Origin of the sequence: Pseudomonas sp. B16(2017) (assembly GCF_002113205.1) — a bacterium.
Taxonomy (GTDB): domain Bacteria; phylum Pseudomonadota; class Gammaproteobacteria; order Pseudomonadales; family Pseudomonadaceae; genus Aquipseudomonas; species Aquipseudomonas pharyngis.
In genome coordinates this window covers 511,469-568,915 of record NZ_NEKA01000002.1, presented here as the reverse complement: position 1 = coordinate 568,915, position 57,447 = coordinate 511,469, and the positions used below count along the sequence as shown (strand labels likewise).

The window sequence follows — 57,447 nt, the reverse complement described above, 5'->3', positions numbered from 1 at the left end:
CCTGCGCTTGTATCTGGCCGTCAGCCTTGGCGCTTTGCTTGCCTTCACCTTGGGCCTGGTGCTGTTGCGCCGAGGTTTGCGGCCTCTGCGCAAGCTGAGTGAAGCACTGCGCGGCATCGACCTGCGCAGCCTCGACCAACGCGTTCCCACCGCCGGCACGCCAGCGGAATTGCTGGAACCGGTGCACGCGCTGAACGGCATGCTCGGGCGGCTGGACGACGGCTTCCAGCGCCTCTCACAGTTTTCCGCCGACCTCGCCCACGAAATCCGTACGCCCCTGCACACCTTGCTCGCCAGCAATGGCCAGGCACTGAATCACCCGCGTAGCAGCACCGAGTATCAGGAAGTGCTGGCGTCGAACATGGAAGAATTCGAACGGCTCAAGCGCATGGCCGAAAACCTGATGTTTCTCGCCCGCGCCGAGCAGGCTGAACGCGCGCTCGATCTGCGCACGCTGGAGCTGCACCAAATCGGCGAAGAGTTGTGCGACTACTTCGAAGCCCTGGCCGATGACCGGGGAATCCGCCTCGAAAACACGTTCAGCGGAGAACTTCTGGCGGATCAGCAACTGCTGCAACGCGCCTTGGGCAACCTGTTGGCCAACGCCGTACGCCATGCTGATGCCGGCTCGGTCATCAGCCTGCGCCGACGCGATGAGCCAGGCCTGTGCTGGTTGCAGGTCCACAACCTCGGCCCGGTGATCGCGGATGAACATCTGGGCAAACTGTTCGACCGCTTCTACCGCGTCGACCCGTCCCGCGCGGAGCCGGGAGACTCCGGCGGATTGGGACTGGCGATCGTGCAGTCGATCATGCAATTGCATGGTGGGCGGGTGCGGGTGAGTAGTGAAGTTGAGGGAACAGTTTTTGAGCTTGGTTTCCCTCTTGAGGTACCGAGGAGGGTGAATTCTCATGATTGATTTGATTCGGAGTTTGGAAATCACCGTCGCCGGTAGCTCCGTAGGGACACTCGTTCGTGGGCAGTCCGGCATGGAGAGCGTGTTCAGATACTGTGAGGGCGTGAACGCTGAGAATGCTGTTTCGCTAACGATGTCAGCTCGGATGGAAAACTACGGCTGGGAGCGAGGTGTTCATCCGATTTTCGAGATGAATTTGCCAGAAGGGGTATTGCGCGATGAATTGATTCGACGCTTCGGCGAAGCAGTTCGTGACTTCGATGCTTTTGCGTTGCTGGCAATAGTGGGTTCAAGTCAGCTAGGACGGCTGGCAGTAGCCTGCGAATCGGTCACAGATCATCAGCCCGAAACGTTATTGTCCGATCTTTTGATACATGACGGCGTTCATGGCTTGTTTGACAATCTGTTGCACAAACATGGCCATTATTCCGGTGTTTCAGGCGTGCAGCCTAAGGTGTTGGTACGCGATGGTGTGACAGCCGCTCTTTACCCGATTCACCGAGGCTCCACACATCTGGTCAAAGCCTTCCGTCCCGAAGAGTTTCCTGAGCTGGCGACCAACGAATATTTCTGTATGCGCGCCGCAGCGCTTAGCGGACTTGAAGTGCCAAAGTTTGAATTGAGTGAGCAGGGCAAGTTTCTGGTGGTCGAGCGTTTTGACCTGACTGAGCATGGCTATCTGGGTTTCGAGGACTTTTGCGTACTCAATGGCTGGCCTTCCAGAGCCAAATACGATGGTTCTTACGAAGGCGCTGCCCGACAGATCAAAGCCTTTGTTTCTCCTGCGCTGTTGAGTCAGGCGCTGGAAGCTTTTTTCAAGATCGTGGCGCTGTCAGCGGGACTGAAAAACGGCGATGCGCATCTGAAGAACTTCGGTGTGCTGTATGACCATTGCGGCGCGCAGGCTTCGATCCGGCTAGCCCCGGCTTACGACATCATCACCACATTGGTTTACATCAGGAACGACAGCCTGGCCTTGCTGTTGGGCGGGTCGAAGGCATGGCCCAAGTACAAGGCGCTGATGCGCTTCGGCCGTACGGCGTGCAATCTCACTGAAGGCCGGTGCAATGAACTACTGCAGCAGGTTGTTCATGGCATGCAGACGGCGATGGCGGAAATGCTTGAGCATTGCCGAACCCATCAGGCGTTCGCCGAGGTAGGTACGGCAATGATCGAGCAGTGGGAATCCGGGATTGAGCGCAGTCTGACCAAGGGTTGAGCGACCCATTTGCGCTCAGCGCAACTGATCCCGAAACTGCCCCGGCGTCATCCCGGTCCAGCGTTTGAACGCACGGCTGAAGCTGCTGGTATCGGCAAATCCCAACAGGTAACTGACCTCGCTCAGCGAGCATTGCGGATCGCGCAGGTGCAGCAGTGCGAGGTTTTCGCGGCTTTCATTCAGCAGGGTGTCGAAGCGGCAACCCTCGTCCGCCAGATGCCGTTGCAGGCTGCGCAGGCTCAGGTGCAGGGCCTGAGCGATGCGTTCGGCGCTGGGTTCGCCTTCGGGCAGTTGTTCTTCGATGGCGTCGCGTACCTTGCGCTCCCAGGTCAGCGGTTTGAGCTGGGCGAGGGTGCGTTTGAGCACGGCTTCGTTGTGTTCGGCCAGCTCCGGGTTGGCGTCGTCGAGGTGACTGTCGAAGTCGGTGAGGGCGAATTCGAGGCGGTCTTCTTCGGCTGAAAAGTGTACGGGCGAGCGGAACACCTTGTGCCATTGATGCGCATCGAACGGTTCCGGGCGACGCAGGTACACCGCAAGCGGCGCGTAGTCGCGGCCCAGGCGATTGCGGCAGGTGCGCACGTAGATGGCGGCAAAGGCGTCGATGGCTTCGAAGGCGGGCGCCGGATTGCCGGCCGGGATTTTCAGGCGAAACCGGTAGCGGTCCTCGGTGCGGGTCAGCTCCAGTTCCAGCGCGTCGCTGACCACCTGGTGATAACGCACGATCCGCTCGAACACTTCCCGCAGGCTGCCGCTGGCCACTAACGCATAGCCCAGTGCGTGAAAGGTCGTGGGGCTGACGAACCGCGACACCCGCAAACCAATCGCCGGATCGCCGCTGACCTGCACCGCGATTTCCCACAGGCGCGTGGTGGCGGACAACGGATAGCGGGCGTTCGGGTCGTCCATCAGTTGCGGATCGAGCCCGGCCTGCCGGCACAGGGCAGTGCTGTCCAGCCCCAGCGCGTCGAGTTGCTTGCGCAGGGCGCGGGTCCAGCTGGCGAGAGAAGTCGGTTCCTTCATGCTGATTGGCGCTTCCGGTCAACAGGTTGGCGTTCTCGGCTACCGCGTTTGGAGTCCGCGCGGGGCAGGATGCGAACATCAATAACCAGAGGATGGAAGCATGGACCGTACTTCTGCAAGTCCCCAGCGACACAATGCTGCCCAGCGATCAGCGCATATTCGCGAAGTGGTGCTGGCCAAGGGCGTGGAGCTGCGCGAGCGCTACCCGATTCTCAAGCATCAGGATGCACTCGGCGCCGGGATTCTCGCCTTTGCCCTGGCCGGAATGATCGGTTCGGCGGCGCTGTATATCAGCGGGCACCTGGCGTGGTGGGCGTGCCTGTTGCTCAACGCGTTTTTCGCTTCGCTGACCCATGAGCTAGAGCACGACCTGATCCACAGCATGTATTTCCGCAAACAGCGCGTGCCGCACAACCTGATGATGGGCCTGGTGTGGCTGGCGCGGCCGAGCACGATCAACCCTTGGATCCGCCGTCATTTGCACCTCAATCATCACAAGGTGTCCGGCACCGAAACCGACATGGAAGAACGGGCGATCACCAACGGCGAGCCATGGGGTTTTGCGCGATTGCTGATGGTCGGCGACAACGTGATGTCGGCGTTCATCCGCATGCTCCGGGCCAGGACCTGGGCGCACAAGTTCAGCATCATCAAGCGCACGCTGAAGGTCTACGCGCCGCTGGCGCTGGTGCATTGGGGGGCGTGGTATGTGTTTCTCGGGTTCCATGCCGCCAACGGGATTGCCTACCTGATGGGCTCGCCGATTGAATGGTCGGCGACCACGCTTTCAGTGATGCAGGTGATCGACATTGCCGCCGTGGTGATCATTGGCCCGAACGTGTTGCGTACGTTTTGCCTGCACTTCATCAGCTCCAACATGCATTACTACGGGGATGTGGAACCGGGCAATGTGCTGCAGCAATGTCAGGTGCTGAATCCTTGGTGGCTGTGGCCGTTGCAGGCGTTCTGCTTCAATTTCGGCAGCAGTCACGGGATTCATCATTTCGTGGTGAAGGAGCCGTTTTACATCCGCCAGCTGACGGTGCCGGTGGCGCATAAGGTAATGCGGGAGATGGGGGTTCGGTTTAACGATTTCGGGACGTTCGGGCGGGCGAACCGGTTTGTACGCCAAGTGAAGGTATCGGCCGAAGAGGCTCGTACAGCTCAGGCTTGATGGGTGATTGCAACGCTCTCATCGCGAGCAGGCTCGCTCCCACAATTGAATGGTGAATACGATCCAATGTGGGAGCGAGCCTGCTCGCGATGGCAATATTTCAGCCACCCTCAATCCGGCTGATACGGCGACTCACTCAAAATCACGCCGGTCTCCTCCACATACCGCTGCCAATGCTCGATCAGCGCTTCAAGCTTCTGCGGCTGACTCGACGCCAGGTCATGAATCTCCCCCGGATCACTCCCGAGATCGTAAAGCTGCCAGGTCGCCGGCCCCACCGGCCCGGGAATCCACACCGCCTTCCACTGTCCCTGCCGAATCGCCCGGCGCCCGAACAATTCCCAACCAGTGACGGTGTGTTCGTCATGCACCTGCGCTGTCTCGCCGGACAAAAAGCCCAGCCACGATTTCCCGCGCAACGGCGCCACCGGTTTGCCGTGCCATTGCTTGCCCGGATGGCGCACGCCGGCCAGATCGAGGATGGTCGGCGTGATGTCCATCACCGTGCCGAAACCATGGCTGATCTGCCCCTTCAGCGGCAGTTGCGGATAGTGCAGCAGCGCCGGAACGCGAATTCCGCCCTCGGTGGTGAACGCCTTGAACAGGCGTGACGGCGCGGTCGCCACCTGCGCCCAGTTCGGCCCGTACCAGACGTAGGAGTTGGCGCGGCCGATGTTGTCGAGGCTGTTGTCGTAATGCTGGCTCAGATACGTCATCAGCTCCGGGCCGAATTTCGGAAAGGCTTCCAGCAGCGCACCTTCGGCACCGTTGTCGGACATGAACAGGATGAAGGTGTTGTCGAGCTGGCCCTGTTGGCGCAGGTAGTCGACGACACGGCCGATGTTCCAGTCCATGCGCTCGACCATCGCTGCATAGACTTCCATTGCCCGGGCGGAAATGCGTTTTTGTTCATCGCTCAGCGCGTCCCATTGCGCGGTCAGCTGGATCAGCGGGTGCGGTTCGACATCCGGTTCGATCAGCCCCAGCGACTTGAGTTTTTCCAGACGCTCGAGGCGCAAGACTTCGGGGCCCGCGTCGTAGCGGCCACGGTATTTTTCGACGATGTCGGCGGGCGCCTGCAACGGCCAGTGCGGCGCGGAAAACGGCAGGTAGGCGAAGAACGGTCGGCTCTGGTCGCGCTCCTTGAGGTACTGCAACAGCTTGTCGCCGAACGCGTCGGAGGAATAGAAATCCTTCGGCAATTCGTCGATGAACCTGTCGTCCTCGATGTACAGCGCCGGGGTGGATTTCAGCAGGCCGGGCGTGTGTTCGTCGTAGGTCGGTTCAAATCCGTAGTGGTTGGCCGCGCCGGGCAGCAGCGAGAACGAACGCTCGAAGCCTCGGGCGTGGGGCGCCAGTTCGGCGGTCAGGCCCAGGTGCCATTTGCCGCTCATCAAGGTCTGGTAACCGGCCTCGCGCAGCAACTCCGGCAGCGCGACGACACGGTCATTGAGATAGCCTTCGTAACCCGGTTTGCCGATCAGCTCCGGGGTCAGCGCTTCGGCCATGGTGCCGATGCCGGCGATGTGGTGATCGGTGCCGGTGAGCAGCATCGAGCGGGTCGGCGAACAGGTCGGTGCGGTGTGAAAATCGGTCAGGCGCAGGCCATTGTTGGCCAGGGCATCGAGGTTCGGCGTGGCGATTTCGCCGCCGAACGCGCCGATGTCGGAGAAGCCGAGGTCATCGGCCAGAATCACCAGAAAGTTGGGACGTTGCGGCATCGACAGGCTCCTGTTCAGCAGGCAATGAACGACAGCGGCAGATCGCGGATCTGCACCGGTGCGCTCGGTTGGTAATGATCGTCACTGGTCAGCTCGTGCAGCAGTTCTTCGCGCAGCTGATGGAAGTCGAAACTGCTGCGCTGGCGCGGATGGGGCAGGGCGATGTCCACCACCCGCTTGATCCGGCCGGGGCGCGGTTCCATGACTACCACGCGGTCGGCGAGGAAGATCGCTTCCTCGACATCGTGGGTGACCAGAATCGTGGTGATCTTTGCCCGCTCGCGAATCGCCAGCAATTCGTCCTGCATCTGCTGGCGGGTGAGCGCGTCGAGGGCGCCGAAGGGTTCGTCGAGCAGCAGGATCCGTGGGCTTGCCACCAGCCCGCGAGCAATCGCCACGCGCTGGGCCATGCCGCCGGAGAGTTGATGCGGGTAGGCGCGGGTGAAGTCGCGCAGGCCCACCAGCTCGATGAAATCGTTGATGCGTTGCTGCTTTTCGGAGGCCGCCAGCGACTCGTTGACCAGGCCCAGGCCGATGTTGTCGGCCACCGTCAGCCACGGGAACAAACGGTGTTCCTGAAACACGATGCCGCGCTCGCCGCCGATGCCGCTGACGGCTTTGCCATCGACGCTGATCTGCCCGCGAAACTGCGTGTCGAGGCCCACCAGCAAGCGCAGCAAAGTGGATTTGCCACAGCCGCTGGAACCGACGATGGCGACGAATTCGCCCTCGGCGATGTCGAGGTTGAATTCGCGAATCGCTTCCAGTTCGAAACCGTCGACGTCGAAGGATTTGCCTACATGGTTGAAGCTGACAATCGGTGCGTTCATGCGTGTCTCCAGCGGGTGGCGCGGATTTCCAGGCGTTGGCCAATGAGGTTGAGCAGGGCGCCGGTGAGGCCGACCAGCAGCATCCCGGCCATGATCAGGTCCATGCGCAGCAGTTGTTGGGCGCCGATCATCTGGCTGCCGATGCCGCCGTTGGACGGCATGAAATATTCGGCGCCGATGGTGCCGAGCCAGGCGTAGATCAGGCTCAGGCGCAAACCGGCGAAAATTCCCGGCGCAGCGCCCGGCAGGACCAGTCGGCGCAGGCGCTGAGTGATGCTCAGGCGCAGCACCTGCGCGGCTTCGTTGAGCTGCGGTGAGAGGTTGGCGACGCTGCGTTGGGTCGCGACAAACAACGGAAAGAAAGCGGCCAGGGCGACGAACACCCATTTCGCCAGTTCGCCCAGACCGAACCACGCGGTGAGCAGCGGCACCCAGGCGAAAATCGCGATCTGGCGCAGGGCGGCGAGGGTCGGGCCGAGCACGCGTTCGCTGGTGCGTGACAGACCCAACAGCAAACCCAGCCCGAGGCCGAGACCGCCGCCAATCAACAGGCCGCCAAGTGTGCGGCCCAGGCTCAGGGCCATGCCCGAAATCAACGTGCCGTCGAGCAATCCGTTTTTGGTTGCCTCAAGCACCACCCATGGGCTGACCAGAATGTTGGCATCGATCCATTGCTGGTCGACCGCCAGTTGCCACAACGCAAACAGCGCCAGTGGCAGCAGCCATGGCTGCACGCGCTGCCAGCCTTCATAACGTGGGCCGCGACGAATTTCCGCTGTGGCCGGGTGCGGCCAGTGCACCAGTTTTTTGTCCAGCAGACCGATGCCGCGATCCATCGCCACGCCGATCAGGCCGATTACGACGATGCACACGAAGACGATGTCGAGCATGAACAGCTGTCGCGCCCAGACCATCAGGTAACCGATGCCTTCGCTGGAGGCCAGCAGCTCGACCGCAAGCAACGAGGTCCAGCCAGCGGCCAGCGCCAGACGCACGCTAGCCATGAACGCCGGGAGGGCGGCGGGCAGCACCAGTCGGCGGATCAACAGTCGTGGAGGCAAACGTAAAACAGCGGCGGCTTCGCGCAGCTTGGGTTGCGCATCGCGCACGCCGACCAGCGTATGCAAGGTCACCGGTACCACGATGGCTTTGACCAGCACCACCAGTTTCAGCGTTTCGCCGATGCCGAAAAACACCATGAACAACGGAATCCACGCCAGCGTGGGCACCTGGGCCAGGCCGGCGAACGTCGGGAAGATCAGGCGTTCGAGGCGACGGCTGAAGCCCAGCGCCGCGCCGAGCACCGCGCCGGCGCTAACACCCGCCAGCAGTCCCCAGAACAACCGTTGCAGGCTGATCCACAAATGACTCCACAACTCGCCCTGGGACAGCTCGATCGCGCTGCTCCACACCAGTGAAGGCGCGGGCAGGATCTGTTCGCTCATCCATTGATTGCGCGCCGCCAGCCACCACAGGGCGAACAGGGAGAGGGGCAGCAGCCACGGCAGCACACGCTGGCCAAGGCTTGGCCATGAGCGCAGTGCTTTCAGCGGTGGTGCGGGCAGCGGCAGGCTGAGCAGGGATTGTCGGGCCATGGTGACCTCCGTTGTCGGGTTGCAGGCAGGCCTGCCTTCATGGAAGTGCGGTATGCAAATTTGATATATAAAAATTCAATTCAATGCTATTGGGAGATAAGCAAGACCATTTAAGGCCTCCAGCCCATGCGCATCCAATGCATTCGGAGAATATTTTCGATGCTCTGCATGCATATCGATCTACAGGCCCTGTGCACTCTGGCTTAGCGTTTAAAGCTATAAAAATGTGCTTTTTAAGTATTTAAACGTTGATACGGAATGTGCCTACTTTCGGCTCCTCAATGCCCGCCGTGATCAGGAGCCGCACCCATGAACCTTCCCTTCAAACGTGTCATCAGTCTGTTTGCCGCGCCGGCGCTGGCGGGTCTGCTGGCGTTCTCTGCCCAGGCCGACGAGCTCAAGGAAATCAGGATTGCCGTGCCTGATCTGAGCGCGGGTACTCAACACAGCGGCGGGGGCATCGTGGACGTGCTGCGCGATCAGCAGATCTTCGAAAAGGCCTTCGCCGATCAAGGCATCAAGATTCAGTGGAGCTTCTTCAAGGGCGCTGGACCGGTGATCAACGAAGCGTTCGCCAACAGCCAAGTGGATCTGGCCTATCTCGGAGATCTGGCGGCCATCATCGGCAAGTCCAACGGTCTGGATACGCGCCTGCTCAGCGCCAGCGCCCGGGGTGTGAAGCAATACCTCGGCGTCGTGCCGGGTTCGGGGATCAAGACGCTGCAGGATCTCAAAGGCAAGCGCGTGGCAATCTTCCGCGGCACTGCGACCCAGTTGTCGTTCGATGCGGCGCTGGCCAGCGTGGGCCTGAGCGAGAAGGACGTGAAGGTGATCAACCTCGATTTCAACGCAGCGGTAGCGGCGCTGGCGGCGAAGCAGATCGATGCGTCGTGGGGCAGTTCCGGGCTGACCGCGTTGCAGGCCAAAGGCCTGGCCGAGTTGCCTCTGAATACCAAGGATCTCGGTGGCGCCGGCAGTGTGCAGTCGGTGCTGGTGGGCACCGGCAAGTTTGTCGACGGGCATCCGGAAGCCGTGGCGAAGCTGCTCAAGGCGCAGCAGCAGGCGGTGGAGTGGCTGACTCAGGACAGCAACAAGGACGCCTATGTGCAACTTGTGTCGGGGCTGGCGAGCTATCCGCCGGTGATCCTGACCCAGGATCTGAAGGATCAGAACCTGAGCGAAGTGTTCCCGTCGACACTGGACCCGCTGTTCCTCGAAAACCTGCAGGGCAAGGTGGATCTGGCGGCGCAGCAGAAGCTGATCCGCAAGCCGTTCAAGGTGAACGAGTGGGTCGCGCCTGAGCTGGCGGCTGCGAAGCTTTGATTTTTTAGCGTCAGAGCAGACTTCATCGCCAGCAGGCTGGCTCCCACAATTGGATGCATTTCATGTGGGAGCCAGCCTGCTGGCGATGACGACCTCAAACCGCGACGCTGATTTCCTGTTTATCCACTGCCACCAACGTCTCAATCATCGCCCGCGCTGCCGGTGACAGCCGGAATCCCGTCCGGCTGACAATCCCGCACCGCGCATTCATGCTCTCCAGGTTCTGCGGCAGATTGCGCCAGTGCAGCAGCGCCAGCGAGCCCTGGGCGATGTCCTCGACGAACGCCTCTTCAGTACCGACGCCGATCGCGTTGGATTGCAGCACCACTTTCACCAGCGCCGGAAAGTGCTCGGTCTCGATGGTCGGCGAAAAGTCGATCCGTCCGCTGAGATTCGCCAGCAATTTGCGAATGCCTGGCGGGATCAGCGTGGTCGCCAGCGGATAGTCGAACATGTCGTTGGTCGACAGGCTTTCCTTGGCCAGCAGCGGATGCCCCGGCCGGCAGAAAAACACCCCGCGCTTGGGCGTCAGCGGCTGGGTCTGGAAGTTCGGGTCGGATTCGAAATGGCGAATGTCGGCGATAAAGAATTCGATCTCCTCGCGGCTCAGGGCGCGGCTGAGCTTTTCCCAGTTATCCACCTGAAAGCAGGTACGTACTTTCGGGTGCGCATTGATGAATTGCGCCACCGCGTCCGGCACCAGTTTCACTGCCGGCGCCGGGCCGCAACCGAAGTGCAGTTCGCCGGCATCGAGCTTGGTCATCTGCGTCACCTCGGCGCTGAGCAATGCCGCGCCTTGCACCAGGGTCAGGGCGTGTTGCAGCACCACCTGGCCTTCGGGCGTGGGGCGCAGATCCTTGTTGCCGCGATCCACCAGCACGCAGCCGAACTCCTGCTCCAGCCCTTGAATGCTGCGGCTGAACGCCGGTTGAGTGATGCCCATGGCGTCGGCCGCGCGGACAAAACTGCGGTGTTCGTTGAGGGCGATGAAGTAGCGCAACTGGCGAAGATCCATATGCTTTTCCGGCATCCTAAAAATAGCTCGAAGGCATTTGCGACGAGGTTGCTTGAGGTTTTAAATGCAAGCTCTTATTCCGTCAACGAAGCATGTGAATATCTATTAGATGTAAATGGAATATAGATAGAGCGTTGTTTCGCTGCCGTCCAACCGCAAGCAGTCGATGAGGGTCTACCCATGAGCAATGCCGCACTCGCTGTAAAACCCGCTGTCCACGCGCTGGACATTCATCCGGTGGCCGGTCGTATCGGCGCCGAAATCCGTGGCGTGCACCTGTCCGGTGAGCTGGATGCCGCGACGGTTGAAGCCATTCAACAGGCGCTGATCCAGTACAAGGTGGTGTTCTTTCGCGAGCAGACCCAGCTCGACGATCAACGGCAGGAAGCCTTTGCGCACCTGCTCGGCGAGCCCGTAGCGCATCCGACCGTGCCGTCCCGCGAGGGCACCCGTTATCTGCTGGAACTCGACGGCGCCGAAGGGCAGCGCGCCAACTCCTGGCACACCGACGTAACCTTCGTCGATGCCTATCCGAAAGCCTCGATCCTGCGCTCGGTGGTGGCCCCGGCGTTCGGTGGCGACACGCTTTGGGCGAACACCGCGACCGCGTACAACGAATTGCCGACCGAGTTGCGTGAGCTGGCGGACAAGCTGGTGGCCGTGCACAGCAACGAGTACGACTACGCCGCCGTGAAGCCGGACGTGTCGGCGGAGAAGCTCGAGCGCTATCGCAAGATCTTCACCTCGACCGTCTACGAGACCGAGCACCCGGTGGTGCGTGTGCACCCGATCAGCGGCGAAAAGAGCTTGCTGCTGGGGCATTTCGTCAAGCGCATCAAGGGTTATTCCCAGGCCGATTCGGCGCACCTGTTCGGCTTGCTGCAAAGTCATGTGATCCGCCAGGAGAACGTCGTGCGCTGGCGCTGGAAGGCCGGTGATGTGGCGATCTGGGATAACCGTTCGACGCAGCATTATGCGATTGATGATTACGGCACTCAGGATCGTGTGGTGCGTCGGGTGACGCTCAAAGGGGAAGTGCCGGTCGGGGCGAATGGGCAGCGTAGCCAGACCATCAAAGGCGCAGAAATCGTCGGCGTCTGATCGGGCCTCATCGCGAGCAAGCTCGCTCCCACAGGTTTGCGGCGCACACAAATCCTGTGGGAGCGAGCTTGCTCGCGATGCTTTTAATCACCACACGCCGATCTGCACCATTTTCTCGGTCTCCGGCTCCCCATAGCGAAACCGCTGCCCGCGCAAATCAATCTCCTGATGACTGATCGTCGTGCGGCGCTTCAACCCGCGCACCCATTCGAACAGATACCCCGCATGCTCCTCGCGCACCGCCGCATACGCCGGGTCCGCGCCCAGATCCTGCAGCTCCTGCGGGTCATTCAACAGATCGAAAAGCTGCGGCCGGAAGCCGTCATACGCCAGGTATTTCCAGCGCTCGCTGCGCACCATGGTCATGTGGCAACGGTCGATCGCCTGGCCCAGCCGCTCCCGTGCCGGGGCCTGGAAGGCGTAGTCGTATTCGCTGATCGCATAGTGGCGCCAGTCCGGGTTTTCACCGTGCAGCAGCGGAATCAGCGAGCGACCTTCCAGGCGATGCTCGGCGCCCGTCACGCCCAGCGCCTCGAGAAAGGTCGGCACGCCGTCGATGGTTTCCGCCAGGCGTTCATCCACCGTGCCCCGTGTGACATCCGCCGCCGCACGCGGGTCGCGCACGATCAATGGCACGCCCACCGCCTGTTCCAGCAAAAACTCCTTCTCACCCAGCCAGTGATCGCCAAGAAAGTCGCCGTGATCGCTGGTGAACACGATCAGCGTGTCCTCCCAGCGGCCGTTGCTTTGCAGGAAATCGAACAGCCGCCCCAACTGATCATCGACCTGTTTGACCAGGCCCATGTACGTCGGGATCACGTTCATTCGTACCGGATCTTTGGAGAAATTCAGGCTTTCCTCATGCTGGCGAAAGGCCTGATAGACCGGGTGGTCGCTGGGAGAGGCATTACGTACCGGGTCGAGAATCGATTTCGTACTGTACAAGGTGTGGTACGGCGCCGGTACGATGTAGGGCCAGTGGGGTTTGATATAGGACAGGTGTAAAAACCACGGTTTTTCACCTTGCTCACCGATGAAGTCGATGGCCCGATTTGTAGTGTAGACAGTCTCCGAATGTTGCTCGGGAATTCGCGCCGGCAAATGGGCATTGCGCATTTTCCAGCCGCTGAGGATTTCTCCGTTGTCGCCTTCGGCCGCGTTGGCCCAGTCATGCCAGGGGTTACGCCCTTCGAAACCCTGCTCGCGCAGGTAGTGGGTGTATGGCGCGGATTCGCGTTTGTCATCGAACAGCGGGTCGTCGGGGAAGATGCCGTCGTGACGAAAGTACGGCTCGAAGCCGACTTCGTTCAGCACTTCGGCCTGGGCGCTTTCCGGGTTGATCGACAACCGCTGCAAGGCATCCACGTTAGCCGTGGCGTGGGTCTTGCCGACCAGCGCGGTACGAATGCCGTGGGGTCTCAGGTAATCGCCGATCGTCAGTTCTTCAAGCGGCAGCGGCACGGCGTTCCACGCCACTTGATGACTGCTGACATAGCGCCCGGTGTAGGCCGACATCCGCGACGGCCCACAAATCGTGCCTTGGGTGTAGGCGCGGCTGAAACGCACGCCTGCAGCGGCCAGGCGGTCGATGTTCGGGGTGTGCAGGTGCGGGTGGCCGTAGCAGGACAGGTAATCGCGGCGCAGTTGATCGCACATGATGTACAGCACATTGCGCACAGGGTTTTGCGGGTTGGACATGGGGTTCACCAGTCAGGAAGACAGGCGAGGTTTTTCGCTTTCGGCGAGGGTGTTCGGCAAGTGCATTCGGGGAATGTGTTTCATGCAGGAAATGCATCGGCGCCTGCACAGGCCTCTTCGCGAGCAAGTCCGCTCCCACAGGAGTACGCGTTCCAAATGTGGGAGCGGGCTTGCTCGCGAAGGCGGTGTGTCAGACGGCAAAGTTCTCCAGTGAACACACTTCTTCATCCACCGCATCAATCGCCTTTATCTGCTCGATCATCGCCTCGGCCAACGGTGACAACCGATACCCGGCGCGGCTGACGATTCCATAACGGGTGTAAAGCTCCTCCAGATCATCCGCCAACCCTTCGACCTTCAAGCACACCAACTCACCCCGGGCCTGATGCAGCGCATCCGAATAGGCACCGACGATGCCGATCGCATCCGAACGCAGCACCACGCCGAGCAGGCTGGCGCTGTTCTCGCACTCTACGTTCGGGACGAAATCCGGCCGGCCACTGAGGTCGACGATGACCTTGCGCAGGTTTGGCGGGCGAATGCTCACGGCCAGTGGATAGCTCATCAGTTGCTCTGCCGTGACTCGCTCGAAAGCGCCCAGCGGATGCCCGGCGCGGCAGCAGAAATGCCATTTGCGTGGCCGCAAGCGGTGGGTCAGATAATCCGGATCCGCCTCGAAGTGCCGAGTGTCGGCGACGAAGAATTCGAACTCCTCGCTCAGCAGTCTTTTGCTCAGGCTCTGCCAGTCATCAACCTGGTAATGCACCCGCGCTTTCGGGTAGCGGCCGATGAAGCTACCGATGGCTCGCGGGATCAATCCTGCCGCCGGCGCCGGGCCGCAACCGAAGCGCAATTCCCCCGCCTCCAGCCCGTTGAACTGGCTGATCTCGTTGGCCATCTGCTGCGCACCGCTGACCAGTCGCCGCGCGTGTTCAAGCAGCACCTGGCCCTGTTTGGTCGGCGGCAATTCCTTGCGCCCGCGATCCACCAACTGGCAACCGACGCTGTGCTCCAGCGCCTGAATGCTGCGGCTGAACGCCGACTGCGACAGGTTCACCGCCTGCGCGCCGGCGACGAAGCTGCGTTGTTCGGCAAGGGCGATGAAGTGTCTGAGTTGGCGCAAGTCGATATGCATTTTTCACATAAAAAATATCCGGGAAATGCATTGGATATGCATTAGGTCGACTCCTTATAAAGGCAATCTCTTATGCAGTAAATCTTTGTAAAAACATAAATAAATAACTTAAAAGAATATGCGGCACGGAAGATGTCTGCGTGTTTTTTGACCAGGAGCAGTCCCATGAGTCCGTTGAACCTCGCTTCACCGCCGCCGCCACGACGGCTCAAACGCCTGCCTCTGGCCCTGTTGCTGGCGGGGAGTGCCAGTTGGACCCACGGCTACGCCGCTGAGACAGAAACTCCCGCGCCGGCACCGACTGGCAAGACCGCGACCGCCACTTCGCAACTGGAAACCGTGACCGTCACCACCCGCCGTCGCGAAGAAAGTTCTCAGGACGTGCCGACGCCCATGAGCGTGGTCAGCGGCCAGACTCTGGAGACGCAGCGGGTCTACCGGATTCAGGATCTGCAGCAACTGGTGCCCAGCGTCAACGTCGCCTACATGCATGCGCGCCAGTCCAGCGTGTCGATCCGGGGCCTGGGCAACAACCCGGCCAGCGATGGTCTGGAAGGCAGCGTCGGCCTGTACATCGACAACGTTTATCTGGGTCGCCCGGGGATGGCGGTGTTTGACCTGATGGACATCGAACAACTCGAAGTCCTGCGTGGGCCGCAGGGGACGTTGTTCGGCAAGAACACCACCGCCGGGGTGATCAATATCAGCACCCGCGCGCCGAGTTTTACCCCGGAGCGCAGCATCGAGACGTCGGTCGGCGAGGACGGTTACTTCCAGACCAAGGGCACGCTTTCCGGGCCGCTCAACGATCAGTTGGCCGGACGCATCTCTGCCTATCGCACCCGCAGCGACGGTGACATCAAGAACGAATTCAACGGCCATGATTTGAATGGCGGCTCCCGCGACGGCTTCCGGGCGCAACTGCTGTTCAAGCCCAACGAGAATTTCAACCTGCGCTGGATCGGTGACTACAACGAAGAGGATTCCAGCGCCGGCACCCGCGTGCTGTACAACACCGGGCCGACCATCAATGGCGTCAATCTCTACTCGGCCCGCGCCGCCGCTGCCGGCGCGACGCTGGTCAACGGCTCGCACCGCAAGGTCAATCTGGACAACGACCAGCACGTCACCGTCCATCAGGGCGGCACATCGGTGGAGGCCAACTGGACCTTGCCGAGCGACTTCACCCTGACCTCGGTCAGCTCCTACCGTTTCTGGAATTTCACCCCGCGCAACGACGATGGCCTCAATGTGCCGGCGACCTACAACGCCGGGGTGTCGGTTGAGGACAAACAGTATTCCCAGGAATTTCGTCTCGCATCGCCCAAGGGCGAGTTCTTCGATTACGTCCTCGGCGCCTACTACTTCGGCTCGGACCTGGACAACAAATCCTTCGCCTATTACGGCCCCCAGGCAGACATCTGGAACGGCACGCCACGGGGTGCGCTGGCCAACGTCAACAGCGTCGGACGTGGCCATATCAAGACCGACAGTTTTGCGCTGTTCGCCCAAGGCACCTGGCACCTGACCCCGCGACTGGATTTCACCGCCGGGGTGCGTGGCACCTATGAAGAGAAGAACGCCTGGGTCAATCGTGATGCGCCGGTCGGTGGCGCCGCTGTCACGGGTGCCGCAGCCACTGCGCGACGCGGCCGCACCGGCGCCTACGATTCCGGCGACCTGAATCAGTACAGCTCCAGCCCGTCCGGATTGCTCAACCTCAGCTATCGCTTCACCGACGATCTGCTCGGCTACGCTACGTTGTCTCACGGCGAAAAATCCGGTGGGGTCAACCTTGTGGTCGGCTCGGCACCGACCGCCGGCGCCGACTCTTTGCTGATCGGCACCGAGCGCGCCAATAACGCCGAACTCGGCTTCAAGAGCACGCTGTGGGATCGGCGTTTGCAGCTCAACGCCAACGTGTTCTGGACTCAGGTCAACGCTTACCAGACCAACGCCTACGACGACGTCAACCGCGTGCAATACCTGACCAACGCCGGCTCGGTGCGCTCGCGCGGGGTGGAATTCGAAAGCACCCTGATCCCGCTGCGCGGCCTGACGCTGAACTTCAACGGCTCGTACAACGACGTCAGCTATCTCTCCTACAAGGACGCGCCGTGCCCGCCGGAAGTCAGCCAGGCACCGGGTGCTCCGGCCTCTTGCGACCTCAGCGGCCATCAGGTGGTCGGCGCCTCGAAATGGATCGGCAATGCCAACGGCAAGTACGAATGGAACCTGGATAACGGTTTGCAACCTTACGTCACCGGCAGCTACGCATTCCGCTCCAAGGCGGTGGGCACGGTCGAAGATTCCGATTACGGCCAGATCCCGAGTTACGCGGTGGTCAATCTCTCCACCGGCCTGCGCGGCGATTTCAATCAGGGTCAGTGGGACGTCTCGCTGTGGCTGAAAAACGCCTTCGACAAAACCTACTACACGACCCTGTGGACCGGCGGCAACGGCGGCTATGAAGGCCTGCTCGGCACGCCGCGCACTCTCGGCGTCACCGGTCGCTACGACTTCTGATCGATCCTTCAAGGAGCTGCATCATGTTGCGCATCAAAACCGCTTTACCGGTGTTGTTGTCCGGCGCAGCGCTCAGTGCCGGGGCGCTCGCCGCGCCCAGCGTCTACCCCACCGGCGTCACCCGTTACGATCCGGCCAAGGCCTTCAATCAATATGTGATCTTCAGCGGTGCCGACAAGCAGACGCACCTGATCGACATGAACGGCAACGAGGTGAAGAGCTGGCCGCAGTCGGGTTTCCCGTCGGCGATCATCGACCCGCAACTGGTCGGTGGCGAGCGCGGCCACGTGTTGCTGCAACTGAGCGAAAAGGATCCGGGCAAGCTCGGTTCCGCCGGCAATGGCCTCGGCAATCAGAGCATCGGCGAGCTGGACTGGAATGGCAAAGTCGTCTGGCAGTGGGGCGACAAGGCCCCCGGTGGCTCCGCGCAACAGCATCACGATCAGCGTCGCCTGAGCAACGGCAACACCGTGGTGCTGGCGAACAAGGTGCACCAGGTCAAAGGCTTCAAAGTGCCCGAGGTGATTGACGATGCGATCTATGAAGTCAGCCCCGCCGGCGAGGTGAAATGGCAGTGGCTGGCGTCGGATCACTTGAACGAATTCGGCTTCACCGCCGAGCAGTTGAAGCTGGTTCGCGCCAGTGAAAATCCGGATTACCTGCACATCAACAACCTCAGCCTGGTCGGGCCGAACAAGTGGTTCGATGCCGGCGACAAGCGTTTCAACCCGGACAACCTGCTGATCGATTCGCGCAACGCCAACTTCATCGCGATCATCGACAAACACAGCGGCAAGGTGGTCTGGCGTCTGGGGCCGAATCTGCCGTTGGCCAATCCGAAAACCGCGCAGAAAATCCCGCGCCCGGTGGACCAGTTCGTCGGTCAGCATGACGCGCACATTATCCCGGCCGGACTGCCCGGCGCGGGCAATCTGCTGGTGTTCGACAACCAGGGTTCGGCGGGGTACCCGAACGTCACGCTGGGGCTGATTTCCGGTTCGCGGGTGCTGGAGATCGACCCGGTGAAAAATGAAATCGTCTGGCAGTACAGCGCGGCGAATTCAAAGCAGCCGGGGTGGGCGTTCTACAGCTCGTTCATCAGCAGCGCGCGGCGCTTGCCCAACGGCAATACGCTGATCGACGAAGGCATGAACGGGCGGTTTTTCCAGGTGACGGCCAGTGGTGAAAATGTCTGGGAATACGTCAGCCCTTATCTGGGCAAGGCACCGGGCAGCGACGCGATCAGCAACTGGGTCTATCGAGCCCTTCCTGTAAGTTATGACTGGGTGCCGGCAGGAACGCCGCGCTCGGAGACGGCAGTGATTGCGCCGGCCATCGGCGTGCAACAGACCAATGCCAGTCGTTAGTTATCAGGATTATTCAGCGCCGAACCAAGACCGTTGAGCTTGTGAAGCAATAAGAAATTCAGTCATCGAAGGCCGATGCATTAAACATGCATCGGCCTTTTTGTTTGCTTTTTTTCAAGATCCGATGCCTTGGATGAATACTTTTTATGCCGCGAAAGCATGTCGATTTCGGCGAATCGCTGGAAGCCTTGCAGGCCGCGGCTATGGCGGAAATGACCGTTTCATATATTCCATAAACGTCTATTCATAACATGAAAGATTACTTTCGGAGATAAGCCGCTGGCCCAATGATTGACCCATCGATCACGCCGTGGGGGATTCAACAAGCGGCGAATCGGCTAAGCGAAAAAAACGCAAAGAGACCGCAGGGAGTAAATCAATGGGCAATGTCCAGACCGCCGCCAGCGCACAGGAGGTGCTGTGGCGCCAGGCGCCGAGCGGCGAGTTGGTCGATCTCGGCCGGCCCCATCGCGTGCCGTTGGGGCAGCTGCGTTTGCAGCGCGCGCCCAAGGGCATTCTGAGCCGCCGCGAAACGATTCTGCTCGGCGTTCTGGCGCTGGTGGTGCACGGCGCGGTGATCTACTGGATCAACCAGCATCCGACGCCGGCGCTGCCGATCGTGCCGCCGGAAATTCCACCGATGACCATCGAGTTTTCGCGCCCGGCGCCACCGGCACCACCTGTAGTTGTGCCGCCGCCACCGGCGCCTGTGGTCGAGCCTCCGCCCCCGGTGGAGGACGAACTGGCAACCAAGCCGCCACCGAAACCAAAGCCGATCCCCAAACCGAAACCGGTGGCCAAACCCGTACCGAAACCGGCGCCGAAAGCGGTCGAGCAACCACCGGCTCCGCCACAACCGGCCGCCCCGGTCGCCGCGCCAGCGCCACCTGCACCACCGGCGCCTGCTCCGGTGACGCCAGCCTCGGCCAACGCCGCGTACCTGAAGAACCCGGCGCCGGAGTATCCGTCGCTGGCCCAGCGTCGCGGTTGGGAAGGCACGGTGTTGTTGCGGGTGCACGTGTTGGCCAGCGGCAAACCGGGCGAGATCCAGATTCAGAAAAGCAGTGGCCGGCAACAGCTCGACGACGCGGCGCTGGACGCCGTGAAGCGCTGGAGCTTCGTGCCGGCCAAGCAGGGTGATGTCGCCCAGGACGGCTGGGTCAGCGTACCCATCGATTTCAAGATTCATTAAACCGAAACCAATTTCGCGCTAAACGTTTACACGAGGGAACACATCATGACGTTACTGGCATCTCCACTGGAATCCATCGAAAGCGCGGTGATCTGGCTGCTGGTGGTCTTCTCTGTCGCTACCTGGGGCCTGGCATTGCTCAAGGCTGTGCAGTTCGGCCGGTTGAAGGCGCAGGACCGCAAATTTCACAAGCGCTTCTGGGCGGCGTCGAGTCTGGACTCCGCCGCCGAGTTGAGCGAAACCCAGCCCGGCGCCGCAGCGCGGGTGGCACAGGTCGGTTATGCGGCGATACAAGTGGGCGAGGCGCCGCAGGCCAATGACCTGAGCCAGGCGATCAACCATCAGGATCGCCTCGAACGTGCCTTGCGTCAGCAGATCGTTCGCGAGCGGCGTTCGCTGGAAACCGGTCTGGCAGTGGTCGCGAGTATTGGCAGCACCTCGCCGTTCATTGGTCTGTTCGGCACGGTGTGGGGAATCATGGAAGCGTTGAAAGGCATCAGCGCGGCGGGCTCGGCGAGCCTGGAAACGGTCGCAGGACCGATCGGTGCAGCGCTGGTCGCCACTGGTGTGGGGATCGCGGTCGCGGTGCCGGCGGTGCTGGTTTACAACTACTTTTTGCGTCGTCTGAAACTGACGGCGGCGGACCTGGACGACTTTGCCCACGACTTCTACAGCCTGGCGCAAAAAAGCTCGTTCCGCGTGCTGATCCACCCGACCGCGCACAAGGCTGCGGCCCAGGGCAACGCAACAAAAGTGAAGGAGGCGTCCTGATATGGCCTTCTCCACGCAAGACAGCGACGAGGTGCTGAGCGAGATCAACGTGACGCCGCTGGTGGACGTGATGCTGGTGCTGCTGGTGGTGTTCATCGTCACCGCGCCGCTTTTGACCAACGCGATACCGATCAACCTGCCGAAGACCGAAGCGGTGGCGCCGGTCGAGCAGAAAGACCCGTTGGTGGTGAGCATCGACGGTGCGGGAAAACTGTTTATCAACAAGGACGAAATCCAGCCGGATCTGCTGGAATTCAACCTCAAGTCGGCCAAGGCCAAGGACCCGGAAGTGCGCGTGCAATTGCAGGCGGACGACGGGGTGAATTACGGAGAAGTGGCGCGAGCCATGGCTTCGATTGAGCGGGCGGGCATCACCAAGCTGTCGGTGATCACTGCACGATAGGGGTTTCACGTTTTTCCGGGGCCGTCTCCTTGGCAGGGTGCGGCCCCTTTTTTTGCCCAATGCTTAATATTCTTTTCGGGTCTTAATAAATAGCTTCTTATTCCTTAACGAATATAAATCCCGTCCCTATACTCGTTCAGGAACAGACACGACGCAGGAGAGCTCCCCCATGCGCAACGAATCAATCCGTTATCTGATTGTGCCGGGCTGGCAAGGATCGCCAGAAGATCATTGGCAAACCCATTGGCAAAACAGCCTGCCCAACAGCGCGCGGGTGGAGCAGGCCGACTGGCTGACACCGCGTCGTGAAGACTGGGTCGCTGCGCTGGCCGAGGCGATTGCCGCCGACAGCTCGCCGGTGATTCTGATCGCGCACAGCCTGGGCTGCATCACCGTGGCGCACTGGGCGGCCACCGCGCCGCTGCATCATTTGCGTCAAGTGCGCGGGGCATTGCTGGTGGCGCCGGCAGATGTCGAGCGCCCGGCCTGCGTGCCGGCGCTGCGCAATTTCGCGCCGATCCCGACCGATCTGCTGCCCTTCCCGAGCCAGGTCGTCAGCTCCGACAACGACGCCGCCGTCAGTGCGCCGCGTGCGCTGGAGCTGGCGCGCAACTGGGGCGCCGAGGCGGGGATTCTCGCCGGCGCCGGCCATATCAACGTGAAGTCCGGGCATCAACGCTGGGAGCAGGGATTCGCTTATCTGTATCGCCTGCAAAACCGCATGGAACACCACGCCCGGCGCCGTGCCTGACCACTTTTGTTTTTTCAACGCCCCCGTCTCCCGGCGATTTGGGGCGGGAGTCTGCCATGAGTTTTGAAACCTTTGGCCAGCCGTTGCTGACCTTTCCCGATGCGGAAAAAAGTCCCCTGAGCATCCGCGCCAAGGCGCTGGTGTTCGTCGATCCACGCTCGCGCCAGTTGCGCGAGGAAATGGCCCAACTCGCACCGCGCTCGATCTCGGTGTTGATTCGCGGCGAGACCGGCACCGGCAAGGAATTGCTCGCCCGCCACATCCACCGCGCCAGTGATCGCAGCGGGCTGTTTGTCTCGGTCAATTGCGGGGCGATCAGCCCGACCTACGCCGATGCGGAGTTGTTCGGCTACGCCGCCGGCAGCTACAGCGGATCGGCCAGCAGTCGCGCCGGCTGGTTCGGCTCGGCCAACGGCGGCACCTTGTACCTGGACGAGATCGGCGACCTGCCGCTGCCGATCCAGATCAAATTGCTTTCCGCCCTGGAAAACCACGAAGTCACCCGCGTCGGTGCGCATCAACCGAGCCCGGTGGACGTGCGCCTGGTGGCGGCGACCAGCATCGATCTGGCCCAAGCGGTGGCGGCGGGGAAATTCCACGAGCGTCTTTATCACTATCTCAGCGAAGGGCATCTGGAACTGCCGGCATTGCGTGCGCGGGTCGGCGACATTCTGTCGTTGGCCGAGTACTTCCTCGGCATCTACAGCCAGCGCCTGGATCTTCCGGTGCCGCTGATCAGCGAAGCGGCGCAACAGGTGCTGGAGCAACACAGCTGGCCGGGCAATACCCGGGAGCTGGAAAACGTCATTCATTTTGCGTTGCTGGTGAGCACCGGCGACGAAATCCTGCCGGAGCACCTGAACCTGCCCGAGGTGTCTGGGCCGCTGGTTCAGATCGAACGTCAAGTGGCGAACATCAGCCTCAACGGCACTGCCGACGAACGTAAGGCATTGAAAGAATTGCTGTTGAGCCTGAGCGAGGCGTTGTAACCATTTTCTTCAACATGAACAAAATGGAATATGAAGCTGAATAAACGTTATTGTCCGGGAATAAAAAATCCCGGTATTGTCCGCTTCACGCCAGCAGTAGCACATCGCTGGCACATGTATTAATGCCGTCGTCGATGACGACCGTGATTTTCGATAAGGACACTGCATGAAAAAGGTTCTGTTGTTTACCGCATTGGCGGCTGCTCTGACTGCTTCCCTGGCCCAGGCCGGCGAGAAACTGGTGGTGGCCGCGACGCCGGTGCCGCACGCCGAGATCCTCGAATTGATCAAGCCGACCCTCGCCAAAGAAGGCGTGGATCTGGAAATCAAGGTCTTCACCGACTACGTACAGCCGAACGTACAGGTGGGCGAGAAGCGTCTGGACGCCAACTACTTCCAGACCAAGCCTTACCTGGACAGCTTCAACGCCGGCAAATACAAGGACGACAAGGCCAAGTACCTGGTGACCGTGCAAGGCGTGCACGTTGAACCGTTCGGTGGCTACTCGAGCAAGTACAAGACCCTGGCTGAACTGCCGGACGGCGCCACCATCGCCATTCCGAACGAAGGCAGCAACAGCGGTCGCGCTCTGATCCTGCTGCAGAAGGCTGGCCTGATCGAACTGAAAGATCCGAAGAACGCCCTGGCCACGCCGAAAGACATCGCCAAGAACCCGCACAACTTCAAGTTCAAGGAACTGGAGTCGGCCCTGCTGCCGCGTGTTCTGAAAGAAGTCGACCTGGACATGATCAACACCAACTACGCGCTGGAAGCCAAGTTGAACCCGACCAAGGACGCCCTGGTGATCGAAGGTGCGGATTCGCCTTACGTGAACTTCCTGGTTGCCCGTGAAGACAACAAGAACAGCGACGCCATCAAGAAACTGGCCGCTGCCCTGACCAGCCCTGAAGTCAAAGCGTTCATCGAGAAGAAGTACAACGGCGCGGTACTGCCGGCGTTCTGATCCGACGCAGCAGCAACCCCCTTCAAGGTTGAAAAAAAACGCCGATGACCAGCGATGGTCATCGGCGTTTTTTCTTGCGTGTGGCTGACTCAGGCAGCGCTGGTTTTCAGCGCCCTGCGCAAAGCCACCAGCCATTTCACGAAATCCTGCGGGTCCGGTCGCTGCGGCACTTTTACGTCCATGTTCTCTTCCTTGTTATGGGTTTGGCCGGGGAGTCTGGCCAAAAGCTGTTCGTCCTTGGAGGGCTTTCATGAAAAAAAGATCCGTCCTACAGCGAAAGGAAAAATAGCCTTCTTATTCTGTCGGGGCAAACTCGCAGGATAGTTTTTTGCGTGATATCAATATGCTTTAACGGTATTTAAATTCTTTTTCTTATGCCTTTAAAGTCGGTGCCTGCCGGACAGTTACCCGCTGTCCATGGACTGCACCATCGTCGCTTACCGAGCGGCGTCAGGATGTTTCATGACCTTCGATTACGCATTTATCCTCAGCACCCTGCCGGCGTTTCTTAAAGCCGTGGGCGTGACGCTGCAGGTCGGTTTGATCGCCATTGGCACCTCGCTGCTGGTGGCGTTGCTCAATGCGACGATTCTGGTGTTCCGCACGCCTTACCTGCAAAAACTGGTCGGCCTGTATGTGGAGCTGGCGCGCAACACACCGCTGCTGATCCAGCTGTTCTTCGTCTACTTCGCGTTGCCGGCCCTGGGAATCAAGGTTTCGGGATTCACCGCCGCGATCATCACCATGACGTTTCTCGGCGGCGCCTACCTCACCGAAGTGCTGCGCGCCGGCGTCGATGCGGTGCCCCAGGCGCAGCTTGAGTCCGGTCGCTCCATCGGTTTGTCCCACGGCCAGTTGCTGCGCTACGTGATCCTGCCGCAGGCGGGAATCCTCAGCCTGCCGTCGCTGTTCGCCAATTTCATTTTCCTGCTCAAGGAGACCACCGTGGTCTCGGCCGTGGCGGTGCCGGAAATTCTCTACACCACCAAGAGCTACATCGCGCTCTACTACAAAACCTATGAAATGCTCGCCGTGCTGACGCTGATCTGCGTGCTGCTGTTCCTGCCGCTGTCGCTGCTGTTGAGCCGTCTGGAAAGGAGGCTCCAGCATGGCCAGTTCGGGTCTTGAACTGCTCTGGGTGTCGTTGCCGCAATTGGCCAAAGGCGCCGGGCAAACCCTGTCGATCTCGTTCCTCAGTATCGCCATCAGCACCGTCGGCGGCGTGCTTTACGGTGTGCTGCGCACGCTCAACGTGACGTGGCTGAACGCGCTGCTGCGCATCTATCTGGAACTGTTCCGGGCGATCCCGGTGCTGGTCTGGTTGTACCTGCTGTTTTTCGGCTTGCCGATTTTCTTCGGCCTGAGCCTGCCGAGCTTCTGGTGCGCGGTGCTGGTGCTGTCGCTGTGGGGCGCCAGCGAGGTCGGCGAAGTGGCGCGCGGTGCGCTGCATTCGTTGCCGCGCGGGCAGCGTGAGGCGGGGCTGTCGATCGGCCTGAACGCGGCGCAGCTCTACGGTTACGTGCTGCTGCCCCAGGCGCTGAAACGCATGACGCCGCCGACCATCAACGTCTACACGCGGATCATCAAGACCAGTTCGCTGGCGGTGCTGATTGGCGTGGTGGATGTGATCAAGGTCGGTCAGCAGATCATCGAGCGCACCTACGAATCGGTGCTGATCTACGGCGCGCTGTTTCTGTTTTTCTTTTTTATCTGCTACCCGCTGTCGGCCGCCTCGCGCGTGCTGGAGCGGCGCTGGACGCAAGCATGAGCGCATTGATCGAGTTTCAGGGTTTCAACAAATTCTTCGGCGAACAGCAGGTGCTCAAGGGCATCGACCTGCAAGTGAAATCCGGCGAAGTCATCGTCATCCTTGGCCCCAGCGGTTGCGGAAAAAGCACACTGCTGCGTTGCCTCAACGGTCTGGAAACCGCCCACAGCGGTCACCTGAAATTCGCCGGCCGTGAATTGCTGGACAAGGCCACCGACTGGCGCGAAGTGCGTCAGCAGATCGGCATGGTGTTCCAGAGTTATCACCTGTTCCCGCACATGAGCGTGCTCGACAACCTGCTGCTCGGCCCGCTGAAAGTGCAAAAACGCCAACGCCGCGAAGCACAGCAACAAGTCGAAGCGTTGCTCGCGCGCGTCGGCCTGGCGGACAAGCGCGACGCCTTCCCGCGCCAGCTCTCCGGCGGCCAGCAGCAACGCATCGCCATCGTCCGCTCGTTGTGCATGAACCCGCGGGTCATGCTCTTCGACGAAGTCACCGCCGCCCTTGATCCGGAGATGGTCAAGGAAGTGCTGGAAGTGATTCAGGGCCTGGCCCGCGAAGGCATGACCCTATTGATCGTCACCCACGAAATGGCCTTCGCCCGCGCGGTGGCCGATCGCATCGTGTTCATGGATGGCGGGCGCATCCTTGAGCAGAACCCGCCCGAGCTTTTCTTTACGAACCCGCAAACCGCACGCGCGCAGCAGTTCCTGGAGAAGTTCTCCTACGTCGAAGCGCTGACTTCAACGACTTCGCCCACAACGTCTCAAACCAAGGAACTGGAACTGCCATGAAAACTGCCAAAGCCTTATTCGCACTACCGCTGATCAGCCTCGCGCTGCTGGCCGGCTGCAACAAGACCGAAGAACCGGCCAAGCCGAAAGTCGCCAGCGAAAGCACCGCGCCGGCCGGTTACCTGGACAAGATCAAGGCCCGCGACAAGCTGATCGTCGGCGTATTCACCGACAAGCCGCCGTTCGGTTTCGTCAACGAAGCGGGGCGTTACGTCGGCTTCGATACCGACATCGGCCGTCAATTCGCCAAGGATCTGCTGGGCGATGAAAACAAGGTCGAGTTCGTGGCCGTGGAGCCGGCGAGCCGCATTCCGTTCCTGCAAAGTGACAAGGTCGACCTGATCCTCGCCAACATGACCGTGACTCCGGAGCGCAAGGAAGCGGTGGAATTCACCAACCCGAATCTCAAGGTCGCGGTGCAGGCGTTGGTGCCACAGAACAGCGAGGTGAAAAAACTCGACGACCTGGCGAGCCGCACCACCATCGTGACCACCGGCACTACCGCCGATATCTGGCTGACCAAAAACCATCCGGACTGGAAACTGCTGAAGTTCGAGAAAAACTCCGAGTCCCTGCAAGCCCTGGCCAACGGCCGTGGCGATGCCTACGCGCAGGACAATCTGGTGCTGTTCAGTTGGGCCAAGCAGAACCCGGGCTACCGTGTGCTGGACGAAAAACTTGGCGCCGAAGCGCCGATTGCGCCGGCGGTTAAGAAGGGCAACATCGAATTGCGCGATTGGGTGAACGCGGAGTTGGCCAAGCTGGGGGAGGAGAAATATCTGCTCAAGCTGTATGACCAATATGTGCGTAAAGAGCTGAGTGATGACACCAAGCCTGAGAGCGTGATTGTCGAAGGCGGGAAGTGGCAGGGCTAATCAGGCCAGTTCCACGCCGGCTCATCCAGAACCCTCTGCCCGACGATCTCCGTCTGGCCGAGGGTTTTTTCCAGCACGATGCAATTGCATTCCGGGTCTTCCTGCAACGCCGAAATCAATCGTCGGGCGTGGGACACCACCCACACCTGACACTGCTCTGACACTCGGATGATCAGGCGCGCCAGCGCCGGCAGCAGATCTGGGTGCAGGCTGGTTTCCGGTTCGTTCAGCACCATCAGCGACGGCGGGCGTGGCGTCAGCAGCGCGGCGACCAGCAGCAGATAACGCAACGTGCCATCCGACAGTTCCGCTGCCGACAACGGCCGCAACAACCCTTCCTGAAAGAACTCGATGGCGAAGCGGCCGCCCGCCAGCGGTGCGATGTTCAGCCGTGCGCCGGGAAAGGCGTCGCTGATCGCCGCCTGCAACGCCTCGGGATCGCCGATCTCGCGGATGGTCTGCAACGCAGCCGCCAGATCGCGGCCATCGTGATGCAGCACCGGCGTGCGCGTGCCCAGTTGCGGCTGGCGCACCGGGGCGTCGGCGTCACTGCGAAAGTGATCGTAGAAGCGCCAGCGGCGGATGAACTCGCGCATCTGGAACACCTCCGGCGAGGTGCGCAGGCTGCCGACCTGATCGAACAGGCTGTCGAAGTTTGGCGCGTGCTGGGCCAACACATCCCAGCTGCGACCCTCACGGGTGCGGATCATCGGCCCGTCGCGATCCACCAGCAGACTGGCCGGACGATAGAGCGGCCCGGCCCAGATGCATTCCTTTTTGATTTCCGGGTCGAGGGAAAAGAACGAAAGGCTCGGCTCCGGCAAGCCCAGGGCGATCGAATAGCTGAAATCTTCCCCGGCAAAGCCCAGGCGCAGGCGTTTGACGCCCTGGCGCACGGTGGACTGGATCGGCACCTCGCCGTTGCGCATGCGCCGGCTGATGGTTTCCGGCCCGGCCCAGAACGTCGAGTCGAGCCCGCCCTCACGGGCCAGCGCATTGACCACGCCGCCCTGAGCGGTTTCCGCCAACAGCCGCAGTGCCCGGTACAGGTTGGACTTGCCGCTGCCGTTGGGGCCGGTGATCAGGTTCAGACGGCCCAGCGGAATCACCAATTTATTGATCGAGCGGTAATTGGCCACCGCGAGGGTCTTGAGCATGAAAATCCTTCTTGAGTGCCCCGAAATCCGGGTCAGGATACTCCCTGCACAGAAATGCATATATCGGCCGGACGAAGGTTGAACCCTGTTCTAAGCTCACAGTCGTATCGTCACTTGCACGTTCGTACACAGGAAGGAGTCTGCATGGCGAGTCCCGGATTGAAAACAGCGGTCATGCTGAGTCTGTTCGCTTTGTTGAGCGCGTGCGGCGAGAAAAAGGCCCCTGCCGAATACCTGCCCCGGGTCTTCGTGCAGGAGGTGAACCCCGCCAATTACGCCGCCGCCGTGACCCTCACCGGCGATGTTCAGGCCCGCGTGCAGACCGAACTGTCGTTCCGGGTCGGCGGCAAGATCATCCAGCGCATGGTCGATGTCGGTGACCGCGTCTCGGCCAAGCAAGTGCTGGCCAAGCTCGATCCGAAGGATTTGCAGACCAACGTCGATTCCGCCCAGGCTCAGGTAGTGGCCGAGCAGGCGCGGGTCAAACAGAGCGCCGCCGCGTTCGTCCGCCAGCAGAAACTGTTGCCCAAGGGCTACACCAGCCAGAGCGAATACGATTCGGCGCAGGCCGCATTGCGCAGCAGCCAGAGTGCCTTGAGCGCAGCGCAGGCGCAGTTGGCCAACGCCAAGGATCAATTGAGCTATACCGCGCTGATCGCCGATGCGCCGGGCGTCATCACTGAGCGTCAGGCCGAAGTCGGTCAGGTGGTTCAGGCCACGGCGCCGATATTCAGCCTGGCCCGTGACGGCGACCGCGACGCCGTGTTCAACGTTTATGAATCCCTGCTGGCCGAACGCCCGGCGGAGCGTTCGATTGTCGTCAGCCTGCTCGACAACCCCGCCATCAAGACCACCGGCACCGTGCGTGAAATCACCCCGGCGGTGTCCGCGCAGTCCGGCACGGTGCAGGTCAAGGTCAGCCTCGACAGCCTGCCGCAGGGGATGCAGCTGGGCTCGGTGGTGAGCGCCACGGCCAAGGGCACCGGCAAGTCGGCCGTTGAATTACCGTGGTCGGCGCTGACCAAGAACGTCAGCGATCCGGCGGTGTGGATGGTCGACGACAAAGGTGAAGCGCAGTTGCACAACGTCACCGTCAGCCGCTACCTGATCGGCAAGGTCATCATCAGCGAGGGCCTCAAGGGCGGGGAAAAAGTCATTGTCGCGGGTGGGCAGTTGCTGCATCCGGGCATGAAGGTCGAAATAGCCGAAAACACCTACAAGGATCTGCAACCGGGAGCACAGCCATGAAGCGTCTGGGGCTGTTATCCATTGGTGTGTTGCTGGCCGCCTGTTCGAAAAGCGAGCCACCGCCGGAGCCGGTACGGCCGGTGTTGTCGGTCAAGGTCGAAGCGATGAGCGAGGAAAACCTCGGGCGTTTCGCCGGCAGCATTCAGGCACGCTATGAAAGCAACACCGGTTTCCGTGTCGGCGGGCGCATTGCCAGCCGCAACGTCGATGTCGGCACCGAGGTTCAGAAGGGCACGCTGCTCGCCACCCTCGATCCGTCTGATCAGCAGAACCAGCTGCGTTCGGCCCAGGGCGACCTGGCCAGGGTTCAGGCACAGCTGATCAACGCCCAGGCCAATGCCCGCCGTCAGCAAGCGCTGTTCGACCGGGGCGTGGGTGCGCAGGCGCAACTGGACATTGCGATGACGGACCTGAAAACCACCCAAGCCTCGCTGGATCAGGCGCGGGCGGCGGTCAACCAGAGCAAGGATCAACTCGATTACACCCAGCTACGCTCGGACCACAAGGCGGTGGTCACCGCGTGGAATGCCGAGGCCGGGCAAGTGGTGACGGCGGGCCAGCAGGTGGTGACCCTGGCGCAACCGGACATCAAGGAAGCCGTGATCGATCTGCCGGACACCCTGGTCGATGAGATCCCATCCGACGTGGTGTTTCTGGTGGCCGGGCAGCTCGACCCGAGCATCAACACCACAGCCACCCTGCGCGAGATCGAACCCCAGGCTCAAAGTGCCACGCGCACCCGCCGCGCACGATTGACCCTGGCCAATACGCCTGACGGCTTTCGCCTCGGCACGGCGATCAGCGTCACCCTCAGCTCGGCGATCAAGCCGCGTATCGAATTGCCCGTCACCGCGTTGCAGGAGGTCGACGGAAAAGCGCGGATCTGGGTCATCGACACCCAGAGCAAAACCGTCAACCCGCGCGACGTCAGCGTGATCAGCCGCACCGATAGCAGCGTTGTACTTGCGGGGGGCGTGAAGAACGGCGAGCGTGTGGTCAGCGCCGGCGTCAACAGTCTCAAACCCGGACAATCCGTGAAACTTGACGAGGACAGTCAATGAAAGGCTCTTTCAATCTCTCCGAATGGGCCCTCAAGCATCAGTCTTTCGTCTGGTATCTGATGTTCGTCGCATTGCTCATGGGGGTGTTCTCCTACTTCAATCTGGGGCGCGAGGAAGACCCGTCGTTCACCATCAAGACCATGGTGATCCAGACCAAATGGCCGGGCGCGACCCAGGAAGAAACCCTCAAGCAGGTCACCGACCGCATCGAGAAAAAACTGGAAGAACTCGATTCCCTCGACTATGTGAAAAGCTACACGCGCCCCGGCGAATCGACGGTCTACGTGTACCTGCGCGACACCACCAGCGCCAAGGACATTCCGGAAATCTGGTACCAGGTGCGCAAGAAGATCGACGATATTCGCGGGCAGTTTCCCCAAGGCATTCAAGGGCCCGGGTTCAACGACGAGTTCGGTGACGTGTTCGGCTCGGTGTACGCCTTCACTGCCGACGGCCTGACCATGCGCCAGTTGCGCGATTACGTGGAACAGGCGCGGGCCGAGATCCGCAATGTCCCGGGGCTGGGCAAGATCGAAATGATCGGCCAGCAGGACGAAGTGATTTACCTGAACTTCTCCACCCGCAAACTGGCGGCGCTGGGCATCGATCAGCGTCAGGTGGTGCAGAGCCTGCAGTCGCAGAACGCCGTGACTCCGGCCGGTGTCATCGAGGCGGGCCCGGAGCGGATTTCTGTGCGGACTTCGGGCCAGTTCGCTTCGGAGAAAGACCTGGCCGAGGTCAATCTCAAGCTCAACGACCGCTTCTATCGCCTGGCAGATGTTGCCGACATCACTCGCGGTTACACCGATCCGGCCACGCCGGAATTCCGCTTCGACGGCAAGCCGGCGATCGGTCTGGCGATTGCCATGCAGAAGGGCGGCAACGTTCAGGAGTTCGGCAAGGCCCTGCACAAGCGCATCGATGAACTGACCGCGGATCTGCCAGTCGGCGTCGGGGTGCACACGGTGTCCGATCAGGCCGTGGTGGTGGAGGAAGCCGTCGGCGGCTTCACCAGTGCCTTGTTCGAAGCGGTGGTGATCGTGCTGGTGGTCAGCTTCATCAGTCTCGGTGTGCGCGCCGGGCTGGTGGTGGCGTGCTCGATCCCGCTGGTGCTGGCGATGGTGTTTGTGTTCATGGAATACAGCGGCATCACCATGCAGCGGATTTCCCTCGGCGCTCTGATCATTGCCCTCGGCCTGTTGGTGGACGATGCGATGATCACCGTGGAAATGATGGTCACGCGCCTGGAAATGGGCGAGAGCAAGGAGGAGGCGGCGACGTTCGCCTACACCTCGACCGCGTTCCCGATGCTCACCGGTACGCTGGTGACGGTCGCCGGTTTCGTCCCCATCGGCCTCAACGCCAGTTCTGCCGGCGAGTACACCTACACGCTGTTCGCGGTGATTGCCGTGGCGATGATCGTGTCCTGGATTGTGGCGGTGTTCTTCGCCCCGGTGATCGGCGTGCACATTCTCAGTACCAACGTGAAAGCCCATGAAGCCGAACCGGGGCGCGTTGGCCGCGCATTCAACGGCGGTTTGCTGTGGTGCATGCGCAATCGCTGGTGGGCCATCGGCATCACCGTGCTGTTGTTTGTGCTGGCGGTGTTCTGCATGCGTTTTGTGCAGAATCAGTTCTTCCCGTCCTCGGATCGACCGGAAATCCTGGTCGACCTCAACCTGCCGCAAAACGCCTCGATCGACGAGACCCGCAAGGCCGTCGACAAGCTCGAGGCCACGCTCAAGGGCGACGCGGACATCGTGCGCTGGAGCACCTACATCGGTCAGGGCGCGATCCGTTTCTACCTGCCACTCGACCAGCAATTGCAGAACCCGTACTACGCGCAACTGGTGATCGTCAGCAAAGACTTTGAAGCCCGCGAGGCCTTGAGCCAACGCCTGCGCGAACGGCTGCACAAGGATTTCGTCGGCATCGGCAGCTACGTGCAGGCGCTGGAAATGGGCCCGCCGGTGGGGCGTCCGATCCAGTACCGGATCAGCGGCAAGGACATCGACCAGGTGCGCAAGCACGCCATCGACCTGGCGACTGAACTGGACAAGAACGAGCACATCGGCGAGATCATTTACGACTGGAACGAGCCAGGCAAAGTCCTGCGAATCGACATCGCCCAGGACAAGGCGCGCCAGCTCGGGCTGTCGTCCGAAGACGTGGCGAACCTGATGAACAGCATCGTCAGTGGCGCGCCGCTGACCCAGGTCAACGACGACATCTACCTGATCAACGTGGTCGGTCGCGCGGTGAGTTCGGAACGCGGTACGCCGGAAACCCTGCAGAACCTGCAGATCGTCACGCCCAACGGCACGTCGATCCCCTTGCTGGCCTTCGCCACGGTTCGTTATGAGCTGGAGCAGCCGCTGGTGTGGCGTCGTGACCGCTTGCCGACCATCACCATCAAGGCGTCGGTGCGTGACGAAATTCAGCCGACCGACCTGGTGAAACTGTTGAAGCCGTCCATCGACGCGTTCGCCGAAAAACTGCCCGTTGGCTACAAGGTCGCCACCGGCGGTACGGTCGAGGAGAGTGGCAAGGCCCAAGGACCGATTGCGAAAGTGCTGCCGTTGATGCTGTTCTTGATGGCGACGTTCCTGATGATCCAGCTGCACAGCGTGCAGAAGCTGTTCCTTGTGGCCAGTGTCGCGCCGCTGGGGTTGATCGGCGTGGTGCTGGCGCTGGTGCCGACCGGTACGCCGATGGGCTTCGTGGCGATCCTCGGGATTCTGGCCTTGATCGGCATCATCATCCGCAACTCGGTGATCCTTGTGACCCAGATCGACGAGTTCGAGCGCAAAGGCTATGCGCCGTGGGATGCGGTGGTGGAAGCCACCGAGCATCGACGGCGCCCGATCCTGCTGACCGCCGCCGCGGCGAGCATGGGCATGATCCCGATCGCCCGGGAAGTGTTCTGGGGGCCGATGGCCTACGCGATGATCGGCGGGATCGTGATTGCAACCCTGCTGACGCTGCTGTTTCTGCCGGCGCTGTATGTCGCCTGGTACAAGATTCGCGAGCCGAAGAAAGAGGCGCAGTAAGGCGAGCGCCTTGCGCTCATCGCCAACTACACGGTTTTGCGCCAGACACTCGCCAGCCAGGGCTGCTGCTCACGCGGCAGCCCCGCCGGCCGGTAGTAATGCTCCAGTTCGACAAACCCGGCAGCGGTCAACAATCCGCGCCAGGCTTCAAGATCGTGATACGAGCCGTAACGCGGTCCGTTCCAGCCCTCACGGTTATCCCCGTGCGGGTTGGAGCTGAACAACACGCCGCCCGGCTTCAATGTCCCGTGCAGCTGCTTCAGGACCCTTGGCAACTCCTGCAACGGCACATGAAACAGCACCGCATTGGCGAAGATGCCGTCGAAGCGTTCTGCCGGCAGATCCAGCTTCAGAAAGTCCTGACACCACACTTCACAACCACTGTCGTCCCGCGCCATTTGCGCGAATTTTTCCGCGCCGTCGAGGCCGACGGCGAGGTGACCCATCCGGGTGAATGTCTGCAAATCCCGCCCCGGCCCGCAGCCGAAATCGAGAATGGAAAACGGCTCCTCAGCCTGGATGTGCCGCAGCAGGGCGTCGATGTTTTGGCTGACATCGTGATCGCGGGTGCCTTCACGAAAATCCTCGGCCACCGAGTTGTAATGGCCGAGGGTGGTAGAGGTGATCTGTTCAAGATCGGTGGGGGTCTGCTTCATGGTCGTCATGGGCTGAAAGGAAGATCGGCAGACTATAAGCGCTTTCGCGGTTCAGAGGATCCAGATCCGGACAAAGCACAAAACGCCGGCTCAAGTGCAATACATATTTACCGCACCTGACCGTTCCCGATCGGTTGCAATAGCGCCCACGCGATAGACGACTAGCGCGATGTCTGCCCGATTTTTTCAGGGGGATTTACTCAACAAGGATTTTTCATGGGCAATACTCGAAAAACCTCCACCACGTCCTCCAGCCACAGCCTGGCAGACGCCATTGCACTGCGTAAAAGATCCGGTGCTGACTTTCCCGAGTACGAACCTGCGCACAAGAGTTTTCGGGACATGGATCAAACGGATGTGGAGGCCGTTCCCCAACCGGATATGCCAGACGCCGCAGTCATTGTTTCATCCCTGCCGACCGCCGAGATCCTGTCGGGTCGTTTCGGGGGCAGGACGCTTGCGGACTATCGCCTGAAAGCGCCGGCCACCCTGCCTGCGCCTGATGCCCTGGGGTTGAGGGTTATCAAGGGACGCACGTTCGTCGATGTCGCCCCCGGCGAGATTGTCCAGGTTCGGCAAACCGCAGCAGATGGTGAATATCGCGCGACCTTGATGTCCGAGTGGACGGCTTCGGGACCGGTCCTGTTCTTCGATCCGCACAGCAAGATATGGTCGCCGGAACGGGCTCGGTCATCCGGCAACGCAGGCAATGTCATCGATATCGACATCGATGAGCTCATCCGCAATATCAGGAAAGATTCGGAAAAGCACAGTCGGGTCCACACCGGTATTGATGACGCGATCGAGCACGAGACAGCAAAGGAAGCCACGCTGACTGCACGGGGGCTGAAGCAGTTTCCACTGGATCAGGCTGCGATGGTCCGCACTGAGTTGCGAGTGGTCGAAAGCGTTTTCGCTGATGCCGTTCACGCCATTGGCATGAAATACGACGGTGCGAGCGCGGTTTACGAAAGTTTTTTTGGGGCAGGGCACCAGGCCGTGGCGCAGCAGTTTTCTGACTCGGTGGCGCGAGGTCTTGCGCTTTCCAGGGAGTACCAAGGGACCTGGGGCGAGGAAAAATTCTTCGCAGTGGAGACTGAAAACAACAGCGCCGCCTGGATGTACAAGAAGGATTTTCATGGCCGGTTCTTCCTCAACCGCAAGTACATGCAGCAGGAGATTCTAGGCATGTCCCTGGGCCATGAAATGCTGCACACCAACCGCATCGACCGCTTCAGGACCATCGGTCCCAACGCCGCGGATTTCTTCTATCTGGGTGACAGCCAGCGTGGTTTGCTGAGTCTGGAGCCGCTGACCGTCTACGACATTCCGGAGCGCAGCGTTTCCGAAGTGATAATGCGCGGTGGATTGACAGTCGAGTACGTGAACGCTTTTACGGACGATCACGACAACCTGCTGTTCGGGATCAGTGATTATCTGGGGATCGGCGACGATCTGGATCTTCAGACGGCGGTCGGCCTGTTCAATGCAAATCCGGCGCTGCGCGCGCATTTGGCCGCGAACAACGCCGACAGCATTGTTTACGCGGCAAAAAGCATGCAGGCGCTGCATCGAAGCAAAACTGAATACGCGTGGCTCGACAGCCTGATCGATGATTGATGCCGGGGAGGGCAGCGCTCATCGATTGTTCTAGCGCTTGTTCAGCCCCCGCGCCAGACGATCGCCGCCCAGCTGAATCAGCGCCACCAGTGCCACCAGCAGCACGATCACGGTCAGCATGATCTGGCTGTCGAAGCGCTGATAGCCGTAGCGATAGGCGATGTCACCCAGACCGCCGGCGCCAATCGCTCCGGCCATGGCCGAGGAGTTGATCATCGTCACCAGGGTGATGGTGAAACCGCCGACAATCCCCGGCAGCGCCTCGGGCAACAGCACATGCCAGACAATATGCCAGCGCCGGCAGCCCATGGCCTGCGCGGCTTCGATCAGGCCGTAGTCGACTTCACGCAGGCTCACCTCGGCGATACGCGCAAAGAACGGCGTGGCCGCGATGGTCAGCGGCACGACCGCCGCCCACACGCCGTAGGTGGTGCCGACGATCAGTCGGGTGAACGGAATCAGCGCGACCATCAGGATCAGAAACGGGATCGAGCGAAACAGGTTCACGAACGCACCCAACGCGCGATTGAGCACCGGTGCTTCGTAGATCCCGCCCTTGTCGCTGGTGACCAGAATCACTGCCATCGGAATACCCGCCAGCAATGCGATCAGCGACGACACGCCGACCATCAGAAACGTGTCGATAAAACCCTGCAGCAAGCGATCAAACCACATAACCCAGCACCTCCGTGCGTTGTGCCCATTGCCCGGCGCGCTCACGCAATTGCTCGGCATTCAGCTGCGAACCCGCGACCGCCAGCAACAGTTGCCCGAGCGCATGGCCCTGAATCCGTTCCACGCCGCCCTGGAGCAATTTCACCCGGCCACCGAGCGCGGCGAACAGCGCGGCCAGATCCGGTTCGTCCTGCTGGCTGCCGGTGAACTGCAAACGCAGCACCACAGATGCATCGGGCGACGACGGTTGTGCCTGCAAACGGCTTTGCAATTCTTCGGGCAAGGCGTGTTGCAGCGGCGCGAGCAAGGTCTGGCTGACCTCGTGCTGTGGGTTGCCGAACACTTCCCAGACCGGGCCCTGCTCGACGATGCGGCCGTGTTCGAGCACGACGACGCGATCGCAGATTTCCCGGATCACCGCCATCTCGTGGGTGATCAGCACGATGGTCAGGCCCAGGCGTTTGTTGATTTCGCGCAGCAGGCCGAGGATCGACTGGGTGGTTTCCGGATCGAGGGCCGAGGTGGCTTCGTCACACAGCAGAATATCCGGGTCATGCACCAGCGCGCGGGCGATGCCGACGCGCTGTTTCTGCCCGCCGGACAGCTGCGCCGGATACGCCTTGTGCTTGGCTTGCAGGCCCACCAGTTCCAGCAGTTCGCGCACCTTGTTCTCCCGCTGTTCCTTCGGGACGCCGGCGACTTTCAGCGGCAGTTCGACGTTTTGCCACACCGTTTTCGCCGACATCAGGTTGAAGTGCTGGAAGATCATGCCGATCCGCCGGCGCAGGGCGACGAGGCGATCCTCGTCGTACTCGCCGATGTCCACCTGATCGATCAACACCCGGCCCGAGGTCGGTTGTTCGAGGCGGTTGATGGTGCGGATCAGCGACGACTTGCCGGCGCCGCTGCGGCCGATGATGCCGAACACTTCACCGCGCTGGATCGCCAGGTCGATGCCTTGCAGGGCGGCGACCGGGCCGTGTTTGCCGTCGTAGGTTTTGCCGAGCCCGACGAAGCGCACATGAGCGCGATTCAGTTCAGGATGCAGTTCGGTGCGCTGTGCCAGCGCGGGTGGCTCTGGAAGATCCAGTCGCCGTTGGATGGCCGCGGTCATCCTCAGCTTTCCCAACCGGCCTGGTACAGCTTGCCGTGGGCCTTATCCAGTGCGGCGCGCACGGCCGGCGAATGCTGGTAGATGTCGACGAACTTGATCAGGCGCGGGTCGGTCTTGCTCTTCGGCTGGATCACGAACTGGATCACGTATTCCTTGTGGTCGAGGCCGTCGAACAGCAGCGCAGAGCCGGCATCGAAAGTTTTCGCCAGACGAATATAGGCCGGGTAGCCCTGGACCAGATCGGCGTCATCGTAGGCGCGCACCAGTTGCACGGCTTCGACTTGCAGGATCTTGATCTTCTTCGGGTTGGCGACGATGTCGTCTTCGGTAGCCTTGTAGCCGACGCCCGGTTTGAGGGTGATCAGACCGGCCTTGGCCAACAGTTGCAGGCCGCGTCCGCTGTTGATCGGGTCGTTGGCGATGGCGACGCTGGCGCCTTCCGGCAGCTCGTCGAAGCTTTTGTATTTCTTCGAGTACAGGCCGACGTTGTTGATGATCCCTGGCGCGAACGGCACGAGGTCGAAACCGGAGGCGGCCTTGGCGTTTTCCAGGAACGGGATGTGCTGGAAGTAGTTCACGTCGATGTCACCGGCGGCGAGGCTGACGTTCGGTGCGATCCAGTCGGTGAACTCCACCAGCTCGACTTTCAGGCCCTGTTTGGAGGCCTCTTCGACGGCGGCTTCCAGCGGAATCGCGAAGGCGGCGGTGGTGCCGATTTTCAACGGGGCATCTGCGGCGAACACCGCCGAGCTGAACAGGCCGAAGGCCAGGGCCAGTGCTTTGACTGGGTGGGACAGGAGCTTCTTGGTCATGGTGGTTTTCCAGTCAGTGAAATTAGCCTGACTCCCACGCCGAGCGTGGGAGCGATGAGTGCCGGGGTTAGTGTCGGTAGTGGGCGCCGGTGTGTTGCGGCGGCAGGTGCGCTTCGCCGTGAAACAGTTTTTCCCGCAGGCTGCCGGTGTCGTACGCGGTCTTGTACGAACCGCGCCGTTGCAGTTCCGGAATCACCAGATCGATGAAATCCACATAGCTTTCCGGGGTGACGATGCGGGTCAGGTTGAAGCCGTCGAGGCCGGTTTCGGCGATCCACGATTCCAGTTCATCCGCCACTTGTTGCGGCGAGCCGACCACGGTGATGTAGCGCCCGCCCAGAGCGTGCTGATCGAGCAACTTGCGCCGGGTCCAGTCGTTGTTCTGCAGGTTTTTGGTGGCGGACTGGATGGCGTTGCTCTTCACGTACTGGATCGGTTCGTCGATTTCGTACTGGGAAAAGTCGATGCCAGTGGACGCCGAAAAATGCGCCACGCCCGCTTCGGCGCTGGCGTAGCTCAGGTATTCGGCATGCTTGGCCCAGGCCGCTTCCTCGGTCTCGCCGACGATCACATTGAGGCCCATGAACACCTTGATGTCCTCAGGATTGCGACCCGCTTCAACGGCGCTGGCGCGGACCTTGTCCACCTGCACCTTGGTCGACGGCTTGTTCTGGCCGCTGATGAACACGCACTCGGCATGCCGCCCGGCGAACAGCAGACCGCGATCCGAACTGCCGGCCTGGAACAGCACCGGCGTGCGCTGCGGCGACGGCTCGCACAGGTGATAACCCTCGACCTGATAGAACTCGCCCTTGTGTTCGACCTTGTGCACCTTGTCCGGCTGCGCGTAGATCCGCTGCTGTGGATCGTTGAGCACCGCCCCGTTTTCCCAGCTGCCTTCCCAGAGTTTGTAGAGCACTTCGAGGTACTCGTCGGCCTGGTCGTAACGCCGGTCGTGCTCGACCTGTTCGCTCAGGCCCATGGCCTTGGCGGCGCTGTCCAGGTAACCGGTGACGATGTTCCAGCCCACCCGTCCACGGCTCAGGTGGTCGAGGGTCGACATGCGTCGGGCGAACAGATACGGCGGCTCGTAGGTGAGGTTGGCGGTCAGGCCGAATCCGAGGTTTTTGGTCACCGCGGACATCGCCGATACCAGCAGCAGTGGGTCGTTGACCGGCAGTTGGATCGACTCTTTCAGGGTGACGTCCACCGAGTTTTGATAAACGTCGTACACGCCGACGATGTCAGCGATGAACAGCCCGTCGAACAGCCCGCGCTCCAGCAGTTGCGCCAGTTCGGTCCAGTACTCGATGGTCTTGTACCGGGTCGAGGTGTCGCGGGGATGCGTCCACAACCCGTGGTTGATGTGGCCGATGCAATTCATGTTGAACGCATTGAGCAGGATCTTTTTCTTGCTCATCAGATGGTCCCTCGCAGCGGAGGGTTTTCATCGTTGAGGTAGTAATTGCCGACCGCGTGATATTTCCAGCGCACCGGGTCATGCAGCGTATGTACCCGGGCGTTGCGCCAGTGGCGGTCGAGGCCATGCTCGCTCAGTGTGGCCTGGCTGCCGGCCAGTTCGAACAGGGTGCTGCCGGCGGCCAAGGAGATTTCGGTGCTGATCGCCCGTGCTTCGGCGACGGCAATCGAGGCCGCTGCCACCGTCTCGGCGTTGGTCTCGGCCTGGGCCGCGTCGAGGAATTCGCCGGCGCGTTCGAGCAGCGCTTCGGTGGCGTGCAGGCGAATACTCAGGTGGCCGAAGCTCTTGAGGGTCAGCGGGTCTTCGGTGGCCTTGTCGTTGCCCGAATCGATCCATGGACGGGTCTTGCTGCGCACGAAGTGCAGCGCATCTTCGTAGGCGGCGCGGGCGATGCCGGTGTCGATGGCGGCGTGAAGGATCTGCGCCAGCGGGCCGACCGGGGTCGGGCGCTCGAAAGCGCTCTGGAACGGGATGACATCTTCGGCGGCGACATACACGTCTTCGAACACCACCGAACCGCTGCCGGTGGTGCGCTGACCGAAGCCGCTCCAGTCGTCGATCACGGTCAGGCCTTTGCTGTCGCGCGGGACGAACGCCAGTTGCTGCACGCCGTTTTCATCGACCACGGACGTTGGAATGCGTTGGGCGTAAATGGCACCGGTCGCATAGAACTTGCGACCGTTGATGCGATAACCGCTGCCGTCGCGTTCGAGGCGGGTGACCCGGTCGTGGGCGGTCCTGGTGCCCAGTTCTGCCAGGGCATTGCCGAAGCGCTGGCCGGCGAGGACTTCGGCGTACAGGCGTTGTTTCTGCTCGTGGCTGCCATTCACCCGAAGCACTTCGAGGGCATAGAAATGGTTCTGTGGAATCTGCCCGAGCGAGCCATCAGCCCGGGCGATCAAAGCGATGACTTTGGCCAGGGTCACGTTGGACACACCGGCGCCACCGTACTCCTTGGGCACGCTGATGCCCCACAGGCCGGAGCGGGAAAATACGTCGAGTTCCGGCAGCGGTAGGCGGCGTTCGCGGTCGCGCAGGTTGCTGTCGCGCTGGAAATCTTCGGCCAGGTCGCTGGCGACGATCAGGGCTTGCTCGTCGCTGGTGATGACCGCAACGGGATGGGAAAGAGTCATGTGTTTCTCCAGAGATCTGGTCAAAAGTGTTCGGGTCGTCAGATCCAGGAATGGCGAGCCGGCAACTTGCCGTTGAGGCGATAGGCGCCGACCGCGTGGTATTTCCAGCGCACCGGGTCGTGCAGGGTGTGCACTCGGGCGTTGCGCCAGTGACGGTCGAGGTTGAATTCGGCGAGGGTGGCGCGGCTGCCGGCCAGTTCGAAGAGTTTTTCGCTGGCCAGCAGTGAGATCTCGGTGGTCAGCACCTTGGCTTCGGCCACGGCAATCGACGCGCGGGCGGCGGATTCGGCGGTCAGTGGCGCGGCGTGCACCTGATCCAGCACCTGCCCGGCCTTGCGCAGCAGCGCTTCGGCGGCGTGCAGTTCGATTTTCAGTTTGCCGATGTCGGCGATCACGTAGAGGTCATCGCTGGCGCGCTCGACGTTGGCGTCGATCCACGGCCGGGCGCGGGTCTTGACGAATTCGATGGCGTCATCGATGGCGCCACGGGCGATGCCGGCGTCGATCGCTGCCTGAATCAGCTGCGACACCGCGCCCTGGGTGTTGGGCTTTTCGTTGATCTTCCAGTTGTCCACCACGAGGCCGGCATCGACCCGCACGTTGTTCAACAGGATCGTGCCGCTGGCGGTGGTGCGCTGGCCGAAACCCGACCAGTCATCGACGATGCGCAATCCCGGCGTGCCGCGACGGACGAAGGCCAGCACTTGCTTGCCGTCATCGTTGAGCGCCTTGACCGCGACCCAGTGTGCGAACAGGGCGCCGGTGGAGTAGAACTTCTGGCCATTGATCACGTAGTCATCGCCGTCGGCGGTGATGCGCGCCTTCAGTTCCAGGGTGTCCTTGGTGCCGCGTTCAGGCCCGGCGTTACCGATGCGCCAGCCTTCGAGCACGCTCTGCAGCAGATGCTTTTTCTGCTGCTCGGTGGCGCTGCCGAGGATCAGGTTGATGATGCCGAACTGGTTCTGCGGGATCTGTCCCAGCGCCGGGTCGGCGGCGGAAATGATCGCGAACACCTCGGCCAGGGTGACGAAGGAAACCTGCGGGCCGCCGTACTCGCGCGGAATCGCGATGCTGCCGAGGCCACTGCGGGTGAACTGTTCGATTTCCGACCATGGCAGCTTGCGCTGGCGATCACGTTTGGCGGCCTGCACGCGGGCGACCTGCGCCAGCTCATGGGCGGCCTTGATGGCTTGAGCGTCGTTGCGCAGCACTTGTGCGGGCAACAACAGCGGGGCGATGTCCAGGTCACTCTGGACGTTTGCGTCTGCCAGACTGGACATCAGTGCCGCTCCTTGGCTGCACGCAATGCCCTGGCGATCTGCACTGGGGTGATTGTGTTCCGGACCATGCTACCTACCTCACATCTCATGAAAAACGCCGCAAAGTGCGGCGAACGAAAGAATGTCCGGTGGTCCGGTGTATATACCCTAAGCGCGTATAAAATTTAAATAAACTAACTTTTAGGAATATGTATAGAAGGGGGTGTGGTCTGGCTGGTTAAGCGTGCGGCGACGAGGGACGGCGTCCCTCATCGACCGTTTTGGCTCATTTCTTTTGTGGCTCTGCCGCCTTCAGCGTTTCCTTGAGCGGCACCTTGAGGTAGGGATTCACGCAACCGATTTTCAGCGTTCGCGGCGGTGCCCAGCGCGAGTTGTTGCCGACCCGGTCGAGGATGCAATAGGTCACGTCCAGACGCAGATCCTCGCCGGCCTCGGTGATGACTGCCGGCGGCACCCAGACCTGAATCGGCTTGCCGATATCGGCAGGGGTGATGCGTGCCAGATCCATCCGTACATCGCCCCAGCGCAAGGTGATGGCATCGCCTTCGGCCATGTTCAGATACGGCTCGATAGTCAGTGGCACGCCGCGTCTGATCTGGTTCGCGTTGACGCCCTGACGGCGAATGGTCTCGGGCAGCGTCACCGGTGCCAGTTGCTGGTTTTCGTCGCCACACAGCGCTGGAGGCTGTCCTCCGGGGCAGTCGAGCTTGACCGTGACCCGCGCCGCCGCCGACAGCGATGGCCCGTGCCCCACCCGCATGACCCGATAGTGGATGCGAGACGAGCCGCTGGCGATGAAGCTTTCCGGCACTCGCAGACTGATTGGGGCCGCGACGTCCTGTGCTGTCAGCAGGTGAGAGGCGACATAGCAGTTGTTCCAGAACAGTTCGATCAGGTCGCCGGTGTCCATGTCCGGATAAGGCGGCACATCGACCAGCAGATGAGCCGCTGCCGCGAGGTTGATGCCTTTGTTTCGGGATGGCGCCAGGCTCGGCGCGGCCAGTTCGGGAATGTGCGAAGTGCGGGTCATGAAATCCTCTCCTTGAAGCCTTGCAGCGAAATCCGTTTCTGAAAGTTCAAATGGCGTGAATTGCCTGGTAATAAAAACAGGGTCGTTCGGCCATTCGTTATCGGGTCTTGGTAATGTTGTGGGGCGCGATGAGTGACTAGATAAAAGTTCGCTGAATGGCGTGTCAACGGACAGGGTTAGTTAATTGGAGAATTACGGATTTATCAGAAGCTTCCTACGCAGATAAGGCACTCTACCTATTCTGCATGGCGAATCGAGCCACAGCTTTTGCCGGATTTTATCGTTCTGTCGTCGGTCGGTTTGTACAGCTGGGAATTTGGAGGGGGCGAACTTTAATCGCGGCGAGACTGTTGCAGGACATATATATGTAATGCAGTCACTTGATTAATTTTTTAGTGGGGAGGGCGTAAGCGAAACTTCCATCCATGGAAGTTTGTATTCCGGAAAGTTTACAGGTCAGCCGTTATTTCTGAACTTGCTGAGGAACTGTCGAGTGCGTTCTTCTTTCGGATTGGCGAACAACGCTTTCGCTTCACCTTGTTCGACGATCACGCCTTTATCGAAAAACACCACGCGGTTGGCCACATCACGAGCGAACGCCATTTCGTGGGTGACGATCACCATGGTGCGTTTCTCCTCGGCGAGGCCGCGGATGGTCGCCAGCACTTCACCCACCAGTTCCGGATCGAGGGCCGAGGTCGGCTCGTCGAACAGGATCACTTCCGGCTCCATCGCCAGCGCCCGGGCAATCGCCACGCGCTGTTGCTGGCCACCGGACAGGCGCCGTGGGTAGGCGTCTTCCTTGCCCGCCAGGCCGACCTTGGCCAGCAGCTTCTTGCCCAGGGCAATGGCTGCATCGCGGGGCGTCTTCTTGACCACGATCGGGCCTTCGATGACGTTTTCCAGGGCGGTGCGGTGCGGGAACAGGTTGAAGTTCTGGAACACGAAGCCCACATGCTGGCGCAGGTTGCGCACCAGGCTCTGCTGCTGGTTCAGCGGGCGGCTGGTATCGATTTCGATCTCGCCGACCTTGATCCGGCCGCTGGTGGGTTCCTCGAGAAAGTTCAGGCAACGCAGGAACGTGGTCTTGCCCGAGCCGCTGGGGCCGATGATTGCCACGACCTCGCCTTCCTTCACCTCCAGATCAATGCCGTTGAGCACGACTTGACCCTTGAACTGCTTTGTCAGTTTTTCCACGACAATCATGGGGTCAGGACTCCTGGTCGTGCCGATTGACCCGCTCTTCCAACTTGTTCTGGAAGTGCGACAGCACCGTGGCCAGAATCCAGTAGATCAGCGCGGCGGCAAGATACATGGTGAAGACTTCGAAAGTCCGGGCGGTAATCAGCTGCGCCTGACGGAACAGCTCCGGCACCTGGATGGTGGCGGCCAGCGCGGTGTCCTTGACCAGCGAAATGAAGCTGTTGCCCAGCGGCGGCAACGCCGTGCGCATCGCCTGCGGCAGGATGGCCCGGCGCAGGGTCTGCGCGCGGGTCATGCCGATGCTCGCAGCGGCTTCCCACTGGCCGCGTTCAATCGAGCCGATCGCGGACCGCAGGATTTCACAGGCGTAGGCGGCCATGTTCAGCGAGAAGCCGATCAGCGCCGCCGGCAGCGGGTCGAGTTCCATGCCCAATTGCGGCAAGCCGTAATAGATCACGAACAGTTGCACCAGCAACGGCGTGCCGCGAAAGAACGACACGTAGATGCGGGCCAGCCAACTGACCGACTTGAAACGCGACAGGCGCATCAACGCCAGGCCAAAGCCCAGCAGCAGGCCGAAAAACATGCCGCCGAGGCTGAGGATTACCGTGTAGTACGCGCCCTTCAACAGGAAGGGCGCGGAGTCCAGTGCGAGTTGGAAAGCTTCTTCCATTATTGGGTGACGTCAGCGTTGAAGTATTTCGTGGACAGCTTCTCAAGGGTGCCGTCGGCACGCAGTTCGTCGAGGGCCTTGTTCACGGCGGCCAGCAGTTCAGGCTCGCCTTTGCGCAGGGCAATACCGGCTTCCTGACGCGAGAAGGCTTCACCGGCGGCGACGGTTTTCGGCGCTTTCTTGGCGTATTCCAGCGCAGCCAGACGGTCGATCAGGATCGCGTCGGTACGGCCGTTGTTCAGGTCGGCGAACTTGGTCGGATCATCGTCGTAGGTGCGCACGTCGGCACCCGGCACGTTGGCGCGGACCCACTGTTCGTAGTTGGTGCCAAGGCCCACGCCGACTTTCTTGCCGGACAGGTCGGCGGCGGATTTGATGTTCAGCGCGGCGGCCTTGTCTTTCAGTACCAGCGCCTGAATCCCGGAAACGGTGTACGGCTCGGAGAAGTCATACTTCTTCTTGCGCTCGTCGGAGATGGTCACCTGATTGACCACGACGTCCAGACGCTTGGATTCCAGTGCCGCGAGGATGCCGTCCCATTTGGTCGGCTGAATCTTGGCCTTCACGCCCAGCTTCTTGGCCAGGGCTTCGGACAGTTCGACTTCGAAACCCGACAGCTTGCCGTCGGCATCGACGAAGCTGAACGGTGGGTAAGTGCCTTCCAGGCCGACGTTGATAACGCCTTTGTCCTTGATCTGTTGCAGTTGTTCACCGGCAACGGCGCTGCTGATCAGACCGGCGCTCAGTGCCAGGCCCAGCGAACCTACCAGCAGATTTCGACGTAGTGCGGAAAGAATCATGACAAGCCCCTGTGTTTTCTTATGTGAAGACGCTTAAGGAAAGTTGGCGAATCCGGGAATTGGACGACAGCGCTATCCTGCCTTAAAGCAGCTTATGCGTCTCTCGCGAAATTCGCCTGCGGCGAGACTATATGACGGTTCTTTTAGAATGGAAAATAATGAATTTTCTGTTTGTTATTCATCTGTGGAATATGTGTTTTTCGTATTCCGGGATGCATTCCCACGCAGAGCGTGGGAACGAGCGCGTCAGAGAAAATCCTTGTACGCAAACAACGCCGGGGCGCCGCCGGTGTGCAGAAAGATGATCGGGCCGTCGTCGAAACGCCCGCGACCGATGCCGTCGAGCAACCCGGCCATGGCCTTGCCGGTGTAGACCGGATCGAGCAGCACGGCGTCCTGACTCGCCAGCAGTTTCACCGCCGCCAGTGTCCCGGCGTTCGGCTCGCCGTAGCGCGGGCCGAAGTATTCGTCCCACAACTCGACCTTGAAGCTGTCCGGCAGCGCCACGCCCAGCAGGTCGGCGGTGCGTTCGGCCAGGCTCTGGACTTTCGGGCGCTGGTCTTCTTCGCTGCGCGAAACCGTCACGCCGATCACCGGCAGTTGCGGCAGGGCTTCGCTCAACGCCAGCGCCAGACCGCTGTGAGTGCCGGCACTCCCCGAGGCCAGGACTACGGCGGAAAATTGCAGGCCGGTGTCCTTGATCTGTTCTGCCAGCTCCAGACCGGCGCGCACGTAACCCAGCGCGCCGAGGGCGTTGGAGCCGCCGATCGGCACCAGATACGGCTTCTTGCCATTGCTGCGCAGGCGCACGGCGAGGGCGGCCAGTTGTTCGTCGGCGTTGTCGAGGTTGTCGACCAACTCGACCTTGGTGTCGAACAGGTCCAGCAGCAGTCGGTTGCCGTTGCCGGTGTAGTTGCTGTCATCGGTGCCCAGCGGGTTTTCCAGCAGCGCCACGCAGCCCAGACCCAGTTTCGCGGCCAGCGCGGCGGTCTGGCGAACGTGGTTCGATTGCAGTGCACCGGCGGTGATCAGGGTATCGGCGCCTTGGGCGAGGGCATCGGCGGCAAGGTATTCGAGCTTGCGCAGCTTGTTGCCGCCCATGGCCAGCGGCGTCAGGTCGTCGCGTTTGATGTAGACATCGCGGCCGAGCCAGGTGGACAGACGCTCGAGCTTTTCCAGTGGGGTCGGTTGGCCGAGCAGGTCGAGGCGGTTGAAGCGTTGCAGCTGTTGTTTGATCGGTTGTGTGGACATGGTTCCGTACTGGCGGAGGAAGATCACCGGACTATAGGCACGCCGATTTACCGGGGCAACCGCCAATCGCTTATATCCAAACGTGCTTAGGCCAGCACTATCGGTTCTTAATTCGCGCCCGTGGGCTTGCCGTAAAGTAGTCGCCGTTGACGCGGCCAGACAGTCCGGCCGCCCGTGAGGAGTCTTTACCGTGAGCGAGCGTTCCAGCCATTGGCAATTGCAGACCATCGTCAGCCAGCTGCGTACCGCGCGGGATCAGTGGCGGGCACAAAATGGCCGTGCTTCCGGCGAGCAGGGCGGGCGCGAATTGCCGTCCCGCGATGCGATGGCGCAGATCCTTGAAGCCCTGTGCGGCGCACTGTTTCCGATGCGGCTGGGGCCGGTGGATCTGCGTGAAGAGAGCGAGGATTTTTACGTCGGTCATACCCTCGATGTCGCGCTGAATGCGTTGCTGGCCCAGGCACGACTCGAGTTGCGTTACGTCGCCCGTCACAGCGCCCAGGCTGACACTGAAGTCGAGGCACAGGCGATCAGGATCATCCAGGATTTCGCCCTCGCACTGCCGGGCCTGCGCAGCCTGCTCGACACCGATGTGCTGGCCGCCTACCACGGCGACCCGGCGGCGCGCAGCGTCGATGAAGTGCTGCTGTGCTATCCGGGGATTCTGGCGGTGATTCACCATCGTCTGGCCCACCATTTGTACCGCGCAGGCCTGCCGCTGCTGGCGCGGATCAGCTCGGAAATCGCCCACTCGGCGACCGGCATCGATATTCATCCGGGCGCGCAGATCGGCCGCAGTTTCTTCATCGACCACGGGACAGGTGTGGTGATCGGCGAGACCGCGATCATCGGCGAGCGCGTCAGGATTTATCAGGCGGTGACCCTCGGCGCCAAGCGCTTCCCGGCGGACGAGGACGGCCAGTTGCAGAAAGGCCATCCGCGCCATCCGATTGTCGAGGACGACGTGGTGATCTACGCCGGAGCGACGATTCTCGGGCGGATCACCATCGGCAAAGGCTCGACCATTGGCGGCAACGTCTGGCTGACCCGCAGCGTGCCGGCCGGGTGCAACCTGACCCAGGCCAACCTGCAGCATGATGACGGGACGCAGAAGTAATTTTTTCTATCTGATCGTTCCCGCGCAACGCGGGAACGATCGTCCTCGCCACAGCGTCATACCCCTCTTGAGCTAGCGTACGAAAAGTACCGCTGAGCCCTGCGATTAGTCCTTGGCGCGCTATCCATGTTTAACTTGAACGTTCATTCAAGTTAAACCGGCGGTTCGCTGCCCGCTCACAACAGGAGGCTTGCCTTTGCTGAGTCCGATCATTTCAGCCATTTCCCAACGCCTTGAGGTGCACCGTTCATGAGTGCATCGTCCACCCCCGCCAGCGGTCTGGTGCGCATGAATCCGCCGGTGTTCTGGTTCGCCGCGACGGTGATTCTGCTGTTCGGCCTGACCGTCATCGCCATGCCGGAACAGGCCGGCGCCTGGCTTCTCGAAGCGCAAAACTGGGCGGCCAACACGGTCGGCTGGTACTACATGCTCGCCATGACCCTGTATCTGATCTTCGTGGTGGTTACCGCGTTGTCGGGCTACGGCAAGATCAAACTCGGTGCCGACCACGACGAACCCGAATTCAGTTACCTGTCCTGGGCCGGCATGCTGTTCGCCGCCGGGATCAGCATCACGCTGTTTTTCTTCTGTGTGTCCGAACCGTTGACCCACATGCTCCAGCCGCCCCAGGGCGAGGCCGGCACGGCGGACGCGGCGCGTCAGGCGATGCAGATTCTGTTTCTGCACTGGGGCCTGCACGGCTGGGGCGTGTTCGCCTTTGTCGGCATGGCGCTGGCGTATTTCGCTTATCGGCACAACCTGCCACTGGCCCTGCGTTCGGCGCTGTATCCGCTGATCGGCAAACGCATCAACGGTCCCATCGGCTACGCGGTGGACGGCTTCGGCATCATCGCCACGGTGTTCGGCCTCGGTGCGGACATGGGCTTCGGCGTGCTCCATCTCAACTCCGGTCTGGACTACCTGTTCGGCATTGCCCACACCCAGTGGATTCAGGTCGGCCTGATCACGCTGATGATGGGCGCGGCGATCATCGTCGCCGTCTCCGGCGTGGATAAAGGTGTGCGGGTCATGTCCGACATCAACATGCTGCTGGCCTGCGCGCTGCTGCTGTTCGTGTTGTTCGCCGGCCCCACCCAGCATTTGCTCAACACCCTGATCCAGAACCTCGGTGACTACCTCGGCGCTTTGCCGATGAAGAGTTTCGATCTCTATGCCTACGACAAACCGAGCGACTGGCTCGGCGGCTGGACGGTGTTCTACTGGGCCTGGTGGATTGCATGGTCGCCGTTCGTGGGCCTGTTCATCGCACGGATTTCCCGTGGCCGGACCATCCGCGAATTCGTCTTCGGCGTGCTGCTGATTCCGCTGGGTTTCACCCTGGCGTGGATGTCGATCTTCGGCAACAGCGCCATCGACCAGGTGCTCAATCACGGTATGACGGCACTGGGCATGTCGGCCCTCGACAACCCGTCGATGACCCTTTACCTGCTGCTGGAGACCTATCCGTGGAGCAAGACCGTCATCGCGGTGACGGTGTTCATCAGCTTCGTGTTCTTCGTCACCTCCGCCGACTCCGGCACCGTGGTGCTCTCGACCCTGTCGGCGAAGGGCGGCAACCCGGATGAAGACGGGCCGAAATGGCTGCGGGTGTTCTGGGGTGCGATGACCGCGCTGGTGACCAGTGCGCTGCTGTTCTCCGGCAGCATCGATGCGTTGAAGTCGGCGGTGGTGCTGACCTCGCTGCCGTTCTCGATGATCTTGCTGCTGATGATGTGGGGCCTGCACAAGGCGTTCTATCTGGAGTCGCAGAAGCAGATCGCGCAGCTGCATTCCCTGGCGCCGGTCTCCGGTTCACGGCGTGGCAAGGGCGGCTGGCGTCAGCGTTTGAGCCAGGCTGTGCACTTCCCGTCGCGCGACGAGGTGTACCGCTTCATGGACACCACGGTAAAACCGGCCATCGAAGAAGTGACGGCCGTGTTCGCCGAGAAAGGCCTGAACGTGGTCACCCAACCCGATCCGGCGCACGACAGCGTCAGCCTGGAAATCGGTCACGGCGAGCAGCACCCGTTCATCTATCAGGTGCAGATGCGCGGCTACTTCACGCCGTCGTTCGCTCGAGGCGGGATGGGTTCCAAACAGCTCAACAATCGCCGCTACTACCGTGCCGAGGTGCACTTGAGCGAGGGCAGTCAGGATTACGATCTGGTCGGCTACACCAAAGAGCAGATCATCAACGACATCCTCGACCAGTACGAACGGCACATGCAGTTCCTGCATCTGGTGCGTTGATCGGGGCAGAGCGCCGGGGACGCTTTCAGGTCTCGGCGCTCAGCACCATGAACAACACCATCGCCGCCAGCGGCACACTATACACGGCGCTGCCGATCGCAATCTCCGACCCCAAAGGCTGCCCGGCATGCACCACGCCGACCGCACCATTGATCACCGTCAACGCCAGCCACAACGCCGCGAAACCATAGGCCAGCGTCTGCCGACTGAAGCCGATGCGCTCGCCGATGTAGAACATCAGCGCCAGCAGGATCAGGCCGAAGAAGATGATGATTGCGGTGTGCATGGGGAGGCCTGCGGCATAGTCGGTGTTTGGTCGGGCGCCTTCGCGGGCAAGTCGAATCGTCGCACCGCCGCTCCCACAAGGGTTCTGTGTCCTCCACAGATTTTGTACGCAACACAGAACCTGTGGGAGCGGGCTTGCCCGCGAAGGCGCCACCTCGGTTTCATTTAGAGCATAGCCAAACCAGCCCACGCCATATTCGTCAGGTACTTTCCCGCTCAATAACCGTGCACTGCAGCAGGTTCAGCCGCTGCACCTCATCGCTCGGCAACACGCCAAGGCTTTCCAGTACCCGCGTTGCCGCCAGCACGCCGATCTCCAGCGCGGGCGGTTTGATCGTGCTCAGGCTGGGCAGCAGCATCTCGGCGAACGGGTAGTCGCCAAAGCCTAGGACGGCGCAGTCATCGGGGATGTTGAGGCCGGCGCGTTGTCCGGCGAGCAGGCCGCCGGCGGCGAGGTTGTCGTTGGCGAAGATGATCGCGTCCGGGCGGGGTGAAGTGTTCATCAGTACTTCCATCGCTTGCTTGCCGGCCTCGAACGGGGCTCGATCGGCGTCCGGTGCGAATACCCACGGTTCCAGGCCCAACTCGCGGACGGTCGCCGCATAGCCGTCGCGGCGTTCCAGTGCGCTGAAGTCGCCGGGTGCGCTGTTCTGCACGAACGCGATGCGTCGATAGCCTTTGTTGTGCAGATAACGAGCGGCGCTGACCCCCACTTCAAAGTGCGAAAAGCCGATCTGCATCGGCTCGCGATCCGGCTGGTAATCCCAGGTTTCGATCACCGGGATATCCGCTTCGGCAAGCATCTTTTCTGTGCCCGCGCTGTGGAAGTGACTGGTCACCACCAGCGCCGCCGGCGACCAGCCGAGGAAGGCCCGCACCGCGTTTTCTTCCTGTTCAGTGCTGAAGTAACTCGAGGCCAGAAGTAGCTGATAACCATGACGGCTGAGGGTGTCGCTGAAGCCCTGAATGGTGTTGGCGAAGATCGGCCCGGAAATATTCGGGATCACCATACCGACGATTTTTCCCCGTGCCGAGGCGAGTCCGCCGGCCACCAGATTCGGCACATAACCCAGTTCGGCGACCACCGCCGCGATCCGTTCGCGGCGTTCGGGCGAGACCTGTTCCGGCTGGTTGAAATAGCGCGACACGGTGATCGCCGAAACACCGGCCTGGCGCGCCACCGCGTTGAGGGTCACGCGACCGGCGCCACGGCGTTTGCGGGGCTTTTCTTCGCTCAAGGCTCGATCCTTCTTAAAAACCAAAACGCATATAAAAGTAATTTTTCAGTATTGGACGGTCTATGTCCGGCTTGCCAATACTGGCGATGTTAGCGCTAACAAAGCGTGTTGTCTGCTACTCGCTCGAGCGAATGCCCAAGACACCGAGACAGGCGCTGTCGTCGCAGAACGGCAGCGGTTCAGGGCAACTTTTCGAGCGGGCAAACATGCACAACATTCCTGGGGCGACACACAAACTGGCGCAATCGATCCGCGCTGCGGGCTGGCTACTCACCGGGCTGGCCGCGCTGCCGCTGCCCGTCGCGTTTGCCGCCGACAGCACCGATCAGGAGCCGACCCTCAAATCCGTCACGGTCACCGCCACCCGCCGCGAAGAGTCGCTGCAAAAAGTGCCGGTGGCGGTGTCGGTGATCGACGGCGAGCAGCTGGAACGCGACAACCGCAACAGCGTGGCGAGCATCGTCCAGCAAGTGCCGTCGCTGAATTTCCGCACCGGCGCGTCGAACAAGGACACCTCGCTGTTCGTGCGTGGCGTGGGGACGATTTCCACCTCGCCAGGCGTCGAGCCGACGGTGGCCACGGTGATTGATGGTGTGGTTTATGCGCGCCCCGGCCAATCCACTCTGGATCTGCTGGACCTGGAGCGCGTCGAAGTTCTGCGCGGTCCGCAAGGCACGCTGTTCGGCAAGAACGCCTCGGCCGGCGTGCTGAACATCACCAGCAAGGCGCCGACCGCCGCGACCCACGGCTACATCGATCAGTCGTATTACAGCGGCAACGAAAGCCGCACCCGGTTCGGCATCGGCGGCAGCCTGGTTCCGGACACGCTCAAGGGCTCGATCAGCACCCTGTTCGGTACTTACGACGGCAACGTCGACAACCAGCACAACGGTCAGGAGGTCAACGGTTACAACCATCGCGGCGTGCGCGGCAAACTGGAATTCACCCCGAACGACGACGTCACCTTTACCCTGATCGCCGACTACATGCAGTCCCACGATGACGGCCCCAACGGCGTCGTGACCAAGTCGTTGACCCCGGCCTTCGCCAATGCGTTGAGCCCGGTCAGTGCCACCAGCCACAATCGCGACATCAACACCGACACCCGCTCCCACGTCGAGGACACCAACAAGGGCCTGTCCGGCCAGCTCGACTGGCAACTGGGCGATTACACCCTGACGTCGATCACCGCGTGGCGTGGCTGGGACAACACCCAGTATCAGGACGGCGACCGCCTCGGCACGGTGACGGCGGCGTTCCCCGGCACGGCGGACAAGGGCGATCTGGCCTTCGACCAGTACTCGCAGGAGCTGCGTCTGGCGTCGCCGAAAGGCGAGTTCCTCGAATACGTTGGCGGTCTGTTCTACATGCACGGCAAGGACGAGGAAACCTATCAGCGCACGCTGACCACCACCACACGAACTGATCGCGGCGTCGCCGATTACAGCACCACCAGCGACAGCTATGCGGTGTTCGGCGAGAGCACGCTGAATTTCACCTCGGATTTGCGTGGCATCGCCGGCCTGCGCTACACCCACGACAATCTCGAATACGATCACCGTCGCGTCTCCACTTCCGCCGCCACCGTCAGCGGCATTCAACCGGCCACTCGCAGCTCCGGTTCGGTGGACGAGGACGGCTGGTCCGGTCGGCTCGGTTTGCAGTACGACCTGAGCGATACCGTCACCACTTATCTGACCTATTCGCGTGGCTACAAAGGCCCGGCCTACAACGTGTTTTTCAACATGCAGCCGCGCGACACCGAAGCGCTGAAACCGGAAACCTCCAACACCTGGGAGGCGGGGATCAAGGCTTCGTCCTGGAACAATCGCCTGACCACCAACCTCGCGGTTTTCCACAGCGACTACGACAACTACCAGGCGAACTTTTTCGACACCGTCGCCGGGCAAGTCGTAACGCGCCTGATCAACGCCGGCAGCGTCAGCACCGAAGGTGTGGAGCTTGATTTCGCTCTGCAGGCGACTCAGCAACTGAAGTTCTCCGGCGCGCTGGCCTACACCCGCGCCCGCATCGACGAGTTCGCCTGCCCGGCGGGTGCGGCGGCGTCGTGCAACGTCAACGGCAAGCCGCTGCCGTTCAGCCCGGACTGGAAAAGCTATGTGCGGGCCGACTACACGATCCCGCTGGATAACGGCCTGGATATCGAACTCGGCACCGACTACAGCTGGCAGAGCGAAGTGCAGTACGACATCAGCCAGAACGCCGACACCAAGCAGGGCGCCTACGGCCTCTGGAATGCCAGCGTGGCCCTGGCCGATTACACCAATGGCTGGCGCGTGGCGTTGCTGGGCAAGAACCTCACCGACAAGTCCTATTCGCCATTGCTCGCCAGCGGTGGCAACTACATCTACCGCGCCGTGCCTCGCGACGACGAGCGCTACTTCGGCGTGCAACTGCGCAAGGACTTCTGAGATGAGCAGACAGCTGAAACTCGGCGCGTTCCTCATGGCCACCGGGCACCACGTCGCCGCGTGGCGTCATCCGGACGTACCGGCCAACGCGGGACTGGATTTCGCCCATTACAAACGCTTGGCGCAGATTGCCGAGGCAGCGAAGTTCGATACGTTGTTCATTGCCGACAGCGTTGCCGCCCCGACCCAGAATATCGCCAGCCGCATGGCCCGTTCGGATCACTTCGAACCGTTGACCTTGCTCTCGGCCTTGAGCGCAGTGACTGAACACATCGGCCTGATCGCCACCGCGACCACCAGTTACAACGAGCCGTACCACGTGGCGCGCCAGTTCGCTTCGCTCGATCACCTGTCCGGCGGGCGAGCGGGGTGGAACCTGGTGACCTCGGACAACGCCGCCGAAGCGCAGAATTTTGGCCGCGACGAACACATCGGCCATGCCGAACGCTACAGCCGCGCCCGGGAGTTTCATCAGGTCGTCACCGGGCTCTGGGACAGTTGGCAGGACGACGCCTTCATTCGCGACAAAGCCAGCGGCGCGTATTACCACCCGGAAAAACTGCACGTGCTGAATCACGTTGGCGAGCACTTCCGGGTCAAAGGCCCGCTGAATGTCGCGCGTTCGCCACAGGGTCAGCCGGTGATCGTGCAGGCCGGCTCGTCGGAAACCGGGCGTGAACTGGCGGCGCAGACGGCCGAAGTGGTGTTCACCGCGCAGACTTCACTGGCCAGCGCCCAGGCGTTTTACGCCGACCTCAAGGGGCGCTTGCCGAAGTACGGACGCAGTGCCGATTCGCTGAAAATCATGCCCGGCGTGTTTGTCGTGGTCGGGCAGACGGAAGCCGAAGCACAGGAAAAATGTGAAACGTTTCAGCAATTGGTCGAACCCGAGGTGGGCATCGCTCTGCTTGGGCGTATGCTGGGCAACTTCGATCTGTCGAAGTACCCGCTGGACGGGCCGCTGCCGGAATTACCGCTGACCGACAGCGGCCAGCAAAGCCGACAGAAACTGCTGACCGAACTGGCCGGCCGCGAGCATCTGACCCTGGCCGAACTGGGCCGCAGAATCGCTGGCGGTCGTGGTCATTACAGCGTCGTCGGCACCCCGGCGCAGATTGCCGACCGTTTGCAGGAATGGTTCGAGCAGGGCGCGGCGGACGGCTTCAATGTGCTGGTGCCGCACCTGCCCGGCGGGCTCGAAGACTTCGCCAATGGCGTGGTCCCGGAACTGCAACGACGTGGGCTGTTCAGAACCGAATATGAAGGCCGGACTTTGCGCCAGAACCTTGGCCTCGACCGGCCCGGCAACAGATTTGCGTAGCAATCGACACCCGATTCAAGACCGACAAGAGAGGATTCGATGACTTACACCGCTGCCGAAAACCGCTATGACTCCATCCCATACCGCCGCGTCGGACGCAGCGGTCTGGTGCTGCCGGCGCTGTCCCTGGGCCTGTGGCACAACTTCGGCGACAGCACGCCGATCGACACCCAGCGCTCGTTGCTGCGCACGGCGTTCGACCTGGGCATCAACCACTTCGACCTGGCCAACAACTATGGCCCGCCCTACGGCAGCGCTGAGACCAATTTCGGCCGTCTGCTGCGCGAAGACTTCAAGCAGTACCGCGATGAACTGATCATCTCCAGCAAGGCCGGTTGGGACATGTGGCCCGGCCCTTACGGCCAGGGCGGCGGCTCGCGCAAATACGTGCTGGCCAGCCTCGACCAGAGCCTGCAACGCCTGGGTCTGGACTATGTGGATATCTTCTATTCGCACCGCTTCGACCCGAACACCCCGCTGGAAGAAACCGCCAGCGCCCTTGCCACGGCGGTGCAGCAGGGCAAGGCGTTGTACATCGGCATCTCGTCGTACTCCGGGGTGAAAACCCGCGAGATCGCCGCGTTGCTCAAAGAGTGGAAAGTGCCGCTGCTGATTCACCAGCCGGCGTACAACCTGCTCAACCGCTGGGTGGAAAAGGACCTGCTCGACACCACTGACGAACTCGGCACCGGCGTGATTGCGTTCACCCCGCTGGCGCAGGGGCTGCTGACCGACAAGTACCTCAACGGCGTGCCGGCGGATGCGCGGGTCAATCGTCCGGGTGGTGGCTCGCTGCAGGCTTCGCACTTGTCCGAGGCGAACATCGCTCACGTGCGGGCGTTGAATGAAATCGCCAAGCGTCGTGGGCAGAGCCTGGCACAACTGGCGTTGGCGTGGACGCTGCGCGATCCTCGAGTGACTTCGGCGCTGATTGGTGCGAGCCGGCCAGAGCAGATTATCGAGAACGTTGGGGCGTTGAAGAATCTGAGCTTCAGTGCGGAAGAGTTGGCGGAGATTGACCGGTTTGCCCAGGAAGGCGGGATTAATCTTTGGGAGAAACCTTCTACGGCGGAATAAGTGCCTGGCGCCGAGTCATTCGGCGCCTGCTCTGACGCTTTCGCGGGCAAGTCCGCTCCCACAGGGGCCGAGTCGTACACAAAATCTGCAAACACAGCGGTATTTGTGGGAGCGGGCTTGCCCGCGAAGAGGCCGGCTCAAGCACTAAAGAAATCCGGACCTATTTAAAGAACGGCACATCCCCCAACACCGTAGCCCGCTGCATCACCCGCCGCGCCGGCCGGTAGTCATCCACCGCGTAATGCTGTGTCACGCGGTTGTCCCAGAACGCAATGTCATCTTTCTGCCAGCGCCAGCGAATGGTGAATTCCGGCCGCGTCGCGTGGGCGAATAGAAA

Annotated in this window: 49 protein-coding genes (2 of these 49 only partly in view); 26 read left to right on the top strand and 23 right to left on the bottom strand. The window is 61.3% G+C overall.

Annotation, left to right across the window (positions count from 1 at the left end; genetic code table 11):
• Together CAG25_RS05255 and CAG25_RS05250 are read left to right on the top strand one after the other, a co-directional pair.
• On the top strand, positions 1-919 hold the 3' portion of the coding sequence (locus CAG25_RS05255; RefSeq protein WP_085611232.1) for a heavy metal sensor histidine kinase. Its footprint begins 494 nt before the window's first position; 919 of the gene's 1,413 nt are visible here — the last part of the coding sequence; its start codon lies beyond the left edge, outside the window; its stop codon occupies positions 917-919.
• A complete protein-coding gene (locus CAG25_RS05250; RefSeq protein WP_085611231.1) occupies positions 912-2,135 on the top strand; it encodes a type II toxin-antitoxin system HipA family toxin in 1,224 nt (407 codons plus the stop codon). Before CAG25_RS05255 ends, CAG25_RS05250 begins: the two co-directional genes overlap by 8 nt.
• Positions 2,136-2,150: 15 nt before the next feature.
• On the opposite strand, the gene CAG25_RS05245 is transcribed toward CAG25_RS05250, so the two are convergent.
• Positions 2,151-3,155, bottom strand: a complete 1,005-nt coding sequence (locus CAG25_RS05245; protein ID WP_085611230.1) for an AraC family transcriptional regulator — start codon at positions 3,153-3,155, stop codon at positions 2,151-2,153.
• Between the two features lie 100 nt (positions 3,156-3,255).
• On the opposite strand from CAG25_RS05245, the gene CAG25_RS05240 reads away from it, so the two are divergent.
• Positions 3,256-4,329, top strand: coding sequence for a fatty acid desaturase (locus tag CAG25_RS05240; RefSeq protein ID WP_085611229.1), 1,074 nt, complete (start codon positions 3,256-3,258; stop codon positions 4,327-4,329).
• 110 nt (positions 4,330-4,439) lie between these two features.
• Here the strand turns inward: CAG25_RS05240 and CAG25_RS05235 are convergent, their stop codons facing one another.
• From CAG25_RS05235 to CAG25_RS05225, 3 genes are read right to left on the bottom strand one after another with little or no spacing between them, the layout of a single operon-like run.
• Complete coding sequence (locus tag CAG25_RS05235) at positions 4,440-6,050, bottom strand: arylsulfatase (protein WP_085611228.1); 1,611 nt, start codon at positions 6,048-6,050, stop codon at positions 4,440-4,442.
• Positions 6,051-6,064: 14 nt separating this feature from the next.
• Positions 6,065-6,880 (bottom strand): ABC transporter ATP-binding protein, encoded by an 816-nt coding sequence (locus tag CAG25_RS05230; protein WP_085611227.1) that lies wholly within the window; start codon positions 6,878-6,880, stop codon positions 6,065-6,067.
• Entirely contained in the window at positions 6,877-8,475 is a 1,599-nt protein-coding gene (locus CAG25_RS05225; protein WP_085611226.1) for an ABC transporter permease, read from the bottom strand. The genes CAG25_RS05230 and CAG25_RS05225 overlap by 4 nt, the downstream gene beginning before the upstream one ends.
• Positions 8,476-8,784: 309 nt before the next feature.
• Between CAG25_RS05225 and CAG25_RS05220 the strand changes: the two genes are divergently transcribed.
• A complete protein-coding gene (locus CAG25_RS05220; RefSeq protein ID WP_085611225.1) occupies positions 8,785-9,798 on the top strand; it encodes an ABC transporter substrate-binding protein in 1,014 nt (337 codons plus the stop codon).
• Positions 9,799-9,892: 94 nt separating this feature from the next.
• Here CAG25_RS05220 and CAG25_RS05215 read toward each other — a convergent pair whose 3' ends face one another.
• Entirely contained in the window at positions 9,893-10,813 is a 921-nt protein-coding gene (locus CAG25_RS05215) for a LysR family transcriptional regulator (RefSeq protein WP_039764497.1), read from the bottom strand.
• Between the two features lie 180 nt (positions 10,814-10,993).
• On the opposite strand from CAG25_RS05215, the gene CAG25_RS05210 reads away from it, so the two are divergent.
• A complete protein-coding gene (locus tag CAG25_RS05210) occupies positions 10,994-11,914 on the top strand; it encodes a TauD/TfdA family dioxygenase (RefSeq protein WP_007952791.1) in 921 nt (306 codons plus the stop codon).
• A gap of 87 nt (positions 11,915-12,001) precedes the next feature.
• On the opposite strand, the gene CAG25_RS05205 is transcribed toward CAG25_RS05210, so the two are convergent.
• Both CAG25_RS05205 and CAG25_RS05200 read right to left on the bottom strand, forming a co-directional pair.
• Positions 12,002-13,612, bottom strand: a complete 1,611-nt coding sequence (locus tag CAG25_RS05205; RefSeq protein WP_085611224.1) for an alkaline phosphatase family protein — start codon at positions 13,610-13,612, stop codon at positions 12,002-12,004.
• A gap of 190 nt (positions 13,613-13,802) precedes the next feature.
• On the bottom strand, positions 13,803-14,747 hold the full coding sequence (locus CAG25_RS05200; RefSeq protein ID WP_085611223.1) for a LysR family transcriptional regulator: 945 nt from the start codon (positions 14,745-14,747) through the stop codon (positions 13,803-13,805).
• A 165-nt stretch (positions 14,748-14,912) separates the two neighbouring features.
• Here CAG25_RS05200 and CAG25_RS05195 point away from each other — a divergent pair, with 165 nt between their 5' ends.
• The 12 genes from CAG25_RS05195 to CAG25_RS05140 all read left to right on the top strand — a co-directional run bounded on the left by CAG25_RS05195 (position 14,913) and on the right by CAG25_RS05140 (position 27,147).
• Positions 14,913-17,273: a TonB-dependent receptor gene (locus tag CAG25_RS05195; RefSeq protein WP_074689406.1), complete on the top strand. Its 2,361-nt coding sequence runs from the start codon at positions 14,913-14,915 to the stop codon at positions 17,271-17,273.
• Between the two features lie 23 nt (positions 17,274-17,296).
• Entirely contained in the window at positions 17,297-18,640 is a 1,344-nt protein-coding gene (locus CAG25_RS05190) for an aryl-sulfate sulfotransferase (RefSeq protein WP_085611222.1), read from the top strand.
• Positions 18,641-19,019: 379 nt separating this feature from the next.
• A complete protein-coding gene (locus CAG25_RS05185; RefSeq protein WP_041475106.1) occupies positions 19,020-19,832 on the top strand; it encodes an energy transducer TonB in 813 nt (270 codons plus the stop codon).
• 45 nt (positions 19,833-19,877) lie between these two features.
• The gene (locus CAG25_RS05180; RefSeq protein WP_085611221.1) at positions 19,878-20,603 is read left to right on the top strand and encodes a MotA/TolQ/ExbB proton channel family protein; all 726 of its coding nucleotides are present in this window, start codon (positions 19,878-19,880) and stop codon (positions 20,601-20,603) included.
• Position 20,604: 1 nt separating this feature from the next.
• A complete protein-coding gene (locus CAG25_RS05175; RefSeq protein ID WP_003220570.1) occupies positions 20,605-21,006 on the top strand; it encodes a biopolymer transporter ExbD in 402 nt (133 codons plus the stop codon).
• 169 nt (positions 21,007-21,175) lie between these two features.
• Complete coding sequence (locus tag CAG25_RS05170) at positions 21,176-21,757, top strand: alpha/beta hydrolase (RefSeq protein ID WP_007952774.1); 582 nt, start codon at positions 21,176-21,178, stop codon at positions 21,755-21,757.
• 56 nt (positions 21,758-21,813) lie between these two features.
• Complete coding sequence (locus CAG25_RS05165) at positions 21,814-22,746, top strand: sigma 54-interacting transcriptional regulator (protein ID WP_085611220.1); 933 nt, start codon at positions 21,814-21,816, stop codon at positions 22,744-22,746.
• 166 nt (positions 22,747-22,912) lie between these two features.
• Positions 22,913-23,710, top strand: a complete 798-nt coding sequence (locus CAG25_RS05160) for a MetQ/NlpA family ABC transporter substrate-binding protein (protein ID WP_011331930.1) — start codon at positions 22,913-22,915, stop codon at positions 23,708-23,710.
• 462 nt (positions 23,711-24,172) lie between these two features.
• Positions 24,173-24,838: an amino acid ABC transporter permease gene (locus CAG25_RS05155; RefSeq protein WP_007918712.1), complete on the top strand. Its 666-nt coding sequence runs from the start codon at positions 24,173-24,175 to the stop codon at positions 24,836-24,838.
• Positions 24,819-25,478: an amino acid ABC transporter permease gene (locus CAG25_RS05150; RefSeq protein ID WP_007952770.1), complete on the top strand. Its 660-nt coding sequence runs from the start codon at positions 24,819-24,821 to the stop codon at positions 25,476-25,478. Before CAG25_RS05155 ends, CAG25_RS05150 begins: the two co-directional genes overlap by 20 nt.
• Entirely contained in the window at positions 25,475-26,272 is a 798-nt protein-coding gene (locus CAG25_RS05145; protein ID WP_085611219.1) for an amino acid ABC transporter ATP-binding protein, read from the top strand. The genes CAG25_RS05150 and CAG25_RS05145 overlap by 4 nt, the downstream gene beginning before the upstream one ends.
• Positions 26,269-27,147, top strand: coding sequence for a transporter substrate-binding domain-containing protein (locus tag CAG25_RS05140; RefSeq protein ID WP_085611218.1), 879 nt, complete (start codon positions 26,269-26,271; stop codon positions 27,145-27,147). Before CAG25_RS05145 ends, CAG25_RS05140 begins: the two co-directional genes overlap by 4 nt.
• On the opposite strand, the gene CAG25_RS05135 is transcribed toward CAG25_RS05140, so the two are convergent.
• Complete coding sequence (locus CAG25_RS05135; protein WP_085611217.1) at positions 27,144-28,304, bottom strand: AAA family ATPase; 1,161 nt, start codon at positions 28,302-28,304, stop codon at positions 27,144-27,146. The two genes, CAG25_RS05140 and CAG25_RS05135, sit on opposite strands and share 4 nt — an antisense overlap.
• Before the next feature lie 144 nt (positions 28,305-28,448).
• Here CAG25_RS05135 and CAG25_RS05130 point away from each other — a divergent pair, with 144 nt between their 5' ends.
• Genes CAG25_RS05130 through CAG25_RS05120 form a run of 3 tightly spaced genes read left to right on the top strand, consistent with a single transcriptional unit; the run spans position 28,449 to position 33,663 of the window.
• On the top strand, positions 28,449-29,552 hold the full coding sequence (locus tag CAG25_RS05130) for an efflux RND transporter periplasmic adaptor subunit (RefSeq protein ID WP_011331936.1): 1,104 nt from the start codon (positions 28,449-28,451) through the stop codon (positions 29,550-29,552).
• Positions 29,549-30,613 (top strand): efflux RND transporter periplasmic adaptor subunit, encoded by a 1,065-nt coding sequence (locus CAG25_RS05125; RefSeq protein WP_085611216.1) that lies wholly within the window; start codon positions 29,549-29,551, stop codon positions 30,611-30,613. Before CAG25_RS05130 ends, CAG25_RS05125 begins: the two co-directional genes overlap by 4 nt.
• Complete coding sequence (locus tag CAG25_RS05120; protein ID WP_085611215.1) at positions 30,610-33,663, top strand: efflux RND transporter permease subunit; 3,054 nt, start codon at positions 30,610-30,612, stop codon at positions 33,661-33,663. The genes CAG25_RS05125 and CAG25_RS05120 overlap by 4 nt, the downstream gene beginning before the upstream one ends.
• Before the next feature lie 26 nt (positions 33,664-33,689).
• Here CAG25_RS05120 and CAG25_RS05115 read toward each other — a convergent pair whose 3' ends face one another.
• Positions 33,690-34,319 (bottom strand): bifunctional 2-polyprenyl-6-hydroxyphenol methylase/3-demethylubiquinol 3-O-methyltransferase UbiG, encoded by a 630-nt coding sequence (locus tag CAG25_RS05115; protein ID WP_085611214.1) that lies wholly within the window; start codon positions 34,317-34,319, stop codon positions 33,690-33,692.
• 216 nt (positions 34,320-34,535) lie between these two features.
• On the opposite strand from CAG25_RS05115, the gene CAG25_RS05110 reads away from it, so the two are divergent.
• Positions 34,536-35,939 (top strand): hypothetical protein, encoded by a 1,404-nt coding sequence (locus CAG25_RS05110; protein WP_085611213.1) that lies wholly within the window; start codon positions 34,536-34,538, stop codon positions 35,937-35,939.
• A 30-nt stretch (positions 35,940-35,969) separates the two neighbouring features.
• Here the strand turns inward: CAG25_RS05110 and CAG25_RS05105 are convergent, their stop codons facing one another.
• The 11 genes from CAG25_RS05105 to CAG25_RS05055 all read right to left on the bottom strand — a co-directional run bounded on the left by CAG25_RS05105 (position 35,970) and on the right by CAG25_RS05055 (position 47,390).
• Entirely contained in the window at positions 35,970-36,614 is a 645-nt protein-coding gene (locus CAG25_RS05105; RefSeq protein WP_007952752.1) for a methionine ABC transporter permease, read from the bottom strand.
• Positions 36,604-37,728, bottom strand: coding sequence for a methionine ABC transporter ATP-binding protein (locus CAG25_RS05100; protein WP_085611212.1), 1,125 nt, complete (start codon positions 37,726-37,728; stop codon positions 36,604-36,606). The genes CAG25_RS05105 and CAG25_RS05100 overlap by 11 nt, the downstream gene beginning before the upstream one ends.
• Before the next feature lie 2 nt (positions 37,729-37,730).
• Positions 37,731-38,540, bottom strand: a complete 810-nt coding sequence (locus tag CAG25_RS05095) for a MetQ/NlpA family ABC transporter substrate-binding protein (protein ID WP_007952748.1) — start codon at positions 38,538-38,540, stop codon at positions 37,731-37,733.
• A gap of 67 nt (positions 38,541-38,607) precedes the next feature.
• Positions 38,608-39,960, bottom strand: a complete 1,353-nt coding sequence (locus CAG25_RS05090; protein WP_085611211.1) for an LLM class flavin-dependent oxidoreductase — start codon at positions 39,958-39,960, stop codon at positions 38,608-38,610.
• The gene (locus CAG25_RS05085) at positions 39,960-41,153 is read right to left on the bottom strand and encodes an SfnB family sulfur acquisition oxidoreductase (protein ID WP_085611210.1); all 1,194 of its coding nucleotides are present in this window, start codon (positions 41,151-41,153) and stop codon (positions 39,960-39,962) included. The genes CAG25_RS05090 and CAG25_RS05085 overlap by 1 nt, the downstream gene beginning before the upstream one ends.
• 38 nt (positions 41,154-41,191) lie before the next feature.
• Positions 41,192-42,433, bottom strand: a complete 1,242-nt coding sequence (locus CAG25_RS05080) for an SfnB family sulfur acquisition oxidoreductase (RefSeq protein WP_039764545.1) — start codon at positions 42,431-42,433, stop codon at positions 41,192-41,194.
• A gap of 265 nt (positions 42,434-42,698) precedes the next feature.
• Complete coding sequence (locus CAG25_RS05075; RefSeq protein ID WP_085611209.1) at positions 42,699-43,463, bottom strand: hypothetical protein; 765 nt, start codon at positions 43,461-43,463, stop codon at positions 42,699-42,701.
• Positions 43,464-43,919: 456 nt separating this feature from the next.
• Complete coding sequence (tcyN, locus tag CAG25_RS05070) at positions 43,920-44,669, bottom strand: L-cystine ABC transporter ATP-binding protein TcyN (RefSeq protein WP_064382730.1); 750 nt, start codon at positions 44,667-44,669, stop codon at positions 43,920-43,922.
• Between the two features lie 4 nt (positions 44,670-44,673).
• Complete coding sequence (tcyL, locus tag CAG25_RS05065) at positions 44,674-45,339, bottom strand: cystine ABC transporter permease (protein ID WP_007952735.1); 666 nt, start codon at positions 45,337-45,339, stop codon at positions 44,674-44,676.
• Positions 45,339-46,139 (bottom strand): cystine ABC transporter substrate-binding protein, encoded by an 801-nt coding sequence (gene tcyJ / locus CAG25_RS05060; RefSeq protein ID WP_064592710.1) that lies wholly within the window; start codon positions 46,137-46,139, stop codon positions 45,339-45,341. The genes tcyL and tcyJ overlap by 1 nt, the downstream gene beginning before the upstream one ends.
• 246 nt (positions 46,140-46,385) lie before the next feature.
• Positions 46,386-47,390, bottom strand: coding sequence for a D-cysteine desulfhydrase (locus CAG25_RS05055; RefSeq protein WP_064592712.1), 1,005 nt, complete (start codon positions 47,388-47,390; stop codon positions 46,386-46,388).
• A gap of 190 nt (positions 47,391-47,580) precedes the next feature.
• Here CAG25_RS05055 and epsC point away from each other — a divergent pair, with 190 nt between their 5' ends.
• Positions 47,581-48,507 carry a serine O-acetyltransferase EpsC gene (epsC, locus tag CAG25_RS05050; protein ID WP_007952730.1) on the top strand — a complete coding sequence of 309 codons (927 nt, stop codon included), beginning with the start codon at positions 47,581-47,583 and terminating at the stop codon, positions 48,505-48,507.
• 288 nt (positions 48,508-48,795) lie between these two features.
• Entirely contained in the window at positions 48,796-50,757 is a 1,962-nt protein-coding gene (gene betT, locus CAG25_RS05045; protein WP_172829513.1) for a choline transporter BetT, read from the top strand.
• A gap of 25 nt (positions 50,758-50,782) precedes the next feature.
• On the opposite strand, the gene CAG25_RS05040 is transcribed toward betT, so the two are convergent.
• Together CAG25_RS05040 and CAG25_RS05035 are read right to left on the bottom strand one after the other, a co-directional pair.
• Positions 50,783-51,043, bottom strand: coding sequence for a hypothetical protein (locus CAG25_RS05040; protein WP_085611208.1), 261 nt, complete (start codon positions 51,041-51,043; stop codon positions 50,783-50,785).
• Between the two features lie 199 nt (positions 51,044-51,242).
• Positions 51,243-52,280, bottom strand: a complete 1,038-nt coding sequence (locus tag CAG25_RS05035) for a LacI family DNA-binding transcriptional regulator (RefSeq protein WP_085611207.1) — start codon at positions 52,278-52,280, stop codon at positions 51,243-51,245.
• 206 nt (positions 52,281-52,486) lie between these two features.
• Between CAG25_RS05035 and CAG25_RS05030 the strand changes: the two genes are divergently transcribed.
• From CAG25_RS05030 to mgrA, 3 genes are read left to right on the top strand one after another with little or no spacing between them, the layout of a single operon-like run.
• Positions 52,487-54,712, top strand: a complete 2,226-nt coding sequence (locus tag CAG25_RS05030) for a TonB-dependent receptor (RefSeq protein ID WP_085611206.1) — start codon at positions 52,487-52,489, stop codon at positions 54,710-54,712.
• Position 54,713: 1 nt separating this feature from the next.
• A complete protein-coding gene (locus CAG25_RS05025) occupies positions 54,714-56,033 on the top strand; it encodes an LLM class flavin-dependent oxidoreductase (RefSeq protein WP_085611205.1) in 1,320 nt (439 codons plus the stop codon).
• A 39-nt stretch (positions 56,034-56,072) separates the two neighbouring features.
• A complete protein-coding gene (mgrA, locus tag CAG25_RS05020) occupies positions 56,073-57,110 on the top strand; it encodes an L-glyceraldehyde 3-phosphate reductase (protein WP_085611204.1) in 1,038 nt (345 codons plus the stop codon).
• Positions 57,111-57,270: 160 nt separating this feature from the next.
• On the opposite strand, the gene tauD is transcribed toward mgrA, so the two are convergent.
• Positions 57,271-57,447: the final stretch of a taurine dioxygenase gene (tauD, locus tag CAG25_RS05015; RefSeq protein WP_085611203.1), read on the bottom strand. The gene runs 666 nt beyond the window's last position; only the last 177 of its 843 coding nucleotides appear in the window; its start codon lies beyond the right edge, outside the window — the gene reads right to left on this strand; the stop codon is at positions 57,271-57,273.

Excerpts from the sequence above, each read along its gene's own strand:
- CAG25_RS05250 (WP_085611231.1), top strand. The coding sequence starts at position 912 with ATGATTGATTTGATTCGGAGTTTGGAAATCACCGTCGCCGGTAGCTCC.
- CAG25_RS05245 (WP_085611230.1), bottom strand. The coding sequence starts at position 3,155 with ATGAAGGAACCGACTTCTCTCGCCAGCTGGACCCGCGCCCTGCGCAAG.
- CAG25_RS05240 (WP_085611229.1), top strand. The coding sequence starts at position 3,256 with ATGGACCGTACTTCTGCAAGTCCCCAGCGACACAATGCTGCCCAGCGA.
- CAG25_RS05235 (WP_085611228.1), bottom strand. The coding sequence starts at position 6,050 with ATGCCGCAACGTCCCAACTTTCTGGTGATTCTGGCCGATGACCTCGGC.
- CAG25_RS05230 (WP_085611227.1), bottom strand. The coding sequence starts at position 6,880 with ATGAACGCACCGATTGTCAGCTTCAACCATGTAGGCAAATCCTTCGAC.
- CAG25_RS05225 (WP_085611226.1), bottom strand. The coding sequence starts at position 8,475 with ATGGCCCGACAATCCCTGCTCAGCCTGCCGCTGCCCGCACCACCGCTG.
- CAG25_RS05220 (WP_085611225.1), top strand. The coding sequence starts at position 8,785 with ATGAACCTTCCCTTCAAACGTGTCATCAGTCTGTTTGCCGCGCCGGCG.
- CAG25_RS05215 (WP_039764497.1), bottom strand. The coding sequence starts at position 10,813 with ATGGATCTTCGCCAGTTGCGCTACTTCATCGCCCTCAACGAACACCGC.
- CAG25_RS05210 (WP_007952791.1), top strand. The coding sequence starts at position 10,994 with ATGAGCAATGCCGCACTCGCTGTAAAACCCGCTGTCCACGCGCTGGAC.
- CAG25_RS05205 (WP_085611224.1), bottom strand. The coding sequence starts at position 13,612 with ATGTCCAACCCGCAAAACCCTGTGCGCAATGTGCTGTACATCATGTGC.
- CAG25_RS05200 (WP_085611223.1), bottom strand. The coding sequence starts at position 14,747 with ATGCATATCGACTTGCGCCAACTCAGACACTTCATCGCCCTTGCCGAA.
- CAG25_RS05195 (WP_074689406.1), top strand. The coding sequence starts at position 14,913 with ATGAGTCCGTTGAACCTCGCTTCACCGCCGCCGCCACGACGGCTCAAA.
- CAG25_RS05190 (WP_085611222.1), top strand. The coding sequence starts at position 17,297 with ATGTTGCGCATCAAAACCGCTTTACCGGTGTTGTTGTCCGGCGCAGCG.
- CAG25_RS05185 (WP_041475106.1), top strand. The coding sequence starts at position 19,020 with ATGGGCAATGTCCAGACCGCCGCCAGCGCACAGGAGGTGCTGTGGCGC.
- CAG25_RS05180 (WP_085611221.1), top strand. The coding sequence starts at position 19,878 with ATGACGTTACTGGCATCTCCACTGGAATCCATCGAAAGCGCGGTGATC.
- CAG25_RS05175 (WP_003220570.1), top strand. The coding sequence starts at position 20,605 with ATGGCCTTCTCCACGCAAGACAGCGACGAGGTGCTGAGCGAGATCAAC.
- CAG25_RS05170 (WP_007952774.1), top strand. The coding sequence starts at position 21,176 with ATGCGCAACGAATCAATCCGTTATCTGATTGTGCCGGGCTGGCAAGGA.
- CAG25_RS05165 (WP_085611220.1), top strand. The coding sequence starts at position 21,814 with ATGAGTTTTGAAACCTTTGGCCAGCCGTTGCTGACCTTTCCCGATGCG.
- CAG25_RS05160 (WP_011331930.1), top strand. The coding sequence starts at position 22,913 with ATGAAAAAGGTTCTGTTGTTTACCGCATTGGCGGCTGCTCTGACTGCT.
- CAG25_RS05155 (WP_007918712.1), top strand. The coding sequence starts at position 24,173 with ATGACCTTCGATTACGCATTTATCCTCAGCACCCTGCCGGCGTTTCTT.
- CAG25_RS05150 (WP_007952770.1), top strand. The coding sequence starts at position 24,819 with ATGGCCAGTTCGGGTCTTGAACTGCTCTGGGTGTCGTTGCCGCAATTG.
- CAG25_RS05145 (WP_085611219.1), top strand. The coding sequence starts at position 25,475 with ATGAGCGCATTGATCGAGTTTCAGGGTTTCAACAAATTCTTCGGCGAA.
- CAG25_RS05140 (WP_085611218.1), top strand. The coding sequence starts at position 26,269 with ATGAAAACTGCCAAAGCCTTATTCGCACTACCGCTGATCAGCCTCGCG.
- CAG25_RS05135 (WP_085611217.1), bottom strand. The coding sequence starts at position 28,304 with ATGCTCAAGACCCTCGCGGTGGCCAATTACCGCTCGATCAATAAATTG.
- CAG25_RS05130 (WP_011331936.1), top strand. The coding sequence starts at position 28,449 with ATGGCGAGTCCCGGATTGAAAACAGCGGTCATGCTGAGTCTGTTCGCT.
- CAG25_RS05125 (WP_085611216.1), top strand. The coding sequence starts at position 29,549 with ATGAAGCGTCTGGGGCTGTTATCCATTGGTGTGTTGCTGGCCGCCTGT.
- CAG25_RS05120 (WP_085611215.1), top strand. The coding sequence starts at position 30,610 with ATGAAAGGCTCTTTCAATCTCTCCGAATGGGCCCTCAAGCATCAGTCT.
- CAG25_RS05115 (WP_085611214.1), bottom strand. The coding sequence starts at position 34,319 with ATGAAGCAGACCCCCACCGATCTTGAACAGATCACCTCTACCACCCTC.
- CAG25_RS05110 (WP_085611213.1), top strand. The coding sequence starts at position 34,536 with ATGGGCAATACTCGAAAAACCTCCACCACGTCCTCCAGCCACAGCCTG.
- CAG25_RS05105 (WP_007952752.1), bottom strand. The coding sequence starts at position 36,614 with ATGTGGTTTGATCGCTTGCTGCAGGGTTTTATCGACACGTTTCTGATG.
- CAG25_RS05100 (WP_085611212.1), bottom strand. The coding sequence starts at position 37,728 with ATGACCGCGGCCATCCAACGGCGACTGGATCTTCCAGAGCCACCCGCG.
- CAG25_RS05095 (WP_007952748.1), bottom strand. The coding sequence starts at position 38,540 with ATGACCAAGAAGCTCCTGTCCCACCCAGTCAAAGCACTGGCCCTGGCC.
- CAG25_RS05090 (WP_085611211.1), bottom strand. The coding sequence starts at position 39,960 with ATGAGCAAGAAAAAGATCCTGCTCAATGCGTTCAACATGAATTGCATC.
- CAG25_RS05085 (WP_085611210.1), bottom strand. The coding sequence starts at position 41,153 with ATGACTCTTTCCCATCCCGTTGCGGTCATCACCAGCGACGAGCAAGCC.
- CAG25_RS05080 (WP_039764545.1), bottom strand. The coding sequence starts at position 42,433 with ATGTCCAGTCTGGCAGACGCAAACGTCCAGAGTGACCTGGACATCGCC.
- CAG25_RS05075 (WP_085611209.1), bottom strand. The coding sequence starts at position 43,463 with ATGACCCGCACTTCGCACATTCCCGAACTGGCCGCGCCGAGCCTGGCG.
- tcyN (WP_064382730.1), bottom strand. The coding sequence starts at position 44,669 with ATGATTGTCGTGGAAAAACTGACAAAGCAGTTCAAGGGTCAAGTCGTG.
- tcyL (WP_007952735.1), bottom strand. The coding sequence starts at position 45,339 with ATGGAAGAAGCTTTCCAACTCGCACTGGACTCCGCGCCCTTCCTGTTG.
- tcyJ (WP_064592710.1), bottom strand. The coding sequence starts at position 46,139 with ATGATTCTTTCCGCACTACGTCGAAATCTGCTGGTAGGTTCGCTGGGC.
- CAG25_RS05055 (WP_064592712.1), bottom strand. The coding sequence starts at position 47,390 with ATGTCCACACAACCGATCAAACAACAGCTGCAACGCTTCAACCGCCTC.
- betT (WP_172829513.1), top strand. The coding sequence starts at position 48,796 with ATGAATCCGCCGGTGTTCTGGTTCGCCGCGACGGTGATTCTGCTGTTC.
- CAG25_RS05040 (WP_085611208.1), bottom strand. The coding sequence starts at position 51,043 with ATGCACACCGCAATCATCATCTTCTTCGGCCTGATCCTGCTGGCGCTG.
- CAG25_RS05030 (WP_085611206.1), top strand. The coding sequence starts at position 52,487 with ATGCACAACATTCCTGGGGCGACACACAAACTGGCGCAATCGATCCGC.
- CAG25_RS05025 (WP_085611205.1), top strand. The coding sequence starts at position 54,714 with ATGAGCAGACAGCTGAAACTCGGCGCGTTCCTCATGGCCACCGGGCAC.
- mgrA (WP_085611204.1), top strand. The coding sequence starts at position 56,073 with ATGACTTACACCGCTGCCGAAAACCGCTATGACTCCATCCCATACCGC.